At 73.7% G+C, this 50510-nt stretch carries 42 protein-coding genes and 1 riboswitch; of the genes, 19 read left to right on the top strand and 23 right to left on the bottom strand.

Annotated elements, in window-relative coordinates; translation table 11 throughout:
• Nucleotides 1-332: 332 nt before the first annotated feature.
• A complete protein-coding gene (eda, locus tag ACFVHO_RS36815) occupies nucleotides 333-968 on the top strand; it encodes a bifunctional 4-hydroxy-2-oxoglutarate aldolase/2-dehydro-3-deoxy-phosphogluconate aldolase (RefSeq protein WP_385724700.1) in 636 nt (211 codons plus the stop codon).
• 78 nt (nucleotides 969-1046) lie between these two features.
• Here eda and ACFVHO_RS36820 read toward each other — a convergent pair whose 3' ends face one another.
• The 4 genes from ACFVHO_RS36820 to ACFVHO_RS36835 form a co-directional block, all read right to left on the bottom strand.
• Nucleotides 1047-2579, bottom strand: a complete 1533-nt coding sequence (locus ACFVHO_RS36820) for a bifunctional RNase H/acid phosphatase (protein WP_385724702.1) — start codon at nucleotides 2577-2579, stop codon at nucleotides 1047-1049.
• Nucleotides 2580-2591: 12 nt separating this feature from the next.
• A complete protein-coding gene (locus ACFVHO_RS36825) occupies nucleotides 2592-3335 on the bottom strand; it encodes a zinc ribbon domain-containing protein (RefSeq protein WP_385724770.1) in 744 nt (247 codons plus the stop codon).
• Entirely contained in the window at nucleotides 3332-4225 is an 894-nt protein-coding gene (locus ACFVHO_RS36830) for a Nif3-like dinuclear metal center hexameric protein (protein ID WP_385724704.1), read from the bottom strand. The genes ACFVHO_RS36825 and ACFVHO_RS36830 overlap by 4 nt, the downstream gene beginning before the upstream one ends.
• Nucleotides 4226-4316: 91 nt before the next feature.
• Nucleotides 4317-5354: an ABC transporter substrate-binding protein gene (locus ACFVHO_RS36835; RefSeq protein WP_385724706.1), complete on the bottom strand. Its 1038-nt coding sequence runs from the start codon at nucleotides 5352-5354 to the stop codon at nucleotides 4317-4319.
• 1111 nt (nucleotides 5355-6465) lie between these two features.
• On the opposite strand from ACFVHO_RS36835, the gene ACFVHO_RS36840 reads away from it, so the two are divergent.
• Nucleotides 6466-7545, top strand: coding sequence for a hypothetical protein (locus tag ACFVHO_RS36840; protein ID WP_385724772.1), 1080 nt, complete (start codon nucleotides 6466-6468; stop codon nucleotides 7543-7545).
• Nucleotides 7546-8003: 458 nt separating this feature from the next.
• On the opposite strand, the gene ACFVHO_RS36845 is transcribed toward ACFVHO_RS36840, so the two are convergent.
• From ACFVHO_RS36845 to ACFVHO_RS36855, 3 genes are all read right to left on the bottom strand, one after another.
• Nucleotides 8004-8945 carry a 3-oxoacyl-ACP reductase gene (locus ACFVHO_RS36845; RefSeq protein WP_385724707.1) on the bottom strand — a complete coding sequence of 314 codons (942 nt, stop codon included), beginning with the start codon at nucleotides 8943-8945 and terminating at the stop codon, nucleotides 8004-8006.
• A gap of 68 nt (nucleotides 8946-9013) precedes the next feature.
• On the bottom strand, nucleotides 9014-10096 hold the full coding sequence (locus ACFVHO_RS36850; RefSeq protein ID WP_385724709.1) for a Zn-dependent alcohol dehydrogenase: 1083 nt from the start codon (nucleotides 10094-10096) through the stop codon (nucleotides 9014-9016).
• Nucleotides 10097-10200: 104 nt separating this feature from the next.
• Nucleotides 10201-11073 carry a MaoC/PaaZ C-terminal domain-containing protein gene (locus ACFVHO_RS36855; protein ID WP_385724711.1) on the bottom strand — a complete coding sequence of 291 codons (873 nt, stop codon included), beginning with the start codon at nucleotides 11071-11073 and terminating at the stop codon, nucleotides 10201-10203.
• A 428-nt stretch (nucleotides 11074-11501) separates the two neighbouring features.
• Here ACFVHO_RS36855 and ACFVHO_RS36860 point away from each other — a divergent pair, with 428 nt between their 5' ends.
• Both ACFVHO_RS36860 and ACFVHO_RS36865 read left to right on the top strand, forming a co-directional pair.
• Nucleotides 11502-12800, top strand: coding sequence for a sensor histidine kinase (locus ACFVHO_RS36860; protein ID WP_385724713.1), 1299 nt, complete (start codon nucleotides 11502-11504; stop codon nucleotides 12798-12800).
• Entirely contained in the window at nucleotides 12797-13402 is a 606-nt protein-coding gene (locus ACFVHO_RS36865) for a response regulator (RefSeq protein WP_385724715.1), read from the top strand. Before ACFVHO_RS36860 ends, ACFVHO_RS36865 begins: the two co-directional genes overlap by 4 nt.
• Nucleotides 13403-13525: 123 nt before the next feature.
• On the opposite strand, the gene ACFVHO_RS36870 is transcribed toward ACFVHO_RS36865, so the two are convergent.
• Together ACFVHO_RS36870 and ACFVHO_RS36875 are read right to left on the bottom strand one after the other, a co-directional pair.
• The gene (locus ACFVHO_RS36870; RefSeq protein WP_385724717.1) at nucleotides 13526-14962 is read right to left on the bottom strand and encodes an MFS transporter; all 1437 of its coding nucleotides are present in this window, start codon (nucleotides 14960-14962) and stop codon (nucleotides 13526-13528) included.
• A 137-nt stretch (nucleotides 14963-15099) separates the two neighbouring features.
• Nucleotides 15100-16293 (bottom strand): lipid-transfer protein, encoded by a 1194-nt coding sequence (locus ACFVHO_RS36875; RefSeq protein WP_385724719.1) that lies wholly within the window; start codon nucleotides 16291-16293, stop codon nucleotides 15100-15102.
• Between the two features lie 220 nt (nucleotides 16294-16513).
• Between ACFVHO_RS36875 and ACFVHO_RS36880 the strand changes: the two genes are divergently transcribed.
• From ACFVHO_RS36880 to ACFVHO_RS36900, 5 genes are all read left to right on the top strand, one after another.
• Entirely contained in the window at nucleotides 16514-18274 is a 1761-nt protein-coding gene (locus tag ACFVHO_RS36880) for an MFS transporter (RefSeq protein ID WP_385724721.1), read from the top strand.
• A gap of 196 nt (nucleotides 18275-18470) precedes the next feature.
• Complete coding sequence (locus ACFVHO_RS36885; protein WP_385724773.1) at nucleotides 18471-19076, top strand: class I SAM-dependent methyltransferase; 606 nt, start codon at nucleotides 18471-18473, stop codon at nucleotides 19074-19076.
• A 10-nt stretch (nucleotides 19077-19086) separates the two neighbouring features.
• Nucleotides 19087-20106: an N-acetylmuramoyl-L-alanine amidase gene (locus ACFVHO_RS36890; RefSeq protein WP_385724723.1), complete on the top strand. Its 1020-nt coding sequence runs from the start codon at nucleotides 19087-19089 to the stop codon at nucleotides 20104-20106.
• Nucleotides 20107-20386: 280 nt separating this feature from the next.
• Nucleotides 20387-21277, top strand: coding sequence for a hypothetical protein (locus ACFVHO_RS36895; protein ID WP_385724725.1), 891 nt, complete (start codon nucleotides 20387-20389; stop codon nucleotides 21275-21277).
• Between the two features lie 151 nt (nucleotides 21278-21428).
• Nucleotides 21429-22442: an LLM class F420-dependent oxidoreductase gene (locus tag ACFVHO_RS36900; protein ID WP_385724727.1), complete on the top strand. Its 1014-nt coding sequence runs from the start codon at nucleotides 21429-21431 to the stop codon at nucleotides 22440-22442.
• A 23-nt stretch (nucleotides 22443-22465) separates the two neighbouring features.
• Here ACFVHO_RS36900 and ACFVHO_RS36905 read toward each other — a convergent pair whose 3' ends face one another.
• The 4 genes from ACFVHO_RS36905 to ACFVHO_RS36920 form a co-directional block, all read right to left on the bottom strand.
• Entirely contained in the window at nucleotides 22466-23248 is a 783-nt protein-coding gene (locus ACFVHO_RS36905; protein ID WP_385724728.1) for a hypothetical protein, read from the bottom strand.
• The gene (locus tag ACFVHO_RS36910; RefSeq protein ID WP_385724730.1) at nucleotides 23235-24839 is read right to left on the bottom strand and encodes a substrate-binding domain-containing protein; all 1605 of its coding nucleotides are present in this window, start codon (nucleotides 24837-24839) and stop codon (nucleotides 23235-23237) included. Before ACFVHO_RS36910 ends, ACFVHO_RS36905 begins: the two co-directional genes overlap by 14 nt.
• Nucleotides 24836-26098 carry a hypothetical protein gene (locus ACFVHO_RS36915; RefSeq protein WP_385724732.1) on the bottom strand — a complete coding sequence of 421 codons (1263 nt, stop codon included), beginning with the start codon at nucleotides 26096-26098 and terminating at the stop codon, nucleotides 24836-24838. The genes ACFVHO_RS36910 and ACFVHO_RS36915 overlap by 4 nt, the downstream gene beginning before the upstream one ends.
• A gap of 347 nt (nucleotides 26099-26445) precedes the next feature.
• On the bottom strand, nucleotides 26446-26979 hold the full coding sequence (locus tag ACFVHO_RS36920) for a hypothetical protein (protein WP_385724734.1): 534 nt from the start codon (nucleotides 26977-26979) through the stop codon (nucleotides 26446-26448).
• 131 nt (nucleotides 26980-27110) lie between these two features.
• Here ACFVHO_RS36920 and ACFVHO_RS36925 point away from each other — a divergent pair, with 131 nt between their 5' ends.
• Entirely contained in the window at nucleotides 27111-27404 is a 294-nt protein-coding gene (locus ACFVHO_RS36925) for a hypothetical protein (protein ID WP_385724736.1), read from the top strand.
• Nucleotides 27405-27454: 50 nt separating this feature from the next.
• Here the strand turns inward: ACFVHO_RS36925 and ACFVHO_RS36930 are convergent, their stop codons facing one another.
• Genes ACFVHO_RS36930 through ACFVHO_RS36940 form a run of 3 tightly spaced genes read right to left on the bottom strand, consistent with a single transcriptional unit; the run spans nucleotide 27455 to nucleotide 30791 of the window.
• Nucleotides 27455-28528, bottom strand: coding sequence for a prenyltransferase (locus tag ACFVHO_RS36930; RefSeq protein WP_385724737.1), 1074 nt, complete (start codon nucleotides 28526-28528; stop codon nucleotides 27455-27457).
• Nucleotides 28525-29331: a class I SAM-dependent methyltransferase gene (locus tag ACFVHO_RS36935; RefSeq protein ID WP_385724739.1), complete on the bottom strand. Its 807-nt coding sequence runs from the start codon at nucleotides 29329-29331 to the stop codon at nucleotides 28525-28527. The genes ACFVHO_RS36930 and ACFVHO_RS36935 overlap by 4 nt, the downstream gene beginning before the upstream one ends.
• A complete protein-coding gene (locus tag ACFVHO_RS36940; RefSeq protein WP_385724741.1) occupies nucleotides 29325-30791 on the bottom strand; it encodes a glycosyltransferase family 4 protein in 1467 nt (488 codons plus the stop codon). The genes ACFVHO_RS36935 and ACFVHO_RS36940 overlap by 7 nt, the downstream gene beginning before the upstream one ends.
• A gap of 280 nt (nucleotides 30792-31071) precedes the next feature.
• On the opposite strand from ACFVHO_RS36940, the gene ACFVHO_RS36945 reads away from it, so the two are divergent.
• On the top strand, nucleotides 31072-31707 hold the full coding sequence (locus ACFVHO_RS36945) for a TetR family transcriptional regulator (RefSeq protein ID WP_385724742.1): 636 nt from the start codon (nucleotides 31072-31074) through the stop codon (nucleotides 31705-31707).
• 350 nt (nucleotides 31708-32057) lie between these two features.
• Complete coding sequence (locus ACFVHO_RS36950; RefSeq protein ID WP_385724744.1) at nucleotides 32058-32669, top strand: LuxR C-terminal-related transcriptional regulator; 612 nt, start codon at nucleotides 32058-32060, stop codon at nucleotides 32667-32669.
• Here the strand turns inward: ACFVHO_RS36950 and ACFVHO_RS36955 are convergent, their stop codons facing one another.
• The 6 genes from ACFVHO_RS36955 to ACFVHO_RS36980 form a co-directional block, all read right to left on the bottom strand.
• Entirely contained in the window at nucleotides 32670-34697 is a 2028-nt protein-coding gene (locus ACFVHO_RS36955) for an ATP-binding cassette domain-containing protein (RefSeq protein WP_385724746.1), read from the bottom strand.
• A 5-nt stretch (nucleotides 34698-34702) separates the two neighbouring features.
• Nucleotides 34703-36463, bottom strand: a complete 1761-nt coding sequence (locus ACFVHO_RS36960) for an ABC transporter ATP-binding protein (RefSeq protein ID WP_385724747.1) — start codon at nucleotides 36461-36463, stop codon at nucleotides 34703-34705.
• Between the two features lie 107 nt (nucleotides 36464-36570).
• On the bottom strand, nucleotides 36571-36699 hold the full coding sequence (locus ACFVHO_RS36965; protein WP_385724749.1) for a SapB/AmfS family lanthipeptide: 129 nt from the start codon (nucleotides 36697-36699) through the stop codon (nucleotides 36571-36573).
• Between the two features lie 66 nt (nucleotides 36700-36765).
• A complete protein-coding gene (lanKC, locus tag ACFVHO_RS36970) occupies nucleotides 36766-39489 on the bottom strand; it encodes a class III lanthionine synthetase LanKC (RefSeq protein ID WP_385724751.1) in 2724 nt (907 codons plus the stop codon).
• Nucleotides 39490-39691: 202 nt separating this feature from the next.
• Nucleotides 39692-39925, bottom strand: coding sequence for a ferredoxin (locus ACFVHO_RS36975; RefSeq protein ID WP_385724753.1), 234 nt, complete (start codon nucleotides 39923-39925; stop codon nucleotides 39692-39694).
• Complete coding sequence (locus ACFVHO_RS36980) at nucleotides 39925-41403, bottom strand: aldehyde dehydrogenase (protein ID WP_385724755.1); 1479 nt, start codon at nucleotides 41401-41403, stop codon at nucleotides 39925-39927. Before ACFVHO_RS36980 ends, ACFVHO_RS36975 begins: the two co-directional genes overlap by 1 nt.
• Nucleotides 41404-41596: 193 nt before the next feature.
• Between ACFVHO_RS36980 and ACFVHO_RS36985 the strand changes: the two genes are divergently transcribed.
• Nucleotides 41597-42655, top strand: a complete 1059-nt coding sequence (locus tag ACFVHO_RS36985) for an MBL fold metallo-hydrolase (RefSeq protein ID WP_385724757.1) — start codon at nucleotides 41597-41599, stop codon at nucleotides 42653-42655.
• A 13-nt stretch (nucleotides 42656-42668) separates the two neighbouring features.
• Here ACFVHO_RS36985 and ACFVHO_RS36990 read toward each other — a convergent pair whose 3' ends face one another.
• A complete protein-coding gene (locus ACFVHO_RS36990) occupies nucleotides 42669-43436 on the bottom strand; it encodes an SDR family oxidoreductase (RefSeq protein ID WP_385724759.1) in 768 nt (255 codons plus the stop codon).
• A gap of 224 nt (nucleotides 43437-43660) precedes the next feature.
• Nucleotides 43661-43799: riboswitch (cobalamin riboswitch) on the top strand.
• Nucleotides 43800-43914: 115 nt separating this feature from the next.
• On the opposite strand from ACFVHO_RS36990, the gene ACFVHO_RS36995 reads away from it, so the two are divergent.
• From ACFVHO_RS36995 to ACFVHO_RS37020, 6 genes are all read left to right on the top strand, one after another.
• Nucleotides 43915-45147, top strand: coding sequence for a prenyltransferase/squalene oxidase repeat-containing protein (locus ACFVHO_RS36995; protein WP_385724760.1), 1233 nt, complete (start codon nucleotides 43915-43917; stop codon nucleotides 45145-45147).
• Nucleotides 45144-45845: an SCO2322 family protein gene (locus ACFVHO_RS37000; RefSeq protein ID WP_385724762.1), complete on the top strand. Its 702-nt coding sequence runs from the start codon at nucleotides 45144-45146 to the stop codon at nucleotides 45843-45845. The genes ACFVHO_RS36995 and ACFVHO_RS37000 overlap by 4 nt, the downstream gene beginning before the upstream one ends.
• Nucleotides 45838-47031: an energy-coupling factor transporter transmembrane component T gene (locus ACFVHO_RS37005; protein ID WP_385724764.1), complete on the top strand. Its 1194-nt coding sequence runs from the start codon at nucleotides 45838-45840 to the stop codon at nucleotides 47029-47031. Before ACFVHO_RS37000 ends, ACFVHO_RS37005 begins: the two co-directional genes overlap by 8 nt.
• Nucleotides 47032-47042: 11 nt before the next feature.
• Nucleotides 47043-48740, top strand: a complete 1698-nt coding sequence (locus ACFVHO_RS37010; RefSeq protein ID WP_385724775.1) for an ABC transporter ATP-binding protein — start codon at nucleotides 47043-47045, stop codon at nucleotides 48738-48740.
• Nucleotides 48733-49593, top strand: a complete 861-nt coding sequence (locus tag ACFVHO_RS37015; RefSeq protein WP_385724766.1) for an ECF transporter S component — start codon at nucleotides 48733-48735, stop codon at nucleotides 49591-49593. Before ACFVHO_RS37010 ends, ACFVHO_RS37015 begins: the two co-directional genes overlap by 8 nt.
• 302 nt (nucleotides 49594-49895) lie before the next feature.
• Nucleotides 49896-50360, top strand: coding sequence for a transglycosylase SLT domain-containing protein (locus ACFVHO_RS37020; protein ID WP_385724768.1), 465 nt, complete (start codon nucleotides 49896-49898; stop codon nucleotides 50358-50360).
• The last annotated feature ends 150 nt before the right edge of the window (nucleotides 50361-50510 follow it).

Consider the following 50510-nt stretch of genomic DNA (forward strand, 5'->3'; position numbering starts at 1 on the left):
GTTCAAGGTTGGGCGGGCGGGTGGGAGAAAGCCTGTCCGGCGTTTGAGGACGAGCGCGGAGCGCGACCGGGGGCGACCCTTTCGGGGCTGAAGGTGCCGGGCTGTTGAGCAGGCCGGTTCGAGGTTGGGCGGGCGGGTGGGAGAAAGCCCGTCCGGCGTTTGAGGACGAGCGCGGAGCGCGACCGGGGGTGATCCGGTCGGGGCTGAGGGTGCCGGGCTGTCGGCCAGGCCGGTGCAAGTTCGGGCGGGCGGGTGGGATATAGCCCGTCAGTCGATTGCAGGAGGTGCAACGGGCTTTGCGCAGGGCGCGCGTCGCGGGGCACGATGACGCCATGAACCCCGCTGCCGCCGCCAAGGCCTCCGTGCTGGACCTCGCCCCGGTCATCCCCGTAGTCGTCATCGACGACCCCGCGGACGCGCTCCCCCTGGCGCGAGCCCTGGTCGCGGGCGGCCTCCCGGCGATCGAGGTGACCCTGCGGACGCCCGTCGCCCTGGACGCGATCCGGGCCATCGCGGACGGCGTCCCGGACGCGGTGGTCGGCGCGGGGACGATCGTCTCGGCGGCGAACGTCACGGCCGCGGCCGACGCGGGCGCCCGTTTCCTGGTGAGCCCGGGCTGGACGCCGACGCTGCTCGACGCGATGACGGCGTCGGGGCTGCCGTTCCTGCCGGGCGTCTCGACGACGTCCGAGGTCGTGGCGCTGCTGGAGCGCGGCGTCGAGGAGATGAAGTTCTTCCCGGCCGAGGCGGCGGGCGGGACGCCGTACCTGAAGTCTCTCGGGGGCCCGCTCCCCCAGGCCCGCTTCTGCCCGACGGGCGGCATCTCGGCGGCGTCCGCGCCCGCCTACCTGGCCCTGCGGAACGTGGGCTGCGTGGGCGGCAGTTGGATGCTCCCGGCGGACGCGGTCACGGCGAAGGACTGGGAGAAGGTGGAGTCCCTGGCCCGGGAGGCGGCGGCCCTGCGCTGAGACCGCGTACCAGCACGCACGGCGGACCGGGGGCGGCCCGGCCACGTACAAGCGCGCAGCCGCCCCGCCCCCAGAGCCTCAGCGCAGATGCCCCGTGTCGTTCAGCAGCCGCAGGCTCGCGTTGCCGTCGCCGTAGTACGCCACCGCCGACAGCGAAGCCGCCGACAGTTCCATCCGGAACAGGGACTCGGGCGGCGCGCCGAGGGCGAGGCGGACGAGGGTCTTGATGGGGGTGACGTGCGTGACGAGCAGCACGGTGCGGCCCGCGTAGGCGGCGAGGAGCCGCTCGCGCGCGGCCTCGACGCGGGTCGTGACCTCGGCGAACGACTCGCCGCCGGGCGGTGCGACGTCCGGCGAGGCCAGCCACGCGGTCAGCTCGTCGGGCTGCCGCTCGCGCACCTCGGCGAAGGTCAGCCCTTCCCAGTCGCCGAAGTCCGTCTCGCGCAGGCCCTCTTCGAGGTGGACGTCGAGGCCGAGCCGGGCGGCGACGGTGCGGGCGGTCTCCTGGCAGCGCAGGAGCGGTGAGGAGACGACGGCCTGGACGGTGCCGCGCGCGGCGAGCGCGGCGGCGACGCGGACGGCCTGTTCGCGGCCGACGTCGGAGAGGGAGGGGTTGCTCCCGCCGCTGCCGGAGAAGCGCTTCTGGGGCGTGAGCGGGGTCTCGCCGTGCCGCAGCAGTACGAAGGTGGCGGGGGCGCCCAGGTCGGCGGGCGCGGCCCAGCCGACGGGCGGAACCGCCGTACCGGGCACGTCCGCCGCGACGGCGCCCCCGGCCGTCGTACTCCCGCTCGCGAGCGCGGCACCGTCACCGCCACCGCCACCGGCAGCCACGGACCGCGCGGCCCGCACGTCAGCCGTCTCGGCCACCTCGGCCGTCGCGGCCACCTCGGCTGCCCCAGCCACCCCGGCCACCTCGGCTGCCCCAGCCACCCCGGCCACCTCGGCTGCCCCGACCATCCCGGCCACGTCCGCACCGCCGCCCCGGGCCACCGTGCCCGAGGCACCCAGCGCACTCGCGGTGAACCCGGCCTCGCCGCCCCCGGCGCCCGTACCGCGCCCGGCGGAGGCCCCGGCCAGCGCGGCCCGCGCCTTCGCGGCGCCCGCGGCCGCGTCCCCGGGCGGCCCGGCGGGCGTACCCGCTCCGGCCGTGCGCGCGGGCCGGTCGAGCTCGGCCGTCGACGCCGAAGGCGACCACTGCTCGCCGCGCTTGCCCGCGTCCATGGCCTCGTTGGCGAGCCGGTCGGCGTGCTTGTTCTTCTCGCGCGGGATCCACTCGTACGTCACCCGGGTCCCGGGCAGCACCCGCGCGGCCTCGGCGGCGAGGGGCTTCATGTCGGGGTGCTTGATCTTCCAGCGGCCCGACATCTGCTCGACGACGAGCTTGGAGTCCATGCGGACGTGCACGCTCGCCGCCGGGTCCAGGGCGTGGGCCGCCTTGAGGCCGGCGACCAGGCCTTTGTACTCGGCGACGTTGTTCGTCGCGACGCCGATGTACTCCGCGGCTTCGGCCAGGGTCTCCCCGGACTCCGCGTCGATGACGACCGCGCCGTAGCCCGCGGGCCCCGGGTTGCCCCGGGAGCCGCCGTCGGCCTCGACGATGAACTCCCGCACCGCGCCCGCCCCTTACAGGCCGGACTCGGCGGTGCGCACCAGGATGCGGCTGCAGTTCTCGCAGCGCACGACCTTGTCGGGCGACGCCGCCTTGATGTCGTTCACCTCGGTGATGTCGAGCTCGAGGCGGCAGCCCTCGCAGCGCCGCTGGTGGAGCTTGGCGGCGCCGATCCCGCCCTGCTTCGCGCGCACCTTGTCGTAGAGGGCGAGCAGGTCGGCGGGGACGGACCCGGCGACGACCTCGCGCTCCTTGGTGACGTTCGCGGCCTCGCGGTCGAACTCGCCGGTGGCGGCGTCCCTGCGGCCCGTCGCGTCGTCGATCTTCGACTGGACGGAGCCGACGCGCTCGGTCAGCTCGCTCACGCGCTCCTGCGCGGACTCGCGGCGCTCCATGACCTCGAGGACGACGTCCTCCAGGTCGCCCTGGCGCTTGGCGAGGGAGGCGATCTCCTTCTGGAGGTTCTCCAGGTCCTTGGGCGAGGTGATCGCGCCGGAGTCCAGGCGCTTCTGGTCGCGGGCGGCGCGCTGGCGCACCTGGTCCACGTCCTGCTCGGCCTTGGTCTGCTCGCGGGCGCAGTCGCTCTCCTCCGTCGTCGCGGCGACGAGCAGGTCGCGGAGCTGCGTGAGGTCCTTCGTCAGGGACTCGATCTCGGCGTGCTCGGGCAGCGAGGCGCGCTTGTGCGCGAGCTGCGCGAGGCGTACGTCCAGGTCCTGGAGGTCGAGAAGGCGGATCTGGTCGGCGGGCGCGGCGTTCAGTTGGGGGCTCCAAGGGAATCGGGGTCGGAAGGCGCGCGCGTAGCGCTCGCTGCGAGGGTGGTGGTGGACGACGCCGCGTGGGCGGTCCAGGGGTCGGTGACGGTCTTCGACACGTGGACGCGCAGGCCCCAGCCGTGCCGGTCGGAGATCTCGTCGAGCTGCGCCGCGGCCAGCTCGCACCACGGCCACTCGGTGGCCCAGTGCGCGGCGTCGAGCAGCGCGAGCGGCGCCTGTGCGCGCGCCTCCGACACCGGGTGGTGGCGCAGGTCGGCGGTGAGGAACGCGTCCACGCCCGCGGCCCGGACGGCGTCGAAGAGGCTGTCGCCGGAGCCGCCGCTGACGGCGACCCTGCGGATGGTCTGCCCGGGGTCGCCCGCGACCCGGACGCCCTGCGCGGTGGCGGGCAGGCGGGCGGCGGCCCGCTCGGCGAACTCGGCGAGCGGCAGCGGGTGTTCGAGCTCGCAGACCCGGCCGAGCCCGCGGCGCCCGGCGGCGTCGGACGGGTCCGGCACGAGCGGCCCCACGACGCGCAGGCCGAGGGCGCCCGCGAGGGCGTCGCTCACTCCCGGGTCGGCGGAGTCGGCGTTCGTGTGCGCGACGTGCAGGGCCACGTCGTGCTTGATCAGGTCGTGCACGACGCGGCCCTTGAACGTGGAGGCCGCGACCGTCGTCGTACCGCGCAGATACAGCGGGTGGTGCGTGATCAGCAGGTCCGCGCCGAGGCGCACCGCCTCGTCGACGATCTCCTGGACGGGGTCGACGGCGAACAGGACCCGCGAGACCTCGGCCTCGGGATCACCGCACACGGTGCCGACGGCGTCCCACTGCTCGGCCCGCTCCGCGGGCCACAGGGCGTCGAGGGCGGCGATGACTTCAGACAGACGGGGCACGGAGAAAGGCTACCTTCCCGCCGCGCCCCGCAGGCCATGGGTCACGTACAGCTGAAGTGCTGTGACAAGGGGCTACGTACGATCCGCCGGGCTACTTGACGAGGTGGTCGCGGAGGTCGTCCAGGACCTTGTCCGCCGCCGTCACACCGAGGCCCAGGTACCAGGTCTCGTCGGGGACGTCCTTGGCCCGGCCGTTCTCGACCGCGTCGAGCTTCTTCCACAGCGGGTTCTTCTCGGCACCGGAGCGGCCGGTCTTCTTCGCGTCGCCGTAGACGCCGGTGAAGATCCAGTCGGCGTCGGCCTCGTCGATCTTCTCCGGGCTGATCTCCACGGCGAGATCGTTGACCTGCTGGTTCTTGGGCCGGGGCAGACCGGCGTCCTGGAGGATGGTGCCGACGAACGACGCCTTGGCGTAGAGCCGGATGCGGTCGGGCATGTAGCGCAGCATCGTGACGGTGGGCTTGTCGGCGCCGAGGTCCTTGTCGAGGGCCTTCGCCTTCTTCTCGTACGCGCCCAGCTCGGCCTTGGCGGTGGCGGTCCTGTCGAGCGCGGCGGCGTTGAGGAGGTAGTTCTCCTTCCAGGTGAAGCCGGGGCGCACGGAGAAGACGGTCGGGGCGATCTTGGCGAGCTGCGGGTAGAGCTTGGCGGCGCGCAGTTCGCTGCCGAGGATCAGGTCGGGCTTGAGGTTCGCGATCGCTTCGAGGTTGAGCGCGTTGATGGTGCCGACGCTCTTCGGGTTCCCGGCGTCCTTCTTCAGGTACGAGGGGATGCCGTCGTCGCCCTCGGTGGGGGCGTAGCCGACGGGCTTCACCCCGAGGGACACGACGTTGTCCAGCTCGCCGACGTCCAGGACCACGACCCGCTTCGGCGCCTGCTTCAGCTCCGTCTTGCCCAGCGCGTGCTCGATGGTGCGCGGGAACTGGCCGGGCTTGGCGCTCGTGCCCATCTTCGCCGTCTTCTCGGCCGCCTTGGCGAAGTCGTCGCCGCCCTGCGCGACGGCCTTGCTGCCGGTGCCGCGGTCGGACTTGCCGGAGTCGTCGCCCGACCCGCAGGCGGACAGGGCGAGCGCGCCCACGACGGCGAGGGCGAGGGCGGCGGTGCCGCGGTGGGGGCGGTGGCGTGGGGACATCGGTGCTCCAGGGGGCTGGCTGTGCGGGGGTGGTGCTGTACGGGGGCGTGCGGGGGGGTGCTCGTCTGGGGTGCGCCCATCTGGGGTGCGGCCGTCTACGGACTTAGGTTCGCCTAACCATAAGCGCCGTTTTCCAGCCAGCACAGTCGCCCCCTCCCGCTCAGGCGAATCGTCACTTCGCCACACGTACGCGTGAAGCGGGGGCCTCGTCTGCCACGCCAGTGCGTGCGAAAACTAGCGTCACGGACGGAGGTGACCCCAGATGACAGCCCCTGTGGCCGAGCCCTCACCCGTGTCCCCGCTCCCGCCGTCCGCCCCTCCGGGGACCGGGGGCGCGGCCGGAATCCGACCGAAGCGCGTGGCCGGGGCGGAGGCGGCGTCCGCTCGGGCCCCGGGCCCCGGGGCGGGCCCGGGCCCGGCATCGGCCCCGACGCCGGGGCCCACAGCCGCCCCGGCCTCGATCCCGACGGCCGCTTCGCCTCCGGCTTCGGGGGTGGGGGTGGCTTCGGCTTCGGGGGTGGCGTCGGGGGCGGTGTCGGGCTCGGCGCCCGCCTGGGTGCCGACTTCGGATCCGGCTTCGGTCGCGGGCCCGGCTTCGGTGCAGATCTCGGTTCCGGTTCCGGCCCAGATCCCGGCTTCGGCCCAGATCCCGGCTTCGGTCCCGGCCGCGGCCCCGGCACCGGCGAAGCCTGACTGCGGTGCCGAGACGACCGTGTCGTTGAGGGGTGTGGGGGCCCGGCGGGCTGCGGGTGGTGCGGGCTCGTTCGAGCGGGTCGGGGCCCTGGGATCGTTCGATAAGGCCGACGGTCCGGCTCCGCCCGGGGGGTCTGGCGCGTCGAGTCTTTCCGGTGGGCGGGGCTCATCGGATCCGTCCGGCGGGCGGGCCTCATCGCTTCCGTCCGGCGGGCGGGCCTCATCGCCTCCTCCCAGTGGGCTGGGCTCATCGCTTCCTCCCAGTGGGCTGGGTTCATCGCCTCCTCCCAGTGGGCTGGGTTCACCCGCTCCCTACGGCGGGGCAGATGTACCGGCACCCCCCGGCGGGACAAGAGCATCGGCTCCCTCTGGTGGGGCGGGCGAACCCGCCCCCGCGCTCAGCCCCCCACCCCCCGCCATCACCGCCGACGGCGCCTACGCGGCGCGGCTCGCACACCGGGGCGGGTGCTGGTTCCCGGAGCGGTGGACACTGGACACCGCCGAGCCGTACGCGGTGCCGTTGCCCGCGCATCAGCCCGAGGAGCCCGGTACGCGGGTGCTGCCGATGGCCGACGGGCGGGTGCTCGTGCACCGGCGTGCGGCCGGACGGCACCTCTTCTCGCTGCTGTACCCCACCGGGCCGAGCACCGGGGAGGTGCCGCTCGGCGGCGTGGAGTGCGAAGGCGCCGACCTGACCCTGCTGCCGCCCGCCCCGCGCGGCGCCTACGCCTACGCCCTCGCCGTCGGAGCGCGCTCCACCGCCGTCTGGATGGTCGCGGGCGGCTCCTTCGGACCCGAGCACCTCGCCGAGATCCCCGGCCGCTGCACCGGCGGCGTCTGGCTCGACCGCACCAACCGCATCCTGGCCCTCGACCGCGAACTCGACGGCCCCACCAAGACGGTGGCCGTCGACCTGGAACGCGGCGGCGAGGTCACCCCCCTGCTCCAGATCGCCGCCGACAGCGACGACCGGCTGCTCCTCGCCGACACCGACAGCGGGCTGCTCCTCATCCGCTCCGACGCCCCCGGCGAGACCCGCCTGGGCTGGGGCGTCCTCGGCAGCACCCGGCCCGTACGCTTCCCCGAATGCCTGCGGATGCCCGGCCGGGCGGTGACGCCGTTCGCGATCCAGCCCGGGCAGGTGCTCATGCCGGAGAGCTGCACCGTGGCCCTCCGGGTGGATGACGGGTCCGGCAACTCCTCGCCCCGGCTGTGCGGTTGGCGGCCCGCCGAGCGGCGCGTCCATCAACTCGCCGCCCCCGAAGGGTGGTTGTCCGGTGCCGGGCGGTGCACCCGTGACGGGGTCCTTGAGTTGCCCTACGTCACCGGGACCGTCCCCTGCGGCATGGCCCGGGTCGAGGTGCCCTCGTCCCGGCCCCGCCCCGAAGCCGGGAGTGAGGCGTCCGAGCAGGTCACGGGGGTGGCCGGGGCCAGGCGGGTGGCTCGGCCCGTGCCGTTGCAGCAGGCGCCTCTCGGCGGGCGGGGGGTGGGCGGTTAGACTCGCCCGGCTGTACGAACGATCTTTGCTACGGGGTGAGTTTGATGAAGACCGAGAATGTGGCTGCCGAGCCGCTGCAGGAGGGGGTTGTGGATCCTCGGGAGGGGGTTTCGCTCTCCGGGAGTGCGGAGGTCGGTGGGGCCGGGCGGCATCGGGGGCCGGTGGCCGAGCACGACGAGGAGGCCGCGCCTCGGGGGCGGCATCGCCGGGAGGCGGGGAGGGGCTGAGGTTCGGGGCCTTGCCGGGGGCTCCCCAATCCCACCCCTTCCCGAAACTGGGGCTCCGCCCCAGACCCCGCTCCTCAAACGCCGGAGGGGCTGAAATACAGCCGCACACTCTCTAGCCCGTCCGGCGATTGAGGACGAGGCGCGAAGCGCCGATCAGCGGGGGTCCGGGGGCGGCAGCCCCCGGTTTCGGGAAGGGGCGGGATTGGGGAAAGCCCCGCAGGGTCCCCACCCTCACCCCCTCCGCAACCCCAACACCTCCGCCGCCCCGAACGTCTCCCCCTCCGGCCGGGAGGCGAAGTACGGGGACACCGCCTCGTCCAGCTCCTCGAAGCTGAACACCCCACCGACGGAGTCGAACTGCGCCGCGACCCGGGGCCGTTCGACGACGGCGACCATCCCGCCGTGGACGACGAGCACCTGCCCGTTGACCCGCCCCGCAGCGGGCGAAGCCAGATAGCCGACCAGCGGAGCCACATGCTCCGGCGCCAGCGGATCCAGCTCCCCCGCCCCGGGCTCGGCGAACCCGGCGAACACGTCGGAGGTCATCCGGGTCCGCGCCCGCGGACAGATGGCGTTGGCGGTGACGCCGTACTTGGCGAGGGCGAGCGCCGTGGAGGTGGTGAGCCCGACGATCCCGCCTTTGGCGGCGGCGTAGTTGGGCTGCCCGGCGGACCCGGCGAGGAAGGCCTCGGACGAGGTGTTGACGATGCGCCCGTAGACGGGCCCACCGGCTTCCTTGGAGCGCTCGCGCCAGTGGGCGGAGGCGAACCGGATGGTGTTGAAGTGACCCTTGAGGTGGACGCGGATCACCGAGTCCCACTCGTCCTCCGTCATGGAGAAGATCATCCGGTCCCGCAGGATGCCCGCGTTGTTGACCAGGATGTCGAGCTTGCCGTAGGTGTCGACGGCCGACTGGACGAGGGCACGGGCCTGTTGGAGGTCGGCGACGTCCCCGGTGTGGGCCACGGCCTTCCCGCCGGACTTCGTGATCTCCGCCGCGACCTCCTCGGCGGGCGCGGCCGACGCCTCGCCGGACCCGTCGCGGCCCGGCTGCCCGAAGTCGTTGACGACGACGCTCGCGCCGAGCCGGGCGAGTTCCAGCGCCTCGGCCCGGCCGAGCCCGCGGCCCGCCCCGGTGACGACGGCGGCGAGACCTTCAAGTGGCAGTGACATACGGGTACGTACTCCTCTCACCTGGCTTCACTCGTTCGCGCCTGGCTTCAGCGGCCATCGCGCTCGCCTCAGATCTCGATGCACGTCCGCAGCGCTGTCCCGGACCGCATCTGCTCCAGCGCCTCGTTGATCTCGGTGAGCCGCACCCGGTGGGTGATCATGCCCTCCAGGTCGACGCGCCCCGCGCGCCACAGGGCGATGGCCCGCTCGTACGACCGCAGGACGTCCCCGCCGCCGTACAGCGAGGGCAGGATCCGCTTCTCGTCGAAGAACAGCTCGAACATGTTGAACTGCACCTGGTCGTCCATGGCGCCCGCGCCGACGACGCAGAGGGTGCCGCCGCGCCGTGTCATCTCGTACGCGGTGCGGGTGGTCGCGGACTTGCCGACGACCTCGAAGACGTAGTCGAAACCCTCGCCCTCGGTCACGCGCTGCCGGGCGTCGGCCAGTTCGTCGGGGGCGACGGCCTGGGTCGCGCCGAAGCGGAGCGCGGCCTCGCGCCGGGAGGCGACCGGGTCGACGGCGATGATCTCCGCGGCGCCCTTGAGCCGGGCGCCCTGGATCGCGGAGACGCCGACGCCGCCGCAGCCGATGACGGCGACGGACGAACCGGCCGCCACGTCGGCGGTGTTGATGGCGGCGCCGAGCCCCGTCGTCACGCCGCAGCCGATGAGCGCGGCGATGTCGAAGGGCACGTCGTCGGGTATGGGCACGGCGCAGGACGCGTCGACGACGATCTCCTCGGCGAAGGTGCCCGTGCCCGCGAAGCCGAAGACGTCCGAACGGTCGCCGGAGCGCCGGAAGTTGGGGGTTCCCGCGTTCATGAAGCCGGCCAGGCACAGCTGGGTCTGGCCGCGGCGGCACGCCGGGCACTGCCCGCACGCCGGGAGCCAGCACACCAGGACCCGGTCGCCGGGTTTGATGTGGGTGACGCCGTCGCCGACCTCCAGGATCTCGCCCGCGCCCTCGTGGCCGGGGACGAACGGCGCGGGCTGCGGCAGCACGCCGTTCATCGCCGACACGTCGGAGTGGCACAGGCCGGTGGCCCGCACCCGGATCCTGGCCTTGCCCGGGCCGAAGCCCACCGCCTCGACGTCGTCGAGTACATCGAGCTTGTCCTGGCCTGTCTCGTGCAGTACGGCTGCGCGCATGGCTGTGCGGCTCCTCTCATCCCGGCGGTACATGACCGGCGGTACGTGACGTCAGTTCGGCCCCGTCAGTTCAGCTCCGTACGTCAGTGGCCCGGCTCCACCCGTCAGTTCAGCTCCACGACCGTGTCCGTGAGGACCGGCGCGTCCTGCCGCTCGACGGCCGTGACGGCGACCCGCACCCGGCTCTCCGACTCCCACATGCCGACGCGCAGCGTCTCGCCGGGCAGGACGATCCCGGCGAAGCGCGTGCGGTAGGACCGCACCCGGCCCACGTCGCCGCCGAGGACGGTGTCGACGACGGCCTTGAGCGTCATGCCGTACGTGCACAGGCCGTGCAGGATCGGCCGTTCGAAGCCGGCGAGCTTGGCGAACTCGGGGTCGGCGTGCAGCGGGTTCCAGTCGCCGGACAGGCGGTAGAGCAGGGCCTGGTCGGGGCGGACCGGGCGCTCGACGGTGTGGTCGAAGGGGCGGTCCGGTGCCTCGGGGCTGCCGGACGGGCCGCGCTCGCCGCCGAACCCGCCCTCGCCGCGCACGAAGATCTGCGCGTCGCTGGTCCACAGCGGGCCCTCGTCGTCGGCGGCTTCGGAGCGCAGCACGAGGACGGCCGCCTTGCCCTTGTCGTAGACGGCGGCGACCTTGGAGCTCGTGGTGGCCCGGCCCTTGACGGGGATCGGGCGGTGCAGCTCGACGCTCTGGCCGCCGTGCAGCACGGCGGCGAGGTCCACGTCGATGCCGGGTGCGGCGAGGCCGCCCATCATGCCCATGCCCGCGCCCGCCACGGTGGCGAAGCTGGGCAGGACGTGCAGCCGGGACTCCAGGGTGTAGCGGAGTTCGTCGGCGTCGGTCGCGGGGTCGGCGAGGTCCGGGTTGGCGCCCGCGCCGAGGCCCAGGTGGTAGAGCTGGACGTCCTTGTGGTCCCAGGTGATCTCGGCGCTGCGGGGCTGCGCGGCCAGGGCCTGTGCGGCATCGATGGGCATGGGGTGGCGGCTCCTCGCGGGCTGCGGGTGACGGTCCTGCGGGTGCGGCGTGCGGGGCGGGGTTGCCGGTGTGCTCCGGGGGAAGACCTCGGTGCGTCCGTCCGCACCGTCGGCCGCACCGAGGTCGTCTGCGGCGGCCACGGCGTCCCTGTCCGCCGATCCACCGGTTCGCCGATCCCCCGGTCCACCGGTCGTTCTAGAACGCGTTCTAGGCCGATGGCCCCATGTATAGCCCAGCGCCCCACACTTGGGAAGAGTCCTGACGTCACGTCAGATCCGGCGTCCGGGTCCGCCCGGGGCCGCCATCGGTGACATTTGTCCCGGCCGACTCGGTACGGACCTCACTGCCGCCGAGGCGCCCCCGCTCCGTACTGTCGAGGGCACGGGGACCGCGGGGGACGCGGGCCCGCCCGAACGGGGAGCGAGAGATGTCCTGGAAGCGCGGCGTGACCTGCCGGATGCACGACCTGCGGCAGCAGCGGGCCGCCTGGCGGGAGCAGCGGAGTTCCTGGCGGGAGCAGAAGGCCGACTGGCGGGAACGGAAGCGGGCGGGCGATCAGGACGCCCTCGTGCACTCGGGCCCGCCCAACGGCTTCGCGCTGCTTCCGTGGCTCCTGATGGGCCTGGGCGCGTTCTCGCACCTGCTCCAGGGCAAGACCCCGAACCCGTGGATCGGCGGCATCGGCCTGTTCGTCTTCAACTCCCTCTACGTCGGCGTGGCCTTCTGCGCCTTCGACAAGCGGGCCCGGGAGTCACGCAGGGTGCTGGTCGCGCTGCTCGTGATGGGCGCGCTCACCGTGGGCCTCGCGGCCGGGTACGGCGGCAACTGGCTGATGTACTTCCCGCTGTTCGGCCTGGCCGTGGGCGCCGTGGTGCGGGGCCGCCACCTCGGTCCTGTGGCTCTCTCCCTGAGCGCCCTCGCGGGCGCCGTCGCCGGGTTCCGGGAGGGCTGGGACGGCATCAACATCGCGTACGGCACGTTCCTGTCCACGATGATCACGGCCGCGATCCTGTCCCTCTCCGAGGCGGTACGCGACCTGCGCGCCGCCCGTGAGGAACTGGCGCGGCGGGCCGTGGCCGAGGAGCGGCTGCGCTTCTCCCGCGACCTGCACGACCTGCTCGGCCACACGCTCTCGCTGATCGTCGTGAAGTCGGAGGCCGCGCGCCGCCTCGCCCCGCGCAGCATGGACGCGGCCCTGGCGCAGATCACCGACATCGAGTCCGTCGGCCGCCAGGCGCTCACCGAGATCCGCGAGGCCGTCACCGGGTACCGGGACGCGGCCCTTGCCGCCGAGCTGGACCGGGCCCGCGAACTGCTCGACGCGGCCGGTGTCGAGGCGGTCGTACGGCAGTCGGGGCCGCCGCTCGGCCCCCGGTCGGAGGCGCTGCTCGGCTGGGTGGTGCGGGAGGCGGCCACCAATGTCGTACGGCACGCGCGGGCGGGCCGGTGCGAGATCGAGGTCGCCGCCACCTCCGAACAGACCCGTCTGACGATCACGGACGACGGCCGCGGCGTAGGCTCGACCACGCCCGGCAGCGGGCTGAAGGGCCTGGCCGAGCGCCTCACGGCGGTGGGTGGCGCACTGGAGTCGGGGCCCGAGCCGCGCGGCGGCTTCCGGGTCACGGCGGTGCTGCCGGTCACCGAGGACCGCGATGCCTCCGCCGCCGGCCACGTCACCGACGCGGCGCCCGCGCGGGCGGGCGCCCACGAGGAGCGCATTCGATGATCAGAGTCCTGCTCGCCGAGGACCAGGGCATGATGCGCGGCGCACTGGCCCTGCTGCTCGGGATGGAGGAGGACATCGAGGTCGTCGCGCAGGTCGCCGCGGGCGACGACATCGTGCACACCGCGCTCACCGCGCGGCCCGACGTGGCCCTCCTCGACATCGAGTTGCCCGGCCGCAGCGGGCTCGACGCGGCGGCGGACCTGCGTACGGAGGTTCCCGACTGCCGGGTCCTGATCCTCACCACGTTCGGCAGGCCCGGGTATCTGCGGCGCGCCATGGACGCGGGCGCCGCGGGGTTCCTCGTCAAGGACGGGCCCGTGGAGGAGCTGGCCGAGGCGATTCGCGCCGTGCTTCGCGGGGAGGTCGTGGTCGATCCTGCGCTGGCCGCCGCCGCGCTCGGGGCCGGGCCCAACCCGTTGACGGCCCGGGAGGCCGAGGTGCTGAACGCGTCTGTCGACGGGGCGACGGTCGCCGACATCTCGGCGGCGCTGCGTCTGTCGGAGTCGACGGTTCGGAACTATCTCTCCGCCGCCATCGGGAAGACGGGGACCCGTAATCGGATGGAAGCGGTGCGGGTCGCTCGGCGTGAAGGGTGGCTGTAGGCGTTTCCTCGCCGTGGGGCCGGGTTGCCCCCGGGGGCTGCCGCCCCCGGACCCCCGCTGATCGGCGCTCCGCGCCTCGTCCTCAATCTCCCCCAAGCTCTTAAGGAGCAGGGGGGACCCCCACTACGGGCTTGATTGCCTCGGCATCGCCACAAGGACCAGCACCACCGCCGCCGTGAGGAACACCGCTCCCCACAGGAACGCCTGGGCGTAGCCCTCGGCCAGGGCGTGGGTGCCGGGGCGGTCGTCGGTGCGGGACGCGGCGATGGTGGAGAGGACCGCGAGGCCGAGGGAGCCGCCCATGGTGCGGGAGGTGTTGATGAGTCCGGCGACGAGGCCCGCGTCGCCGGGGTCGGCGCCGCTCGTGGCGAGGGAGGCGAGGGGCGTGCCCGCGAGTCCGGCGCCGAGCATCATGAGGATGCCGGGGAGCATGATCGAGGTGACGTACGCCCCGTCGGCGTCGAGGACCCGCCACTGCCAGAGGAAGCCCACGGCGGCGACGAGGACGCCGATGACCGTGACGCTGCGGGCGCCCAGGACGCGCATCAGGCGGGGGGCGACCTTGGAGCCGACGACGACGCTGACCGAGCTGGGGATCAGGGCGAGCCCGGCCTCAAGGGGCGTGTAGCCGAGGACGTTCTGGGCGTACAGGGTCATGAAGAACCACATGGCGAACAGGCCCATGCCGCAGACGAACATCGTGGCGTTGGCGGCCGAGACGGACCGCACCCGGAACAGCGCGAGCGGCATCAGCGGCGCCTTGGCGCGGGCCTCGACGGCGAGGAAGGCCCCGATCAGGGCGAGCCCGGCGACCAGGGGCACCAGGGTGGTGGCGGCGGTCCAGCCCTCCACCTCGGTCTGCACGATGCCGTACGCGAGGGTGGCGATGCCGCCGGTCACGAGCACGGCCCCGGGCAGGTCGAGGCGGCGCGCCCCGTTGGCGCGGCTCTCGGTGATCCAGCGCAGCGCGGCGGCGAGGACGAGGACGCCGACGGGCACGTTGACGAGCAGCGTCCACCGCCAGGAGAGGCCGTCGGTGAGCACGCCGCCGACGAGCCCGCCCGCGGCGCCGCCGCCCGCCCCGACCGCGGACCAGGTGGCGATGGCCCGCACCCGGGCGGGCCCCTCCGGCACGGCGGACGTGAGGATGGTCAGCGTCGACGGGGCGAGCACGGCGGCGCCGAGGCCCTGCACGGCCCGCGCGAGCAGCAGTTGCCAGCCCTCCTGGGCGAGCCCGCCCGCGAGCGAGGCAAGGGTGAAGAGCCCGAGGCCCACCAGGAACATCCGCTTGCGCCCGAAGAGGTCCCCGGCCCGCCCGCCGAGCAGCATGAACCCGGCGAACGCGATGGAGTACGCGTTCACGACCCACTGCAACCCCGTGGCGCTCAGGCCGAGATCGGTCCGCATCGACGGCAGCGCCACGTTCACGACGGACACGTCGAGGACGACGAGGAACTGTCCGGCGCACGCGGCGGCCACGACGAGCCAGGTGGGCGGAGTGGGGCGACCCGATATCCGGGAGGTCGGGGTGTCGGCGGGGGTCTGGAGCATGGCCCCCATGCTGACAGCCGGACATGTGCCCCGTACATCGGAAAAACGGGCCAGGGGACCTGGGTCGGGAGTCCTAGGTCCGGTCGGGAGGCCTGGGTCCCCTCGGGAGTTCCAGGTCCTGTCGGGAGTCCTGGTACCCGTCGCGGCTATGACCGGGGGCGCGTGAGGAGCGTCACCATCGCCGCCCCGCCGAGGCCGACGTTGTGCGCGAGTCCCACCCGCGCCCCGGCGACCTGGCGCGGTCCCGCCTCGCCCCGCAACTGCCAGCTGAGTTCGGTGGCCTGGGCGAGGCCGGTCGCGCCCAGGGGGTGGCCCTTGGAGATGAGGCCGCCGGAGGGGTTCACCACCCAGCGGCCGCCGTACGTCGTCGCGCCGGACTCCACGAGCTTGCCGGATTCGCCCTCCTCGCACAGGCCGAGGGCCTCGTAGGTGAGGAGTTCGTTGACGGAGAAGCAGTCGTGCAGCTCGATGACGTCGAGGTCGTCGGGGCCGAGCCCCGAGGCGTCGTAGGCCTTGCGGGCGGCCGCGCGGGCCATGGGGGTGCCGACGACGTCGAGGCAGCTGCCGGAGGCGAAGGTCTCCGCGGTGTCGGTCGTCATGGCCTGGGCCGTGATCTCGACCGCCCGGTCCCCGAGCCCGTGCCGGTCCACGAACGCCTCCGAGGCCACGACCACGGCGGCCGCGCCGTCCGACGTCGGGGAGCACTGGAGCTTGGTGAGGGGGGCGTGCACGGTCCTCGCGGCGAGGATCTCCTCGACCGTGTACGCGTCCTGGAACTGGGCGTTGGGGTTGTTCGTGGAGTGCCGGTGGTTCTTCGCGGCGACCGCCGCGAGCTGCGCGGGCGTCGTGCCGTACCGCTCCATGTGCTCGCGGGCCGCGTTGCCGAAGAGCTGGGCCGTGGGCGGTGTCGCCTCGAAGCCGTGCCGGGCCGCCATGACGCCGTAGTGCCGGGCCACCGGGGATGTCGCGAATTCGCCGTCGCTGCCGCCGCCCAGCGAGCCGCGCTTCATCTTCTCGAAGCCGAGCGCGAGCACGCACTCGCTCTGCCCGCCCGCCACGAACTGCCGGGCCATCATGAGGGCGGTGGAGCCCGTGGCGCAGTTGTTGTTGACGTTGTAGACGGGCACTCCGGTCAGGCCCAGCTCGTACGCGGCCCGCTGGCCCGCCGTCGACGCCTGGAAGCAGTACCCGGCGACGACCTGCTCCACCTGCTCGTAGGCGATCCGGGCGTCGGCGAGCGCGGCGGTGCCCGCCTCCTTCGCCATGTCCCAGTACTGCCAGTCGCGGGTCTCGGGCTTCTCGAACTTCGTCATGCCGACACCGACGATGTAGCTCTTCACCGCTGGGGCTCCTTCCGAGAGCGGGCGGCAAGACTAGAACACGTTTCAGTTCACCGGAAGGGCGACGACCTCCGGCACGTACAGAACCGGTCAATGGCGGGTCAAGACTTCCCTTGGTTCGACACCCGTCGGAATAGTCGCCCAGGGATACAGGTTCATCCTGCATATACCTGCGGGTGCCCCACCCACCGCCCCTCTTCCTGCCGGAGGCCGCACGCCCATGTCCCACGCGACGACCCACCCCCGCGGTGACCGCGCAACGCGCGGAACCGGCGGTGTCGTCCCCGTCCTCGCCTTCGCGGGCATCGTCGTCGCCGTCATGCAGACGCTGCTCGTCCCCGTCATCAAGGACCTGCCGACGCTGCTCGGCACCGAACCCTCCAACGCCACCTGGGTCATGACCTCGACCCTGCTCGCGGGCGCCGTCTCCACGCCGATCATGGGCCGTCTCGGCGACCTCTTCGGCAAGCGCCGGATGCTGCTCACCAGCCTCGCCGTGATGGTCGTCGGCTCCCTGGTCTGCGCGTTCACCGACGATCTGCTCGTGATGATCGTCGGCCGCGCCCTGCAGGGCTTCGCGATGGGCGCGATACCGCTGGGCATCGGCCTGATGCGCGACGAGCTGCCGCGCGAGAAGCTCGGCTCCGCGATGGCCCTGATGAGCTCCTCCATCGGTGTCGGCGGCGGCCTCGCCCTGCCCGCCGCCGCCCTCGTCGCCCAGCACACCGACTGGCACGCGCTGTTCTTCGGGGCCGCGGGCCTCGGCGTCCTCGCGATGCTGCTCATCTTCTTCCTGGTGCCCGAGAGCCCGCTGCGCGCCGAGGGCACCTTCGACGTGGCCGGCGCCCTCGGCCTGTCCGCCGGACTCGTGCTCTTCCTGCTGCCCATCACCAAGGGCAGTGACTGGGGCTGGAGTTCGGGCCTGACCCTCGGGCTCTTCGGGGCCTCGGCCGCCGTCCTGCTCCTGTGGGGCGTGATGGAACTGCGCCTGAAGGCACCGCTGGTGGACCTGCGCACCACCGCCCGGCGCGAGGTGCTGCTCACCAACCTCGCCTCGATCATGGTCGGTGTCGCTTTCTACGCCATCTCGCTCGTCCTGCCCCAGCTCCTCCAACTGCCCACGTCCACCGGGTACGGCCTCGGCCAGTCCATGGTCGTCGCGGGTCTGTGCGTGGCGCCGCTCGGCCTGACGATGATGTTCACCGCGCCGGTGTACGCGCGCCTCTCGGCGAAGTACGGCCCGAAGATCACCCTGATCCTCGGCCTGCTGATCATCGCGATCGGCTACGGAGCGGGCCTCGGCCTGATGAGCGCCGCCTGGCAGACCATCGTCATCGCGGTGATCGTGGGCGCGGGCATCGGCCTCGCCTACTCCTCGCTGCCCGCCCTGATCATCGGCGCCGTCGACCCGTCCGAGACGGGCGCGGCCAACGGCCTCAACACCCTGATGCGGTCCATCGGCACGTCGGTGTCGAGCGCCGTCATCGGCATGGTGCTCGCCAACACCGCGACCCACACGGGGCCGGTCGACGTGCCCACGATGGAGGGCTTCCGCACCTCCTTCCTCATCGCCACCGGCGCTGTCGCCATCGGTCTTCTGCTCGCCCTGTTCCTGCCGGGACGGGGGCGCGCACCTGCCCAGGACAAGCCGCAGCTCCGGGCCAGCAGCGAGGAGGACGCGGGCATCGAGCGGGCCGCGCGAGCCCTCGGCGGCTTCCAGGGCCGGGTGCTCGCCGCCTCCGGCGCGCCGGTCGCGCGGGCCAAGGTCACGCTGATCGACCACCGGGGCAAGCAGGCCGGCGCCGCGCTGACGGACGGCGAGGGGCGCTACGCCCTGGAGGTCCCGGCCGACGGGCCCTACGTCCTCGCCGCGACGGCCGCGGGACACGCGCCGCACGCCGCGTCCGCCGCCCACCCCGGCGGGGAGCGGCCGGTGGAGGTCGACCTGGCCCTGCCGGGCGAGAGCGAAGTCCTGGCCTGAGGCCGACAATCCCCACACCCCCGTCACCCCCATGACGGGGGTGTGGTGCACGATGGGGCGCCCCGCGCGTCCGCACGCGCGGGCCCGTTCGCAACGCGCACCCCGCGGGCCTCCACGCGCCCGCCCCGAGGAGGAACCCTTGGCCGCCGAGCCCGGTCCCGACGTACTCGACGCCTTCGAGGCCGCGAAGGGCTTCATGCCCGTGAAGGAGGGCCTCGCCCTGTACGCGGCGGCCACCGAGGCCGCGGCGCTCGGGCTGCCCCTGCTCGAAGTCGGCACGTACTGCGGCCGCTCCACGATCCTGCTCGCGGACGCGGCCCGCGCCGCCGGTGTGAGCGTGATCACGGTCGACCACCACCGGGGCAGCGAGGAGCAGCAGCCGGGCTGGGACTACCACGACCCGGCGACGGTCGACCCGGAGATCGGCCGCATGGACACGCTGCCGACGTTCCGCAGGACCCTGCACCGGGCCGGTCTTGAAGACCACGTCATCGCCGTCGTGGGCCGCTCACCGCAGGTCGCGGCGGTGTGGAACTCCCCGGTCGCCCTCGTCTTCATCGACGGCGGCCACACGGACGAGCACGCGAACGCGGACTACGAGGGGTGGGCGCCGCACGTCGCGGAGGGCGGGCTGCTCGTCATCCACGACGTGTTCCCCGATCCGGTGGACGAGTGGACCGGGCAGGCCCCGTACCGGATCTATCTGCGGGCCCTGGAATCCGGGGCATTCACGGAGATCTCGGCCACGGACTCGCTCCGCGTCCTGCGCCGAACCGGCGCGGGCGCCCTGCGGCGGGACTAGGCTCGCTCCCGTGTCGTACGTAGGTCCGGACAGTCATCCACCGCGCCCGCCCCGCCGCTTCCGCGGTGGCCGCCCGCTCGCGGTCGCCCTCGCCGTGCTCGTGCCCGGCGCCCTCGCCGGGTATCTCCTCATGGACACCGCGAGCGACTCCAAGGACGGGAAGCCCGCCAGAACACTGCCGTCCGCGAGCCGTTCGGAGCAGGGCTCGCCCTCGAAGCCGAGCGCGGACGCGAGCAAGCCAGACAAGCCTGGCAAGCCCGACAAGTCGACCAAGCCGTCGAAGTCCAAGCCCGCCGACGACGCCAAGCCGTCCGCCGACCCCACGAAGGGCTCGGGCGGCCGCCCCGCCGCGTCCGGCCCCCTCAAGGGCAAGGTCGTCGTGGTGGACCCCGGGCACAACCCGGGGAACTTCAAGCACACCGCCGAGATCAACCGGCAGGTGAACATCGGGACGAACTCCAAGGAGTGCGACACCACGGGCACGTCCACCAACCGCGGTTACACGGAAGCCCGGTTCACCCTGGACCTCGCCCACCGCCTGCGCGACCTGCTGCACCGGCAGGGCGCCACGGTCCGCTTCACGCACGACGCCGACCGCCCCTTCGGGCCCTGCGTCGACGAGCGCGCCCGGATCGGCAACGAGGCCCGCGCCGACGCCGTGGTCTCCCTGCACGCGGACGGCTCCGCCGTCGGCAACCGCGGGTTCCACGTCATCCTGCCCGCGAAGGTCCGGGGCGGTGCCGCGGACACCTCCGCGATCGTCGGGCCATCACGTGACCTGGGCGAGCGCATCGCGGGCAAGTTCCTGAGCGTCACCAAGAGCGCCCCCTCCAACTACGTCGGCGGCGGCACCGGCCTCGACGTCCGCGGCGACCTCGGCGGCCTCAACCTGTCGAAGGTCCCGAAGGTGTTCATCGAGTGCGGCAACATGCGCGACCCGAAGGACGAGGCGTTGCTGACGAGCGGCGCCTGGCGGCAGAAGGCGGCCCAGGGCCTCTCGGACGGCATCGAGAGCTTCCTGCGCGGGTAGACACAGGCGGGCGCCGGGCTGGAGGCGGGTGCCCGAAGGGGCGGATTCCGGGGTATCACCCCATGTCGTGATGTGTTCGATGCCGTCTCGTCACGGGACGGCAACCGGCAGATCTTCACTGGGTGACGATCTTTATCCCAAGCAGACACCCCGGCTGACCGGAGGATAGTGTCCTCCCTACGATGAGGGGCCACCCCCGCGCTTCGCGCACCGCGACACGACCGCGACTACGGCGACAGCGACGCCTCTACCGACGAGACGACTGACGAAGGACCCTGAAGTGAATTTCCGCTCCCTCACTCGAGGCGACGGCGTGGTGATCGGAGCAGCGGTGTTGCTCTTCATCGCCTCGTTCCTCGACACTTTTGACTCCGACGGCTCCGACAGCGACAAGCTGCCGATCGCCTGGGACAACGGCAACCTGCTGATGAGCGTGTACCTGCTCGGCGTCATCGGCGCCGCGCTCATCGTCGTGGGCCGCGGCATGGGACAGCGCAAGGTCGTCGGCCTGGAACTGGGACAGGTTGGTGTCGTCTTCAGCATCGCCGCCGCCTGGAGCGCGCTCGGCGCGATCTTCGACACGGACCAGTCGTTCGGCTTCTTCTTCGAGCAGCTCGGCAGCCAGTTCGGCGGCAGCGGTGGCGGCGCCGAGTCCCCCGACGCCGGAATGGGCCTGATCCTCGGCCTGATCGCCACGCTCGTCATGGCCGGTGCCGCCGTCGCCACGCAGATCGTCCCCGCCCTCAAGGCCCCCCTCGCGGGCGGCGGTGGCCCCAAGCCCCCGCAGCCCTACGGTGGCCAGCCGCAGGGTGGCTACGGCTACCCGGGTGCGCAGGGTGCCCAGCCGGGCCAGCCCGGTCAGCCCTACGGCGGCCAGCCCGCCGCCCCGGCGCAGCCCTACGGCGGCCAGCCGCAGGGTGGCGGCCAGACGCCGCCGCCCGCCCAGGCGCAGCAGGCCGGCGCCCCGGCCGGGGACTTCTCCCCGTTCTGGTTCGCCGTGCCGGTGCCGCGTCCGCTGTACGCCGAGGACGGTTCGCCGACCCCGATCGCGGAACTGGCCCCCGGCACCTGGTACTTGGCCGTGGAGCAGCGCGGCCAGAGCCTGGTGGCCCAGACGCAGGACGGCCGTCGCGGCGTCCTGCAGGACACCACGGGCATCCAGCGCGGCTGAGCCCACGCGCTCGCGCGCACCCGCAGCACCTCAGCGGCCCCTCGCCCCTTCCGGGCGGGGGGCCGCTGGCGTACCCTCCTCCAGTCGACCCGCACCTGATGAACCGTCAGCTCTCTCGGTCCACTCACTCCGTCTGCTTCCTGGAGGACCCATGCGGCTCGGGCTCGCGCTCGGATACTGGGGCCGCGGCCCCGAGGCCCGGCACCTGGCGCTCGCCCAGGAGGCCGAGCGGCTCGGGTACGACTCGGTGTGGACCGCGGAGGCGTGGGGGTCGGACGCGTTCACGGCGTTGACGTGGATCGCCGCGCACACCTCGCGGATACGGCTCGGTACGGCCGTGGCGCAGATGGCGGCCCGCTCCCCCACCACCACCGCCATGCACGCCCTCACCCTCGACCATCTCTCCGGCGGGCGGATGCTGCTCGGGCTCGGGCTCTCGGGGCCGCAGGTGGTGGAGGGGTGGTACGGGCGGCCGTTCCCGAAGTCGCCGCTCACCGCGACGCGGGAGTACGTCGACGTCGTACGGCAAGTGCTCGCACGGGAAGGGCCCGTGGTCCTGGACGGACGGTTTCACCCGCTCCCCTACCCGGGCGACGACGGCACCGGGCTCGGCAAGCCGCTGAAGTCCATCACCCATCCCCTGCGCGGCGACCTGCCCGTGCTGCTCGGCGCCGAGGGGCCCAGGAACATCGCGCAGACCGTCCGGATCGCGGACGGATGGCTGCCGCTGTACTGGTCGCCGACGCGCACGGACGTGTACGAGGCGTCGCTCGGCGACGGGCTGCGGGAGGGATTCATGGTGGCGCCGCTCGTGCGGGCCACGGTCTGCGACGACGTCCGCGAGGGGCTGCTCCCGGTCAAGGCCATGCTCGGCTTCTACATCGGCGGCATGGGGCACGCGGCCCGCAACTTCCACGCCGACCTGATGGGGCGGATGGGGTACGAGGAGGAGGCGCGGCGTGTGCAGGAGCTGTTCCTGGCCGGGCGGCGGGAGGAGGCCGTGCTCGCCGTGCCGGACGCGTTCGCCGACGAGATCTCGCTGGTCGGGCCGCGCGGGCGGATCGCCGAGCGGCTCCAGGAGTGGCGCAAGGGGCCGGTGACGGACCTGCTGGTGCTCGCCACCGACCCGCACACCCTGCGCACCCTCGCCGACCTCAACTCGTAGCCAGGGCCCCGCCCCGCCCCGCGTCAGCGGAAGATCGCGACCGCGTCCAGGGTCAGCTCGCCCGCCTCCCGGTTCCAGGTGCGCACCTTGCCCAGGCAGCGGGCCTGGAACTCGCCGCTGAAGTAGTCGTCCTCGTTCAGGAACTCCTCGCGGATGCCGTCGGCGGCGCAGGTGATGCGGACGTGGGCGGGCGGGGCTCCGCTGCCGTAGCGGGCGCGCAGGACGACCTCGTCGCCGCCGACGCGACGGGCGGTGAAGCGGCCGGTGACGGACACGAACTCCGACATGACGGCGCTCAGCGGCACCCGTTCGTCGTCACTGTCGCGCAGCGCGTCGGCCAGGGAGCGGTTGGGGACGAGCAGACCGGTGGTGAGGTCGGCGTGGACGACGGCGTCCTCGCGGCGCATGGTGTCCATGAGCAGGCCGATGACGGTGATCGGGGTGTTCTGCTGGACGTAGGTGGTGAAGCGCTCCTTCGTCACGTCCCGCCGTGCCTTCGCGCCCGCCGCGCCGGTGACCTTCGCCCACAGGCCGAAGCCGGACGTCACATTGGTGCGGTCGGCCACCTCCTGCTCCAGGGCCGCCGAGAACCCGCCCGTCTGATAGAGGTCCATGACGCGCTGTTCGTGCAGGTAGAAACACATGCCATGGAAGGTGCGGCGGCGCCGCGACCCGCGCCCCGGACGCCCGAGCGCCCACCGCGCCACGGCGTACCGCGCGAGCGCGCCCACGCACACCGCCGTCGCCAGCCACACCGTGACCCACGGCCACCACAGGTCCCACCACTTGCCGTCAACGACACCCACGGATCTCCTTGAACGCCTGGGAGAGGGAAGAGGAGTTGGCGTCCACCATGCGCCCGCCGGTGGCGTCGGCGGCCCGCCGCAGCTCGCCCGCGTCGGCCTCGCCGAAGTGGACGGGGAAGGTGGGCACCGCGCGGGCGGCGGCGCCGAGGCGGGCGTGGCGGCGGGTGAACTCGCCGTACGTACGGCCCGCGTTGTTCTCGCCGTCCGTCATCAGGACGATCGAGAGCGGCTGTTCGGGGTGGTCGGCGACGGATGCGGACGCCACATCGTAGCCGCGGCCGAGCGCCGACCACACGGCCGTGTCGGCGCCGAAGCCGCCCTCGCCCACGAAGGAGTTGAGCGCCCGCAGGTCCCCGTTCCCGCGCACGGTCACGGTGCGCTCCTGAAGGACCCGGCCCGCGAACCGCACCACGGTGAGCCGCTCCCCCCGGTAGAAGCGGGCGAACTTGCCCGTCGCCGTCGGATCGGCGCCGCTGAGGTCGGCGAAGGCCGCCCGCAGGTCCGCCATCCGCCGCCCCCGCATGGACGTGGAGAAGTCGAGCAGGAACACGACGTGGTCGGCCGCGCGGCTGCCCGGCGTGCCGTAGTCGTCCATCAGACGCCGGACGACGGCGATCCTGTCGGGGTACGACAGGGCGTTGCCGATCTCCGCGCGCAGCCGGGCGGGGCGCGGCACGTCCGGGCTGACGGGCCGCCGCCAGGTGCGCTCCATCAGCTTCTGCTGCACCTCGTCCCTGCGCAGCCAGTCGACCACCTTGCGGTACGCCTTGTGCTCGCCCGCGTCGAGCAGCATCAGCGGGAAGTCGGAGAGGACCATGCCGTCCTCGGGGTGCACGATCTCAAGCGGCCGCTTCAGCTTCCCTGCCGCGTTCAGGGTGAGCAGCTCCGACTCGTGCGCGATGAGCGCGTCGGCGGCGCTCTGACGGCGTACGTAGGTGTCGATCAGGTCGCGGGAGCTGGCGCCGGTGAGGGTCTGGCCGGAGCGGAAGCCGCGCAGCCGGTCGCAGGACACGTCCCGTTCGCGCAGCGCCCCGCCGGTGCCTGCCGCCGCCGTGGCCACGCCCACCAGGGCGGCGCGCCCCGTGTCGCTGCGCCGGGGGTCGGGCATGCCGAAGCGCAGGCTGCCGTCGGCGGCGGCGTCGGCGATGTCGGCCCAGGAGAGACGGCCCCCTGGGACTTCGCGGCGCAGCCGGTCCGCGGCGGCCGGGGCCAGGCCCACGACCACGGGCGACCGCATGATCGCCGTGGACTCGGGCCGGGCGGCGGGCGTGCCGGAGTCCTGGAGCCGCAGCAGGTAGGAGCGGTCGGAGGCGGGCCAGGCGAGATCGTAGGGGCCGAGCGGCCCGGAGAGATCGGCGGTGGCCTTGTAATCAAGCTTCAGCTCGACCCCGGTGTCCTCCTCCAGGTCCCCCAACAACGGCTCCACGTCGGCGAGTTCGGGGCTGGCGAGGACGCGCAGGGTGTGGTGCGGCTCGTCCTTCGTGCAGCCGGTGAGGGTGGCGGCGGCGAGGAGGAGGCCGAGGGCGAGCAGGGGCTCGGGGCGGCGGCGAGTGCGGGGGCGGTAGGTGCGGGGGCGGCCGGTGCGGGTCATTCGTCGTCCCGTCCGGGGGGCGGGCAGCTGCCCACGTGGTTGATGATCCGCTCCAGGGCGTTCAGGTCGGGGGCGTCCACCTTCGTCTGGTCCGGATTCGGCGTCGGGACCTGCACCTCGTGGTCGCGCAGATACGCGTTGAGCTGCTCGCTCGTCCCGTCCTCGCCGGAGAACCGGACGCGGAAGCCCAGTTCGATGGCGCGGCGGCGCAGGGCCGCGTCGGACTCCATCAGGTCGGTGAGGCGGTCGCCCTGCTCGCCGAGGGAGATCAGCTCGGGCTCGGTGAGGGCGTGCGGGGAGGGGTAGAGCAGGACCCGCCGGGTGTCCTGCTCGCCGTGCTTCTTCTGGTGGTCCACCTGATGCTTCAGGAACTGGTGCTCGTAGACGAGGGAGACCGGCGCTATCGACTCGCCCTCGTCGGAGAAGTAGCTGTCGGCCTGCTCGTCGGCTGCCATGCCCTGGAGGTTGATCAACGGCTTGACCTGCGCGGCGACATCGAGGACCGGGTCGCCGGCCGCGCGCCGCTCCGACCCCCGCCTGCGCTCCGTACCCGGCGCCTGATTGCCGTTCTTCACGAACGCGAGAATGCTCAAGTACGTGCCCGCGGCGTTGGATTCACAGACGCTGGAGGTACGGACCAGGACGCGGCCGCCGTTGCTGCGCCGCGAGTGGTCCTTGAACCCGACGCCGTTCCAGGTCCGCTCCAGCTCGATCAGCTTCAGGAACCCCCGCATGTCGAGGTCGTAGTAGAGCGTGTCCCCGCCGCCCGCCGCCTTCTGCGGGCGCGCCACGCCCGCCGCCACCAGCGTCGTCGCGTAGTCGCGGAACGTACCGAGCACCAGCGGCGTGACGAACGGCCGCGCCGTGCGCACCGAGCGCTGCTGCCGCTGCATGATCAGCTTCGCCGCGGGCTGGCCCGAGGGGAACACCACGTCCATGCCGCGCAGCGACTGCGTGGCGATGCCGCGCGAGCCGAGCCGGTGTATCTCCACCCGGATCCCGTGCTTCAACAGCAGCCGCTGGACCTCCGGGTCCTTGAAGAAGTCCGACTTCGACGCCATCTTCCCGTCGATCGTCGCGATCCGCTCGAAGGGGCGCAGGGCGTTCCCCGAAACCGTCAGCGCGAGCAGGCCCGCGACGGCCAGGGGGAGCGCGGCGACGACGTGGCGGGGGTGGCGGGTGCGGCGGCGGGTGGGGCGGCGCGTGGTCAGACGTGGCTCTTCGCTGGGGGTTCGGTCGGGTCTGCTGGCGTCTGACACCGGGGGCTCCTGCCTGTGGCGGGGGCAGGATCATCGGGGATGGGGGCGACGAGGGTGCGGCGGAGGAGTCAACTCCGCGTGAACCAGGGGGGAATGACGGTGTGTCATGGGGGGTGCGGGTTGTTCCCTGCCGGGGGCTCCCCAAGCCCACCCCTTTCCCGAAACCGGGGGCTGCGCCCCCGGACCCCCGCTGTCGGCGCTCCGCGCCTCGTCCTCAAACGCCGGACGGGCTAGAAAATGTGCCGGTAAGTTTCAGCCCCTCCGGCGTTTGAGGAGCGGGGTCTGGGGCGGAGCCCCAGTTTCGGTGAAGGGGCGGGATTGGGGAGCCCCCGGCAAGGCCCCCACCCTCACCCCTTCGCCAGCTCCCCCGCCGACGGCACCTTGTTCGTGACCTCGGCCCCGGCGTCCTTGCCCGCGTCCTTCACCTTGGTGATGGCGCCGTCGAAGGACTTCACCACGGACTCGGTGGAGTCGCCCTTGCGGAGCTTGGAGGGGAGGTCCTTGAGGGCGTCGATCCCGGCGGTGAGCGGGGCGACGGCCTTGGCCAGGGTCGGGTCGCCCTTGGCGTTGCGCAGCGCGGCCTTGAGGCGGTTGTAGGTGAACGCCCCGGCGAGGCCCGCCTTGATGAGGGCGAAGCGGCGGCCGTCGGCGCCGGAGGCGAAGGTGCCCGCGCGGTAGGGCTTCACGATCCACTGGTACGTGGCCCCGGCGGCGAGCCCCGCGTTGGCGACGAACCGGGTCTTCGCGAGCTTCTGGCGTTCGACCGTGCTCGTAGCGCTCGCGGAGGAGTCCTTGTCGTTGCCGCCGCACGCCGCCGTCGTGCCCGCGAGGAGGGCGCAGAGGAGCAGGGGGACGAGGGCGCGGAGCAGGGAGCGGGGCACGGTGACCTCCGGGCGGGGTGGGGGCGGCCGCCGCCAGCCTCACCCGGCCGGGCCCGGCCCGCCACCGGGGCGCGGCCGACGGGGTGGCACCCCCCAGGTTTCGGCCACCCCTCCCCCGGTACCCGCCCCCCATGTCCCCCGTACACAAACAACGCACCACGGAAGCCGCCAAGGTCATCGTCGTCATCGCGGACGTGATGGCCTTCATCCTCGCCCTGTGGGTCCTGATGGACCTGTTGGACGCCAACCGTGCCAATGACCTCGTACAGGTCGTGCATGATGCCGCGCGTTGGCTCGCGAGCTGGTCGCACGACCTGTTCACGTTCGACGAGCGCTGGGCCCGCGTGGTCGCGGGGTACGGCCTCGCGGCGGTCGTCTACCTCGTCGCGGGGCACTTCCTCGCGGGGCGGCTGCGGCGGCACTGAGCGTCAATCCGAGCCGACCCGATGGGCGAGCCCGCGACAGGCCCCCGCGCTCAGGCGCAGCAGTCCGGGTCCAGGCCCACCGGCAGCCCCGTCCCCGAGAACACCCCGCACGTCGCCTCGTCGCCGCCGAGTGCCGCGACCGCGAGGAGCAGCGAGCCCGCCGTCCAGGTGGTGAGCTCGACGGGCCAGATCGCGGCGTCCTCGAAGACGTATCCCGTCCAGTAGAGGCCCGACTCGGGGTCACGCAGGTGTTGGATGGACTTGAGGACGTCCAGGGCGCGGTCGGATTCGCCGAGTGCCCAGAGCGTCAGGGCGAGTTCGGCGCTCTCGCCGCCGGTCACCCACGGGTTGGGGTGCACACAGCGCACGCCGAGGCCGGGGACGACGAAGCGGTCCCAGCCGTCCTCTATGCGGGACTTGGCCTCCGGTCCTGTGACCGCGCCGCCGAGGACCGGGTAGTACCAGTCCATGGAGTAGCGGTCCTTGTCGAGGAAGCGCTCGGGGTGGCGGCGGATCGCGTGGCCGAGGGCGCCGGTCGCGAGCTCCCAGTCCGGCTGCGGGTCGTCGCGCAGGTCGGCGAGGGCGAGGGCGCAGCGCAGCGCCTGGTAGACGGAACTGCAGCCGGTGAGCAGGGCGTCCGGCACCGGGGTGCCGTCGGGGTCCCGCTTCCAGCCGATCTGGCCGCCGGGCTGCTGGAGTTCGAGGACGAACTCGACGGCCGCGACGACGACCGGCCACATCCGGTCGAGGAAGGCCTCGTCGCCGGTGCTCAGGTAGTGGTGCCAGACGCCGACGGCCACGTACGCGCAGAAGTTGGTCTCGCGGCCGCGGTCGGTGACGTCGTCGGGGTCGCCGTCGGCGTACGCCGCGTACCAGGAGCCGTCCGGGTTCTGGTGCCGGGCCAGCCACTCGTAGGCGCGGGCGGCGGCCGCGTGCTCGCCGGCGGCGTCCAGGGCCATGGCGGCCTCGGTGTGGTCCCACGGGTCGAGGTGGTGGCCGCGGAACCAGGGTATGGCGCCGTCCTCGCGCTGGACGGCGAGGATGCCGCGGACCGTCGCCGTCGCCTGATCGGCCGTCAGAACACCGGGCAGGACCAGGCGTTCGGTGCGCTCGGGAATCGTCACGCCCCGGCCTTCGCGTCGTCGGCGGCGGCACGGTCGGGGGTGGCGGTGTCGGCAGGGGCCACTGCGTCAGAGGCGGTCGCGGCGGCGGGCAGGTGCGGCTTGGTCGCGTACGCCACGAAGCTCTTGCCGATCAGCGGGTTGAGCGCCTGCTCGGCGACCTTCGTCGCCAGCGGCTTCTTCATGATGTCCCAGACCAGGAGCTTGTGGTACGCCCGCACCGGCAACGCCTTGTCGTTGTCGACGCCGAACGCACACTTCAGCCACCAGTACGGCGAGTGCAGGCCGTGCGCGTGGTGCGTGCCGTACGGCTTGAGGCCCGACTCCCGCATTTTCGCGAGCAGTTCGTCGGCCTTGTAGATGCGGATGTGGCCGCCCTCGACCTCGTGGTAGGCGTCACTGAGCGCCCAGCAGACCTTCTCCGGGCCGTAGCGGGGCACGGTCACGGCTATCCGGCCGCCCGGCTTGAGGACCCGGACCATCTCGGCGAGCACGCCCTTGTCGTCCGGGATGTGCTCCATCACCTCGGAGATGATCACGACGTCGAACGACTCGTCGGGGAAGGGCAGGTTGAGGGCGTCGCCCTCCATGGCCGTGGCGGTCGCGCCCGCCGGGGCCTCGCCCGCCTCCTTCATCGCCGCGAACCACTTGGCGACCTCGCGGATCTCCTCCGCGTTCCGGTCCAGGGCGACCACCCGGGCGCCGCGCCGGTAACACTCGAAGGCGTGACGGCCCGCCCCGCAGCCCAGGTCAAGCACGCGGTCACCCGCGGCGAGCGGGAAGCGGGTGAAGTCGACGGTCAGCACGTGGCCCTGCTTTCGGGTTGAGGTCCTGCAACTTCGCCGCGGGCCGCGGCCCCGGCCGTCGGCAGCGCGTGGCCGCGGGCCACCGCACGGGCGGCGCCCCGGCCCGCGGAGCGGTCGATCGCCGCGCGGTACAGCTCCGCGGTGCCCTGGGCGGCGCGGGCCCAGGTGAACTTGGCGAGGACCCGGGCCCGGCCGGCGGCGCCGAGCCGCGCCCGCAGCTCCGGGTCGCCGAGGAGCCGGTTCAGGCCCGCGGCGAGCGCGCCCGCGTCGCCCGGGGGCACCGCGAGGCAGGTGTCGCCGTCGCGGCCCGCGACCTCCGGGATCGCCCCGCCGGTCGTGGCGAGCAGCGGCGTCCCCGTCGCCATGGCCTCGGCGGCGGGCAGCGAGAAGCCCTCGTACAGCGAGGGGACGCAGGCGATCTGGGCCGAGCGGACCAGGTCGACGAGCTCCTCGTCGGTGATGCCCTTGACGAACTCCACGGAGCCTTCGAGGCCGTACTTCTCGATGGCCTGCGCCACCGGGCCGTCCTCGGCGCGCTTGCCGACGACGACGAGGTGCGCGGCGGGGTTCTCGGTGCGGACCTTGGCGAGCGCCTCGACGAGGTGGATCAGACCCTTCAGCGGTACGTCCGCGCTGGACGTCGTCACGATCCGGCCCGGCACCTCGGGCACCGCCGGGTCGGGCGAGAACAGGTTCGTGTCGGCGCCGATGTGGACGACGTTAATCCGGTCGCGGCGGACGCCGAGGTGGTCGACGATCTCCTGGCGCGAGGTGCCGGACACCGTGAGGATCGACGGCAGGCGTCGCGCCACGCGCTTCTGCATCCGTGTGAACGCGTACCAGCGGCGGACCGACGCGCGGCGCTTCCAGTCCGGCGCGGCGTCGAGCTCCAGGCGGCGGTCGACGGTGATGGGGTGGTGGACGGTCGTCACGAGGGGGGCGCCGAGGTCGCCGAGGAGGCCGTAGCCGAGGGTCTGGTTGTCGTGCACGACGTCGAACTCGCCGCGCCGGGCGCGCAGGTGGCGGCGGGCGCGCAGGCTGAAGGTGACCGGCTCGGGGAACCCACCGGTCCACATCGTCGCCACTTCGAGGGCGTCGATCCAGTCGCGGTACTCGTCGCGCTTGGGGGTGCGGAAGGGGTCGGGTGAGCGGTAGAGGTCCAGGCTCGGCAGCTCGGTCAGGCCGAGGCCGCGCAGGTCCTCGCCCTCGTCGAGCACGGGGTAGGGCTGCGCGCCGATGACCTCGACGCGGTGACCGAGGCGGACCAGCTCGCGGGAGAGGTGGCGTACGTAGACACCCTGGCCGCCGCAGAACGGGTTCCCCTTGTACGTGAGGAGCGCGATGCGCAGCGGGCTCTCGCCGTCGGCGGCCGCGCCCGGGGGCACGTCCGGCGTCGTGCCCGGTGTCGCACCCGGCACCGGCCCCGGAAGGGGACCCGCCTCCATGGCCTCAGCGGTCACTCTGGCCCCCTTCTGCCTTCAGTTGTCCGCGAGATTACGCCGGGACGGTAATGTAGAACAAGTTTCAGACTTGTTCCTGTCATGATCGTCCTTGATCGCCGGACCCGCTCGAATCTACCGGCAGGTAGCCGGGCCGGAAGGTCCGGATCAGGTGATTCGCGCCACGGCGGCCGCCCTGCCATGCTGTGCGGTCCCGATGGACGGGAGCAGGACGGGAACGGTACGGGCACGGGGCGGGACCGATGGACACCGCCGACGGGACTGACGGGGCGACGGGACTATGACGGCTGACGCGAAGACGGCTGGAGCGAGCGCGGCACATCCGGCGTCGCCGCCCCTCACCGAGCGCCAGGAGGCGCGCCGCCGCCGCATCCTGCACGCGAGCGCCCAACTGGCGAGCCGGGGCGGCTTCGACGCGGTCCAGATGCGGGAGGTGGCGGAGTCATCGAGCGTCGCCCTCGGCACGCTCTACCGCTACTTCCCGTCGAAGGTGCATCTGCTCGTCGCGACCATGCAGGACCAGCTGCAGCACATGCACACCACCCTGCGCAAGCGCCCCCCGGCCGGGGAGACCCCGGCGGAGCGGGTCGCGGAGACCCTGATGCGGGCCTTCCGCGCCCTCCAGCGCGAGCCGCACCTCGCGGACGCCATGGTGCGCGCCCTCACCTTCGCCGACCGCTCGGTGAGCCCGGAGGTCGACACGGTCTCGCGGCTCACCACGGCGATCGTCCTGGATGCCATGGGCCTGGACGGACCGCCGACCGCCGCCCAGCTCTCCGCGGTGCGGGTCATCGAGCACACCTGGCACTCCGCGCTGATCACCTGGCTCTCGGGGCGCGCCTCGATCGCCCAGGTCAAGATCGACATCGAGATGGTCTGCCGGCTGATCGACCTGACGGCGCCCGACTCCGCCTGACGCCCGCCCCGGCCTGATCGCACCCGCCCGCGGCGCCGACGCATCGTAGGGGCTCAGTGACACCACGTAGGGGCGGAGTGTGTGCTTCCGGCCGATGAGCTGTCGCACAGGGGGCGCACTTGGTTCAGACATATGCGCCCCCTTGGCATCCCCTTGGCCAGTTCTCAGCGTTCATGACAGAGGCACTACGGCTTTCAATGGTCTGCGCAACGCTCGGCACCCCGGCGAACGGCCGGGGCCGGGGCACCAGGTGCGGTTCGGACGGCGCTCGGGTGGGACTCGGTCAGGAGGGGCGAGTGACGCGGCCCGGAACCGCAAGCTGGAGGAGCACGGTGCTGGAGGGGCAGAACGTGATCCGCGTACTTCTCGTGCACGACGCCTGTCTGCTGCGATCGGCTCTGGCGGAACGACTCGCCCGTGAGCCCGACTTGGAGGTGTTCCACACGCCATGGGGGGCCGCCCGGCGCCGTCTGGGCTCGGTACGGCCCGATCTGTGCGTCGCCGACCTCGACTGCGAGACCGGGTACGCGCTGGCGCCGCTCGGTGAACTCAAGACCACCGCGACCGGCGCGGGCGCCCGCTGCCCGCTGCTCGTCCTCGCCTCGGCGCACCGGCCGGGACTGCTGCGCCGGGCCGTGGAGGCGGGCGCGATCGGCTTCGTCGACAAGGCGAGCGTGCCCGAGCAGTTGCTCACCGGCATCAGACAGGTGGCGTCCGGGGTGCGGTACGTCGACGAATCGCTCGGCTTCGGATTTCTGAAGGCCGCTCAGATGCCGCTGACCCAGCGCGAGTTGAGCGTGCTGTCGTTGGCCGCCGGTGGGGCTTCCGTCGCCGAGATAGCGCGCCGGCTGCATCTGTCGAACGGCACGGTGCGCAACTACATGGCCGCCATCACCCGCAAGACCGGCGCGCGCAACAAGGTCGACGCGATCCGGATCTCCTTAGGGGAGGGGTGGGTGTGATCAGGGCAGGACCGGCTGCGAGGCGGCCGCCGGGTTCCAGTTGCCCGCCAGGTCGCGGTACAGCTCCGACCGCTTGAGCAGTTCGCCGTGGCGGCCGCAGTCCGTACGGGGTCCGTCGAGGACCAGGACGCGGTCGGCACGGCGGGCCGAGCTGATGCGGTGCGCGACGACCACCAGGGTGCCGCCGGGCCGGGCGGCGAAGGCACGCTCGGCCCGGGACTCCGCCTCCGGGTCCAGATGACAGGTGGCCTCGTCGAGCACGGCCAGCTCCGCGTGCGCGACATAGGCGCGGGTCAGGGCGATCAACTGGCGCTCGCCCGCCGAGAGGGCGGCCGGGTCGAGCCGCGCCCCGAGGCCGCCGACGCGCTCGGCGAGCGGCCCGAGGCCCACGGCGTGCGCGGCGTCGAGGAGTTCGGCGTCCGGCACCGGGTCCTGCCGCAGGTAGCGCAGGTTCTCCCCCAGGGTGCCGCCGAACACATATGCCTCCTGCGGGATGAGCACCCGCCGCGCCACGGCCCTCCCGTCCCGCGCGTCCCGCCCGGCCACCCGCACACTGCCGCTCCCTGGCGCCAGCATCCCCGCGACCAGGCCCGCGAGCGTCGACTTGCCGACCCCGCTCGGCCCCACGACGGCCAGGTGACCGCCGCGCGGCAGGACGAGGTCCAGGTCGCGGATGACGGGTTCGGCGTGCGGGCCGTAGGCGAAGGTGACGGAGGTGAGGTGGAGGGCCGGGGGTGGGGTGGGAGGTGGGGTGAGGCTGGTGAGGTCAGTAGAGCTTGTGAGGTCGGTGGGACCGATGGGTTCGGTGGGTCCAGTGGGTCCAGTGGGTCCGGTGGGGGTCTTGGTGAGGGACGGGCCGGTGGTCTCGGGCTCGGCTCCGGCCTCGACTCCGGCCTCGACTCCGGCTCCAGCCCCGGCTTCGGCCCCGGCTTCGGGCGGCGGCAGCGCACCCCCGGGCTCCCCCGTCCCCTCCGGCACCAGCCTCCGCAGGATCACCACCAGGCGTGTGCCCGCCGAGCCCAGGCCGTGGACCAGGTTGTGCAGGGCCGGCAGGAGGGCCTGGGTGACGTAGGTGAGGGCGCCGACCAGTTCGCCCGCGGTGACGTCGTGGGACAGGAGCCAGGGGCCGGTGGCCAGCAGCAGCACGATGGGGAGCTGGCCGCCGAGGGCGAGGGAGGCGATGCGGACGACGGACCAGCGGGCCAGGGTGCGGGACGTCTCGTACTCGGTGGTGAGGCGGTCCTCGACGGCGGCGGCGGTCGGCTCCTCGGCGCCCGCGGCGGTGACGTCCCGCAACCCGGGGCAGACGGCGCCCAGTTCGGTCGCGATGGCCTCGTCGGCGGCCAGGTAGTCCTCCTGGCGGCGGGCCAGCGGGCGCAGGGTCAGGATGAACAGGCCGACGCCCGCGACCAGGGGCGGCGCCACCACCAGGACGAGCAGCGGGGCCAGGGTGCACAGGCCGATCAGTGCGCCGACGGCGGTGAACACGAAGGAGCGCGACACCATCACCAGGCCCGCGAAGGTGTCCCGCGCGGTCTCCACCTGCTGGGTGAGCCGGGACACGGCGGCGCTGTCGGCCTCCTCGATGCCGCGCGCCACGACGTGCCGCACGAGCGCGTCCCGCATCGGCTCGACGAGGCGGGCCACGGCGCGGAACACCTTCCCCGTGCCGTACGCCGCGACGAGCACCCCGCCCGCGGCGGCGAGCAGCCAGCCGAGCCCGACGGCCCCCCGCCCGGCGAGGAACCCGTCGTCGAGGGCGCGGGCCAGGGCGTACCCGGTGAGGAAGGTCTGGCCGGTCTCCAGGACGGACCAGAAGGCGATCTGCGCGACCACCCATCGGCGCTCGCGCAGGAAGCGGGCGCCGCGGGCGTACGTGCCCGTGCCCGCACGGACGCCACCGGCGGCCGGGCCGCCCTGGGCCACCGGGCCGCTGCCGGCCCTGCCGACCCCGCCGACCTCGGCGACCCCGTCGTCCCGGCCGCCCCTCACGGCCCCGTCGCCCTTGACCGCGTCCACTCGCCCCACGCGCGTCACTTCCCCGCCCCCTCGCCGCCTTCACCGCGCGCGTCCCCCACGTCCCGCACGTCCCCCTCGTCCTCCACCTGCTCGAACGCCCTTCGGTAGTCCGGGAGTCGCCACAGTCGCTCGTGGCTGTCGAAGGCGCGGATCCGGCCGCCGTCGAGCCAGGCCACGGCGTCCGCGCGGGCCGCGGTGGCGGCGCGGTGGGCGACGATCAGGCGGGTGCGGGACGGCGTGGTGCGCAACAGGGCCTCCGCGACGCGGTGTTCGGTGACCGTGTCCAGGCTGGAGAGGGCGTCGTCGAGGACGAGGAGCCGCCCGCCCCGGGCGAACGCGCGGGCCAGGCCCAGGCGTTGGGCCTCGCCGCCGGACAGGGGCGCGGCGGCGCAGGCGGTGGCGTAGCCCTCGGGCAGGCTGCGCACGAACCCGTCGGCGCAGGCGGCGTCGGCGGCGCGCCGGACGCTGTCGCGGCCCGGCCGGGGTTCGCCGAAGCCGATGGTGTCCTCGATGGTGGCGCCGAGCAGGGCGGGCCGCTCGAAGGCGTAGCCGACGTGCCGGCGCAGCTCCTCGCGGCTGAGGTCCGGCAGCGGTACGCCGTCCAGGAGCACCGTCCCCCGGTCGGGGTCGGCGAGGCGGCCCGCGAGGGCGGCGAGCAGCGACTTGCCCGCGCCGGAGCGGCCGACGACGGCGACGGTGTGCCCGCCGGGGACGGTCAGGTCGACGCCGTCGAGCACGGTGCGCCCGCCGCGCCGGGCGGTGACGCCCCGCAGCTCCAGGGCACCCTTCCCGGCGGGGAGCCGTGTGTCGCCGTGGCGCGTGGCCGGTTCCTCCTGGACCTCGGCGAGCCTGCCCGCGGCGGCCTTGGCCCGCACCAGACCGCCGAGCTGGCCGACCAGGACGCCGACGCCGGTGGCGAGCGCCGCGTACCGTACGGCGGCGAGCAACTCCCCCACCGACAGGCGGTGGTGGAGGATCAGATAGCAGGACACGGCGACGACGCCGATCTGCAGGAGCGGCGCGAGCGCGACGGCCTGGGCCTGCGAGCGGGCCTGCACGTGCCACATGCGCACGCCCTGGCGGGCGAGTTCGGGCAGCGGCGCGAGGACCCGCGCGGCCTCCTTGCGCTCGGTGTGCGCGGCGGCGATGGTCCTGGCCCCGCCGATCGCCTCGGTGAGGCGGCCCGCGATGTCGCCCTGGATGGTCTGGTACCGGGCGACGCAGTCCGACGAGGCCCGGGTGAACGCCCGCAGGAGCAGCACCAGGACCGGCGCCCCGCCGAGGAAGACGGCCGCGAGCCAGAAGTCGATGAGGCCGAGCGCCACGACGGCGCCGACGGGTGCGGCGACGGCCGCGAAGAGCCCGGCGAGCACGGCGGGAGCGGTACCCGCCTGCGCCGCGCTGCCGACGAGGCGGGCCACCAGGTCCCCGGCCGGGAAGCGGGCGGTGGCGCGCGGTCCGACGCCGAGGACGTGCCGGACGAGGCGGCCGCGCAGCCACAGGGTGGTGCGGGCGGCCGTGGTCGCGGAGAGCACTTCCTCGCAGGCGTCCAGGGCGGCCATGACGCCGACGAGGACGGCGCACCACAGCACCCAGCCGCTCGCGTCGCCCCCGGCGAGCAGGGCGTCGAGCGCGCGTCCGATGGCGAGTGGAAGGAGCAGGCCCGCGCCCGTTCCCGCGAGGCTGAGCAGGCACAGGACGAGGCAGCGTGCCGTGTTGTACCGGGTTGAATCGGTCAACAGGCGGCGCTGTGCGGCCTGTTCGGTGGTCGGCATGGCGGGGCGGGACCTCTCGGAAGCTGTCGGGCCCGGACGGCTCGGAAGCTGTCGAGCCCGGGCGGCCCACCGAGGTGGCACCGCCCGGGCCCGTCACTGACGTGAGCTCACAGACAAAGCAGGACGCTCGCCTGGCTGGCGCAGAGCAGCAGGCTGACCTGGCTGCCGCCGCCGTGGCCGCCGCCACCACCGGTCATCTCGTCGGTCTCCATGCTCTGCAGGTCGAGAAGCGCCATCGTCGTGCCTTTCTCTATGGGGACATGGTGCGTTGTGTGGTGCTTGCCGTGCGGGTGGTGCGTTTTTCACGGTCCCGCCGTGCGGCGGGGCCGGTCTGTGGGCCGCTTCAGGGGCGGCAGGAACGGCAGGTGGGCGCGGGCGCCGGGTGGCCGTTCGGTGTCGAGCGCGGCGCCGAGGGCGAGCAGACAGCCCGCGGTGCCGGTGTGCAGGTCCATGGACAGACGCAGCAACTGGTTGCCGGGGAAGGCGAGATGGCGTTCGTACGGCATGGCGAACCAGCCGAGGCCGTCGATCTGGCCGTCGAGGCGGGCGGCGGTCAAAGCCGCGTCGGCCGCGCCGCTCGCCTCGGCCGCGCCGTCCGTGCCCGGCCCGGTCCCGCCGCCCGCCCCCGGCGCGTGCCGGGTGCGGCTCAGGTGCAGGACCATCCCCGCGCGGCCCTGGACGAGCCCGGGGTGCGCGCAGAAGCGGGAGCTCGCCGCGGTCAGGATGCCGGTGCGGGCGGCGGCGAACTGCTCGTCGTGGCGGTGGGTGAGGTAGTCGTCGAGGACCATCCCGATGCCGACGCTGCCGTCGCCCAGGTAGGGCATGGTGCGCCAGCCCTCGTCGACGGCGAGCCCCCCGTCGCGCTGCGGCACGCACCGGGCGAGGTCCGCGCGCAGGGCCTGGGCGGCCAGGTCGAGGAAGCCGGGGGCGCCGTGGCGGTCGTACAGCCTGAGGAAGAACAGGGCGGGTCCCGCGGCGCCGCGCAGCAATCCGGCGCGCCGCGATCCACCCGGGGCGGCCGCGCCCTCCGCCACCGCCGCCTCCGCCGCCACCATCCGGCCGGCCAGGATCCGGGCCGCCCGCAGCGCGTGCTCGTCGAGGTCCCGCTCGCCCGTGGAGCGGGCCAGGCCGTCCAGGACGAGGCCGAGTCCGGCGAGGCCGCCGTACAGGTCGGACGAGAGCCGCTCCCAGTTCTCGTCCAGGACCAGGCCGACGAGGTCGAGGGCGCGGGTGCGGTGGCCGAGGCGGTCCAGGACGTGGGCGATGCCCGCGATGCCGTCGTGCAGGCCGAGCGGGGTGCCCGCGGGGACCGGGGCGGTGTGCTTCAGGAGCCAGTGCTCGCCCTCCTCGTACCGCTGCGCGCCGGTCTCGGCCAGTGCGTAGAGGACTCCGGCCGCGCCGTACGCGAGGCCGAGCCCGCCGCCCTCGGCGAACTGCCCGACGTCGCCGGGGAAGAGCCGGTCGTCGCGCTCCGGCGTGGCGGAGGCGAGGAGGGCCGCGGTCATGGAGTCCCGGCTGCGGGGCCAGTCCCGCGGATCGACGACGAAGTCCCGCACGCGTCGGCCCGAGCCGGTCGGGCGCACCCGGGGCGCGCCCGTGATCTCCGCGACCGCCTGGTCCAGGAACTCCTGGGGCACCTCGGGGAATTCGCTCGCGATCACCTCCGCCAAGTGCGCCGCCTTCTCGCGGTCGATGACCAGGAGCGTGGTGACGGGCAGGAACAGGGCCAGGCGCAGACAGGCCAGGGCGTAGCGGTCGATGCCGGTGCCGCTGCGGTCGGCGGGCGCGACGAAGCCGGGGTGCGCGACGGCCTGGCGTCCCGGCTGGTCCACTCCGGCGGCGGCCTCGAAGTCCAGGAGCGAGACGGACTGTTCGTCGGGCGCGACCATGATGTTGAACAGGTGCAGGTCGTTGAAGACGACGCCGCGCGCGTGCACGGCCGCCACCGCCTCCTCCACGAGGGCGTGGATCCGCAGCGCCCAGCGGGTGTACGCGGAGACGTCCTCGGCGGACGGCTCGTGCACGCACAGCGGATGGCGGTCGGCGAAGAAGGAGTTGAGGGTGCGGCCCTCCAGGAAGTCCATGACGAGGAAGCGGTGGCCGCCGAGTTCGAACCAGTCCCGCACCTCGGGGGCGACGCCGAGCCCGGACAGCTGCTCCAGGGCGTCCTTCTCGCGTTCCAGGCGGGTGACGGCGTCGGCGCCGTCGGCGGCGAGCCCGGCGTGCGGGCGGCCCTCCTTCAGGACGACCTTGCGGCCGTCGCGGGTGTCCGTGCCGACGTACACGCCACCGCCGTTGGAGAAGTGCAGGGCCTTCTCCATGCGGTACGGGAGGTCCTTGACGTTGGTCGCGTCGCGGGCGTCGAGGTGCGGCTTCAGGAAGTCGGGCAGGGTCACCCAGGCGGGCACCTTGAAGGCTGGCTCGCGCGAGTCCGGCACGAGCCGGCCCTCGTCGTCCTCGATCGCGGGGACCATCCGGCCGCGCCCGTCGTCGCACACGCGGCGCGTGAAAGCGCCGTAGCGCACGTACAGCGGGCCCTCGCCCCAGCGCAGATCGGTGAGGACGTAGGGCCCCTCGCGGCCGTCGAGGATCTCGCCCAGCTCCCGCAGTACGGTGTGCAGTTGCTGCTCGTCGGCGGGGTAGACGGTGATGAACTTGCCGCTCTTGTCGCGGCCCGCGTACTTGCTGTTGCGCAGCAGGAGCAGCGCCGGGCCCGGCACGAACTTGAACGGCACCCGGCGCGGCACGCAGTAGTCCCAGACGGCCGCGGCGATCTCGTCGGCGTCGGCCCGGGTGGCGGAGACATGGATCTTCCAGCCCTGCTGGGGCGCGGGCAGCGCGGTGCCCTCGTCGTCGACGGGCACCAGGGTCAGCCAGTCCCCGGCGCGCTCGGAGCGCCATCCCTCGGGGACGGCGCGGCGGGCGGTCGCGTACACCGTGTCGCCCAGTGCGGGCGCGGACAGCCGGTCCGGGGTCTCGTAGAAGTGTCTGTCGGCCAGACAGTAGACCTCGTACCGCTTGTCCATGGGTCCCCTCCCCGCGCTGTGTCGCGATGAGACTTCCAGGACACAGCGGGGGCCGGACAGTCACGACTGTCATCGACTCACCGTGCGGAACTCATGCGTTAAGTCACGTTCGAGCGGACTTCGAGCACGCGGTGGGCGTCCGATGGACGTGGCCCGCGCAGGGCCGTGAGTGCCGGGGGCTCGCCGACCCGTCGGGCAGGCCCTAGTCCTCCGGCGGAAACACCACCTCCCCGGTGCCGAGCAGGGTGATGGTGATGGCCTCGACGGGGCAGCTCTCGGCCGCCTCGAGGATCTTCTCGGCGGCGTCCGTCTCGGGGTGCGTGGGGTGCGACTGGCGGGCGGTGTCGAGGGTGAAGCCGTCCGGCGCGGTGCCCACGCACATCCCGGAGCCGATGCACACCGACCGGTCGACCTCGACGTGCCAGCGGTCGCCCATCAGGCACCGCCCCCGTCACCGGCGGCCTGGTACCCGGCGGGCAGGTGGATCATCTTGTGCTCGAAGTACTCGCCGTAGCCCTCGGGGCCGAACTCCCGCCCCAGACCGGAGTTCTTGTAGCCGCCGAAGGGGCCGAGCATGTCGAGGCTGAAGGCGTTCACGGAGTACGTGCCGGTGCGCACCCGGCGCGCCACGTCGATGCCGCGCTCGACGTCGGCCGTCCACACGCTGCCGCTGAGGCCGTACTCGGAGTCGTTGGCGATGCGCACGGCCTCGTCCTCGCCGTCGTACGGCAGCAGGCAGATGACGGGGCCGAAGATCTCCTCGCGGGCGACGCGCATGGAGTTGTCGACGCCGCCGAAGAGCGTCGGCTCCACGTACCAGCCCCGGTCCAGCCCCGCGGGACGGCCGCCCCCGGCGAGGATCTTGGCGCCCTCCTCCTGTCCGATCCGGATGTAGTCGAGGGAGCGGCGCTGCTGGCGCTTGGCGACCAGCGGGCCGAGCTCGGTCTCCGGGTCCATCGGGTCGCCGACCTTCAGGGCGGACGCGGCGGTGGCGAAGGCGTCGGCGAACTCGTCGTAGCGCGAGCGCGGGAGCAGGATGCGGGTCTGGGCCACACAGGCCTGGCCGTTGATCATCCAGGCGAAGGGCACGATGCCGGCGACGGCGCCCGCGAGGTCGGCGTCGGGGAGGATCACGGCGGCCGACTTGCCGCCGAGTTCCAGGGTGACGCGGGTGAGGTTGTGCGCGCAGACCTCCATGACGCGCTTGCCCGCGGCGACGGAGCCGGTGAAGGACACCTTGTCGACGCCCGGGTGGGCGACCAGGTACTCGCTCACCTCCCGGTCGGCCGAGAGGATCGAGAGCACGCCCTCCGGCAGGCCCGCCTCCGCCGCGATCTCGGCGAGGACGTAGGCGTCGAGCGGCGCCTCCGGCGAGGTCTTCAGGATCACCGGGCACCCGGCGAGCAGGGCGGGCGCGAGCTTGGCGGCGGCGGTGAACTGCGGGACGTTCCACGGGACCACGGCCGCGACCACCCCGACGGGCTCGCGCCGCACCAGGATCCTCCCGAGCGCCCCGTCCCGCGCCTCCTCGTACGTGAAGCCGCGCGCGGTGGTGATCGCCGCGTCCCACACCATCATCGCCGACAGCGCCTGCACCATCACCGACGCCGTGTACGGGGTGCCGTTCTCGGAGCTGATGACCCGCGCGATCTCGTCGTGCCGCGCCCCCACCCCGTCCTTGATCCGCTCCACGACCTCGATCCGCTCGGCGAGCGACATCCGCGGCCAGGGCCCCTCGTCGAACGCCTTCCGCGCCACCGCGACGGCCCGGTCGACATCCGCGGGCGCGGCGTGCGGCACCCGCGCGAACACCTCCCCGGTGTGCGGCGAGACCACCTCGATGACGTCCTTGCCGAGCGGGTCGACCAACTCCCCGCCGATGAACAGCTGTCCGTGTTCCACGAGCTCGGTCATGACTGACTGCCTCCTGCGGATGCTTGCGAATGCTGCGGCTGCTGCTACGGCTCGGACACCTTGTCGAACACTTTCTGACGCCGTTTCAGAACTGATACCAGTTCTAGTTATAGTGGGCAATGGCCGCGCGCCCGCCCCGAGTCGGGCTCGGCAGAGGCGGCGGGGCTAGGCACCCGGCGGCGAGGGGGAGCGAATGGCGCAGGCGAGCGAGGCGCACGTGATCGCACATGGCGGTGGCGTGTGGAGCATTCGGGTGCCCATCCCCGACAACCCTCTCGGGCACACCCTCGTGTATCTCATGGACACCGATCGCGGGCCCGTCCTGATCGACACCGGCTGGGACGATCCGGGATCGTGGGACACGCTCGTCGCGGGGATCGCCGCGTGCGGGGCCGACGTCGGGGACGTGCACGGGGTGCTGATCACGCACCACCACCCCGATCACCACGGGCTCTCCGCCAAGGTGCGGGAGGCGTCGGGGGCGTGGATCGCCATGCACGACGCCGACGCGGACGTCGTCCGGCGCACCCGCGAGCACGCGCCCGCCCGCTGGTACGGGTACATGGCGGACAAGCTCACCGCCGCCGGCGCCCCCGCCGAGCACGTGGCCCCGCTGCTCGCCGCCCGGGACGCGGGCCGCACCCCGAGGCTCCCCGGCCTCGCCCCCGCCCTGCCCGACCGGTCCATCACCCCCGGCGAGCTCGTCCCCCTCGCGGGGCGCGCGCTGCGGGCGATCTGGACCCCGGGGCACACCCCCGGCCACGTCTGTCTGCACCTGGAGGAGGCCCATCCGGCCGGACTGCACGGACACGGCCGCCTCTTCTCCGGCGACCACCTGCTGCCCGGCATCACCCCGCACATCGGCCTCTACGAGGACCCCGACGACTCCACGGTCACCGATCCTCTCGGCGACTACCTGGACTCCCTGGAGCGGGTCGAGCGGCTCGGCGTCGCCGAGGTGCTGCCCGCCCACCAGCACGCCTTCGCCGAAGCCCGGCCGCGCGTACAGGAGTTGATCCGGCACCACGAGGACCGCCTCAGCCACCTGCGCACCCTGCTCACCGAGCCCCGCACCCCCTGGCAGCTCGCCGAGCACATGGAGTGGAACCGGCCCTGGGCCGACATCCCCTACGGCTCACGGAACATCGCGGTGTCGGAGGCCGAGGCGCATCTGCGGCGCCTGGTGAAGCTGGGGCGTGCGGAGGCCGTGCCGGGGAGCGATCCGGTGACGTACGTGGCGTGCGGGGCGTAGCGGCACGCGGCCGTCACCAGCCCTCGTCCCCCCGCAGCACCGCGTCCGCGCCCCCGTCGATGAACACCACCTGGCCGGTGACGTGGGTGTTCTCCGGCGCGATCAGGTGGTCGACGAGCGGGGCGACCTGTTCGGGGTCGGCGTAGCCGTGCAGGGGCATCGGGACGCCCGCGTCGGCGGCGGCGCGGAGTTCGGGGTCCTCCAGCATGGCGCGGCTGAGCGGGGTGCGGATGATGCCGGGGGCGATGACGTTGAGGGGGATCCCGGCGCCCGCCCAGGCGTCGGTGACCGCGGCCCGGCGCACCCAGCGGACAAGGGCGCGCTTCGCGGAGGCGTACACGAGCCGGCCCTCGCCGCGGTCGACGGCGGCCCGCGCGGCGGACACGGCGGCCTCCTCCTCGTCCGCGAGGACGGCGGCGACGATCGCCGGGTCGGTCTCGTGGACGGCGGCGACCGACGACACGGCGAGCGCACGCGGGTCGCGGCCCGCGGCGAGCAGCGGCCGCAGGCCCGCGAGCGTGGCGATGGCGCCGAAGCCGTTGACCCGCACGGTGACGGGGTCGAACGCGGCGACCCCCGCGCACGCCACGACCGCGTCAAGCCGCCCGCCGCCCAGCTCGGCGGCGCCGTCGGCGAGCAGCGCCCGCCCGTCGGCGGTCGCCAGGTCGACCTGGATGTCGACGCCGTCGGTGTCCTTGATGTCGGCGCCGAGGACCCGGTGGCCCCGTCCTGTGAGGCGGCGCGCGACGGCCCGGCCGATGCCGGACGCGGCGCCGGTCACAAGGCAGACACGGGCACCGTCACGCCCGCAGGGACCAGAGGTTCGCGCTGTCGCAGTGCCCGCCATGCGTGCTCCCCCTCAACTCCCTCAACCCGAGGCCCAGGCCAACGTAACGCCGCCCCGGCTGCCCCTGCCAGACCGCGCCCGGGGGCACGCCCCTGGCCGGGGCGCGCGCCGGAGCGGGGACGGCGGGCGGCCGTGCCGGGCCCCGGGCGGCGGGCTACGGGCCGGTAGAGTGGGCGGGTCGTCTCATGCGCGTACGAGGGGAAGCCGGTGGAAGTCCGGCGCTGACCCGCAGCCGTGATGCCACGAGGATTCCGTCGTGGCAAGCCGGAATGCCTCGCCCGCCGCATGACCGGCTCGCGTCATCGGATCGTGCCGATGGCCGGCACCGTCGAGGTATACGGAGCCGGAGCCGCCCGGTGCCCCTCCGTGCCGTGCCGCCCGGCCCCCCGCAGGGAGAGGCACCCGCCGCATCATGAACGTTCGCCGCAGCGCAGCTGCCCTGGCCGTGGCCGTCGTCGCCCTCGGCACCGCCGCCGCCCCGGCCGCCTTCGCCGACGACGCCTCGCCGTCCCCCAAGGGGCCGCTGCCGTCCGGCCTGTACGGCAAGAAGGACCCGCAGTTCGACGGCGTGTTCCGGCAGTCGTACGCCCTGCTCGCGCAGAAGACGGTGGGCGTCACCCCGGCCGCGAAGGCCGTGGACTGGCTCACCGGCCAGCAGTGCGCGAGCGGCGGCTACGCGGCGTACCGCGCGGACACGAGCGAGCCCTGCACCTCCAAGACGCAGGTCGACTCGAACTCCACCGCCGCCGCGATCCAGGCGCTGCACGCCGTCGGCAACGAGTCGAACACGGTGAAGAAGAGCCTGGACTGGCTGAAGTCCGTGCAGAACCAGGACGGCGGCTGGGGCTACAACCCGGGCCTGCCCAGCGACGCCAACTCCACCGGCATCGTCGTCGGCGCCTTCGCCGCCGTCGGTGAGAAGCCCGCCTCCGTGAAGTCCCAGAAGGGCAAGTCGCCGCTCGACGCGCTGACGAAGCTCGCCATGGACTGCGGCAAGGACGGCGGCGCGTTCGGCCTCGCCGACGCCAAGTCCGGCAAGCTCGCCCCGAACGCCGACGCGACCGCGGCCGGTGTGCTCGGCGCCCTCGGCCAGGGCCTGGTGCCCGCGAAGGGCAAGGAGGCCGACTCCGCGCCGAAGTGCGCGAAGCCCGGCACGGCCGAGCAGGCCGCCGACAACGGCACCGGCTACCTCCTGAACACCCTCGCCAAGACCGGCCACCTCACCTCCGCCATGCCCGGCGCGAAGGACCAGCCGGACGTCGGCAACACCGCCGACGCGGTGGTCGCGCTCGCCGCGGCGGGCCAGCGGGAGCAGGCCGAGAAGTCCGGCGAGTGGCTGTCGGAGAACTCCGCCGCCTGGGCCAAGGACAGCGGCCCCGCCGCCTACGCCCAGCTGGTCTTCGCCGCCCTCGCCGCGGACATGGACGTGCGCGACTTCGGCGGCGCCGACCTCGTCAAGCAGCTCAACGCGCAGGGCCCGACGCCGAAGGCGGTCAGCGAGGTCACCGTGGGCGCCAAGGAGAAGGACGAGAAGGACGACGACGGCTCGGGCGTCAGCGTCTGGTGGATCGTCGGCGTCGGCCTGGTCGCGGGCGCGGGCATCGGCTTCCTGCTCAGCGGCCGCAAGAAGAAGAACCAGCTGTGAGCCGGCGCCACCCGGGGCGCGGCCGCCTCACGGTGGCCGCCCTGCTCACCGCGCTGCTCGTCCTGCCCGCCGCGCTCCTCGCCGGGGGCCCCGCCCACGCCGCCGACTACCGCTACTGGTCTTTCTGGCAGCGCGGCGAGGGCAGCAGCGACGGCGCGTGGGTGTACGCGACACAGGGGCCCTCCATCGCCCGGCCCGACGACGGCGACGTCGAGGGCTTCCGGTTCGCCGTGTCCGCCAACTCCGGCAGCGCCGAGAAGCCGCGCGGCGCCGCCGACTTCGACACGATCTGCGCGGACACGCCCGCGAAGGACGGCCAGAAGCGCCTCGCCCTCGTCATCGACTTCGGCACGCCGGACGACGCCCCGGGCGGCGAGCGGCCGCCGAAGAGGCGTACGGCGTGCGCGCGGGTCGACTCCGACGGGACCACCGCCGACGCGCTCGCCGCCGTCGCCGAGCCGCTGCGCTACAACAGCTCCGCGCTGCTGTGCGCCATCGCCGACTACCCGAAGCAGGGCTGCGGCGAACAGGTCTCCGGCAAGGAGTCCGGGGGCAAGGGCGACAAGGGCGAGTCGGCCCAGGGCGACGGGGGCGGCGGGGACGACGGCGGTCCCTCCGTCGGCCTGCTCGCCGGGGTCGCGGCGATCGCCGCGCTCGGTGCCGCCGCCGTCTGGCAGGCCCGCCGCCGCCGTGGCTGACACGGCCCCCGACCGGCCCGTCCCGCGGCGGCGCCTCGCGCCCCGGGCACACCGCTCCAACGCGCTGCACCCGGGCGCCTGGTGGCTGTGGGCGCTCGGCCTCGCCACGGCCGCTTCGCGTACCACCAATCCGCTCCTGATCGGGCTGCTCATCGGTGTCGCCGGGTACGTCGTCGCGGCCCGGCGCACGTCCGCGCCGTGGGCCCGCTCCTACGGCGCGTTCGTGAAGATCGCCCTCGTCGTCATCGGCATCCGGCTGGTCTTCGCGATCGTCCTCGGCTCGCCGATCCCCGGCACGCACCTCATCGTGACGCTGCCCGAGGTGCCGCTGCCGGACTGGGCGCAGGGCGTGCGCATCGGCGGCCGGGTCACCGCGGAGGGCATCGTCTTCGCGCTGTACGACGGGGTGCGCCTGGCGGGCCTGCTGATCTGCGTGGGCGCCGCCAACGCCCTCGCCAGCCCGGCCCGCCTCCTCAAGTCCCTTCCGGGGGCCCTCTACGAGGTCGGGGTGGCCGTCGTCGTCGCGATGACGTTCGCGCCGAACCTGATCGGCGACGTCCAGCGCCTGCGTGCCGCGCGCCGCCTGCGGGGCCGCCCGGACAAGGGCGTACGGGGACTGCTCCAGGTCGGCCTGCCCGTCCTGGAGGGCGCCCTCGAGCGCTCCGTCGCCCTCGCCGCGGCGATGGACGCGCGGGGCTTCGGCCGCACCGCCGCCGTGCCCGCGCGGGTGCGCAGGATCACGGCGGTCCTGACGCTCGGCGGCCTCATGGGGGTCTGCGCGGGTACGTACGGGCTGCTCACCGCGGACGGCACGACGTACGGCCTGCCGGTACTCGCCGTCGGGCTCGCTGCCGCGCTCGGCGGGCTCTGGCTCGGCGGGCGGCGCTCGGTGCGCACGCGCTACCGGCCGGACCGGTGGGGGGTGCGGGCCTGGCTGGTCGCCGGTTCCGGTGCCGCGGTCGCCGCCCTGATGATCGCCGCGAACTCGTCCGCCGCGGCCGCCGCCCTGCACCCCGGGGTGGTCCCGCTGGTCGCCCCCACCCTGCCGCTGCTGCCCGCGGCGGCCGTCCTGATCGGCCTGCTCCCGGCGTTCGTGGCCCCGGTGCCACCGCCCGCCGAGGCACCCGTGCCCGCCCGCGCCGCCACCCGCGCCCCCCGTACCGCCGCCGAGGAGAAGACCTCATGACCATGGTCCCCATGATCCGGTTCGAGGACGTCTCGGTACGGTACGAGGGCGCCGCCGGGCCCACCGTCCAGGGCGTCGACCTGACCGTCCCCGAGGGCGAGCTGGTGCTGCTCGTCGGCCCCTCCGGTGTCGGCAAGTCAACCCTGCTCGGCACGGTCAGCGGCCTCGTCCCGCACTTCACCGGCGGCACCCTGCGCGGCCGCGTGACCGTCGCCGGGCGCGACACCCGCACCCACAAGCCCCGCGAACTGGCCGACGTGGTCGGCACGGTGGGCCAGGACCCGCTCGCCCACTTCGTCACCGACACCGTCGAGGACGAGCTGGCGTACGGCATGGAGTCCCTCGGCCTCGCCCCCGACGTGATGCGCCGCCGCGTCGAGGAGACCCTGGACCTGCTCGGCCTCGCCGACCTGCGCGACCGCCCCATCACCACCCTCTCCGGCGGCCAGCAGCAGCGCGTCGCGATCGGCTCCGTCCTCACCCCGCACCCCCGCGTCCTCGTCCTCGACGAACCGACGTCGGCCCTCGACCCCGCCGCCGCGGAGGAGGTGCTCGCCGTCCTCCAACGCCTCGTCCACGACCTCGGCACCACCGTCCTGATGGCCGAGCACCGCCTGGAACGCGTCGTCCAGTACGCCGACCAGGTCCTCCTCCTCGCCGCCCCCGGCGAGCCCCCGCTCCTCGGCGACCCCGCCGAGGTGATGGCCGTCTCCCCCGTGTTCCCGCCGGTGGTGGCCCTGGGGCGGCTAGCCGGGGTGTCCCCGTTGCCGCTGACGGTGCGGGACGCGCGGAGGCGGACCGGGGGGTTGCGGGAGCGGTTGCTGACGCCGCGTGCCGCGGCGCCGCATGGGGTTGGACCGGGTGGTGCGAAGCCCGGGGCCGTGACGCCGGGGAGCGCCGCACCGGCCGGTGCGACCACCCCTGCCACCCCTGCCGCCCCCGCCGCGCGGGTCGGCGGGCTCGCCGTGCTGCGGGGCCGGGTCGAGGCCCTGCGCCGGATCGACCTCGCCGTCTCCCCCGGTGAGACCGTCGCCCTGATGGGCCGCAACGGCGCGGGCAAGTCCACCCTCCTGTCCACGCTGGTCGGCCTGCTGGCGCCGACCTCGGGGACCGTGCGGGTCGGGGGCGCAGCTCCGCACCGCATGCCGCCGCGCGAACTGATCCGGCACGTCGGCCTCGTACCGCAGGAGCCGCGCGATCTGCTGTACGCGGACACGGTCGCCGCCGAGTGCGCCGCCGCCGACCGCGACGCGGACGCGGCGCCCGGCACCTGCCGGGCCCTGGTGGCCGAGCTGGTCCCCGGCATCGCGGACGACACGCACCCCCGCGACCTGTCCGAGGGCCAGCGCCTGGCCCTCGCCCTCGCGATCGTCCTCACCGCGCGCCCGCCCCTGCTCCTCCTCGACGAGCCGACCCGCGGCCTGGACTACGCGGCCAAGGCCCGCCTGGTCACGATTCTGCGCGACCTCGCGGCCCGGGACCACGCCATCGTCCTGGCCACCCACGACGTGGAACTGGCCGCCGAGCTGGCCCACCGGGTGGTGATCCTCGCCGACGGCGAGGTGGTGGCCGACGGCCCCACGGCGGACGTCGTGGTGTCGTCCCCGTCGTTCGCACCGCAGGTCACGAAGGTCCTGGCGCCGCAGCCGTGGCTGACGGTGACGCAGGTGCGGGAGGCCCTGGAGGCTCTGGAGGCGGCCGATGAGTAGCGGGCAGGTGCGCCCCGTTCGGCTGGGGTGGCGGTCCATCGCCGCGCTGGCCCTGGTGAGCGCTGTCGGGGTCGTCGCCTTCGGGTGGCCGCTGCTCGCCGGGGGCGAGTCCTCGCTGAGCGCGCACGCGAAGGACGCGCCGTGGCTGTTCGCGGCGCTCCTTCCCCTTCTGCTCGGCGTGGTCGTGGCGACGATCGCGGACGTCGGCCTGGACGCGAAGGCCATCGCGATGCTGGGCGTGCTGGCCGCGGCCGGGGCGGCCCTGCGGCCGCTGGGCGCGGGCACGGCCGGGATCGAGCCGATGTTCTTCCTGATGGTGCTGAGCGGGCGGGTCCTGGGGCCGGGGTTCGGCTTCGTGCTCGGCGCGGTGTCGATGTTCGCGTCGGCGCTGCTCACCGGGGGCGTGGGCCCGTGGATGCCGTTCCAGATGCTGGCCATGGGGTGGGTGTGCATGGGGGCGGGGCTGCTGCCGGGCCCCGACACTTCCCCAAGCTCTCGGCCGCGCTCGAGCAGGGGAGGCCCCATTCGCGGACGGGGCGAGCTGTACATGCTCGGGGCGTACGGGGCGGTCTCCTCCGTCCTGTACGGCACCGTGATGAACCTCCAGGGCTGGCCCTACATCGGCGGCCTGGCCACCGGCGTCTCCTTCGTCCCCGGCGACCCGGTCGGCGAGAACCTCGCCCGTTTCGTCGCGTACTGCCTGGCCACCTCCCTCGGCTGGGACCTGCCCCGCGCCGTCGTCACGGTAGTCCTCAGCGTCACGCTCGGCCCGGCCGTCCTGAAGGCGCTGCGCCGGGCCACCCGGCGGGCCGCGTTCGAGACGCCGGTCACATTCGAGCCCTCGCAGCGGTGAACGGTCTTGCGCGTTCTGTGATGAAACGGGTGGGTGGCGGGTGAGGCGGCCCACAGGACTTTGGTCCTCTACTACCGGGGTTAGCGGGCGCGCCCCCTTGTCGCGTACGCGCCAATCTCCGCGCTGACCTGCGGATTGAGACCCAGCTCACACGAGGGACGTCCGGCTCGGGTGCGAGTGCCACTAGTAAGAGGGGTCATTGCGGCGGCGTAACAGCCCTGCTTCTCTGGATGAGTCGCACGGCGCCGACGAGCCCACCCGGGCCTCGGCGCCGAGGCATTCCCTCCACGGTCCGCGTGACCATGGCGTGCCCGCGACCGCCCTGTTCCCCACCGGAAGGTCCCTCTGTGTCCGTCTCCATCCTCCGCCGCATCGCCTCCCCCAAGAAGGCCCTCGCCGCCGGCGCCGTCACGGCTGCCGCCACCGGCATGGTCTTCGCCGCGGCCCCCGCCCAGGCCGCCCCGGCGGCTGCGACGTCCGACTCGGCCAAGGCCGTGGCGCAGCGGATGATCGCCGACGACGCGCAGTTCCAGTGCTTCGACCGCATCGTCTCCCACGAGAGCGGCTGGGACGTCAACGCCAAGAACGCCTCGTCCGGCGCGTACGGCCTCGTCCAGGCTCTGCCCGGCTCCAAGATGGCTTCCGCCGGCGCCGACTGGCAGACCAACCCCGAGACCCAGATCAAGTGGGGCCACGAGTACATGAAGGACCGCTACGGCAGCCCGTGTGGCGCGTGGAGCCACTGGCAGGCTAACGGCTGGTACTGAGCCTGGCCCCTGGGCCTTGACCAGTTCTGGCCGAGCAGCGAAGAGGGCGGCACCCCGGACGGGGTGGCGGGCTCTTAGCGCGCCGCGCTCGTACTCAAAAGCCGGACGGGGTTTTTTGTGGGGGGGGGGGCGCCCCCCCCCCCCCGGCGC

It is taken from the genome of Streptomyces sp. NPDC127108, assembly GCF_042677545.1.
GTDB lineage: Bacteria > Actinomycetota > Actinomycetes > Streptomycetales > Streptomycetaceae > Streptomyces.

Bases quoted from the DNA above. Each gene is read 5' to 3' on its own strand.
- eda (WP_385724700.1), top strand. From the start codon at position 333: ATGAACCCCGCTGCCGCCGCCAAGGCCTCCGTGCTGGACCTCGCCCCG.
- ACFVHO_RS36835 (WP_385724706.1), bottom strand. From the start codon at position 5,354: ATGTCCCCACGCCACCGCCCCCACCGCGGCACCGCCGCCCTCGCCCTC.
- ACFVHO_RS36845 (WP_385724707.1), bottom strand. From the start codon at position 8,945: ATGTCACTGCCACTTGAAGGTCTCGCCGCCGTCGTCACCGGGGCGGGC.
- ACFVHO_RS36850 (WP_385724709.1), bottom strand. From the start codon at position 10,096: ATGCGCGCAGCCGTACTGCACGAGACAGGCCAGGACAAGCTCGATGTA.
- ACFVHO_RS36855 (WP_385724711.1), bottom strand. From the start codon at position 11,073: ATGCCCATCGATGCCGCACAGGCCCTGGCCGCGCAGCCCCGCAGCGCC.
- ACFVHO_RS36860 (WP_385724713.1), top strand. From the start codon at position 11,502: ATGTCCTGGAAGCGCGGCGTGACCTGCCGGATGCACGACCTGCGGCAG.
- ACFVHO_RS36865 (WP_385724715.1), top strand. From the start codon at position 12,797: ATGATCAGAGTCCTGCTCGCCGAGGACCAGGGCATGATGCGCGGCGCA.
- ACFVHO_RS36870 (WP_385724717.1), bottom strand. From the start codon at position 14,962: ATGGGGGCCATGCTCCAGACCCCCGCCGACACCCCGACCTCCCGGATA.
- ACFVHO_RS36880 (WP_385724721.1), top strand. From the start codon at position 16,514: ATGTCCCACGCGACGACCCACCCCCGCGGTGACCGCGCAACGCGCGGA.
- ACFVHO_RS36885 (WP_385724773.1), top strand. From the start codon at position 18,471: ATGCCCGTGAAGGAGGGCCTCGCCCTGTACGCGGCGGCCACCGAGGCC.
- ACFVHO_RS36900 (WP_385724727.1), top strand. From the start codon at position 21,429: ATGCGGCTCGGGCTCGCGCTCGGATACTGGGGCCGCGGCCCCGAGGCC.
- ACFVHO_RS36910 (WP_385724730.1), bottom strand. From the start codon at position 24,839: ATGACCCGCACCGGCCGCCCCCGCACCTACCGCCCCCGCACTCGCCGC.
- ACFVHO_RS36925 (WP_385724736.1), top strand. From the start codon at position 27,111: ATGTCCCCCGTACACAAACAACGCACCACGGAAGCCGCCAAGGTCATC.
- ACFVHO_RS36945 (WP_385724742.1), top strand. From the start codon at position 31,072: ATGACGGCTGACGCGAAGACGGCTGGAGCGAGCGCGGCACATCCGGCG.
- ACFVHO_RS36960 (WP_385724747.1), bottom strand. From the start codon at position 36,463: ATGCCGACCACCGAACAGGCCGCACAGCGCCGCCTGTTGACCGATTCA.
- ACFVHO_RS36965 (WP_385724749.1), bottom strand. From the start codon at position 36,699: ATGGCGCTTCTCGACCTGCAGAGCATGGAGACCGACGAGATGACCGGT.
- lanKC (WP_385724751.1), bottom strand. From the start codon at position 39,489: ATGGACAAGCGGTACGAGGTCTACTGTCTGGCCGACAGACACTTCTAC.
- ACFVHO_RS36975 (WP_385724753.1), bottom strand. From the start codon at position 39,925: ATGGGCGACCGCTGGCACGTCGAGGTCGACCGGTCGGTGTGCATCGGC.
- ACFVHO_RS36980 (WP_385724755.1), bottom strand. From the start codon at position 41,403: ATGACCGAGCTCGTGGAACACGGACAGCTGTTCATCGGCGGGGAGTTG.
- ACFVHO_RS36985 (WP_385724757.1), top strand. From the start codon at position 41,597: ATGGCGCAGGCGAGCGAGGCGCACGTGATCGCACATGGCGGTGGCGTG.
- ACFVHO_RS36995 (WP_385724760.1), top strand. From the start codon at position 43,915: ATGAACGTTCGCCGCAGCGCAGCTGCCCTGGCCGTGGCCGTCGTCGCC.
- ACFVHO_RS37010 (WP_385724775.1), top strand. From the start codon at position 47,043: ATGATCCGGTTCGAGGACGTCTCGGTACGGTACGAGGGCGCCGCCGGG.
- ACFVHO_RS37015 (WP_385724766.1), top strand. From the start codon at position 48,733: ATGAGTAGCGGGCAGGTGCGCCCCGTTCGGCTGGGGTGGCGGTCCATC.
- ACFVHO_RS37020 (WP_385724768.1), top strand. From the start codon at position 49,896: ATGGCGTGCCCGCGACCGCCCTGTTCCCCACCGGAAGGTCCCTCTGTG.